Consider the following 40,398-nt stretch of genomic DNA (forward strand, 5'->3'; position numbering starts at 1 on the left):
CCCCCCCCGCCCCCCTCCGCGATCATCATGGGCAACTTCCCGGGTACACGCGCCGGCACGCCGCGGCGGCCGGCGACATCCCCATGATCACGGCCGGGAGGGGGCGCGCGGTGCCGGGAGCGGACGTCGGGACGGGGGTGGCCGCCGCCCGGGCGGCGTTCGCCGGCTGGTCGGCCACGCCGGCCGGCGAGCGGGCCCGCCACCTGGCGGCCCTGCGGCAGGTGCTGCTCGACCGCGGCGAGGAGGTGGTCGCCGCGGTCGCCGCCGAGACGGGCCGGCACCCGGCCGACATCGCCGTCGCCGAGGTCCTGCACGCCGCGGCGCACCTGGACTGGCTGGCCCGGCACGCGCCCGCCGTCCTCGCCGGTCGCCGCACGGTCGCCTGGCCGCTGCTGGCCAAGCGGGTCGAGGTCCACCAGCGCGCCCGGGGCGTCGCGGCGGTCCTGGCGCCGTGGAACTACCCCTTCCTGCTGGCGCTGCTGCCGGTGACCACGGCCCTGGCCGCCGGCTGCAGCGTCGTCCTCAAGCCCTCGGAGCACACGCCGGCCTCCGGCGCGCTGGTCGCCCGGCTCGCCGCCGAGGCCGGCCTGCCGGCCGGGGTGCTGCAGGTGGTGCAGGGCGGTGCCGACGTCGGGGAGCGGCTGGTCACCGCGGACGTCGACGTGGTGGCGGTGACCGGGTCCGCGGCCACCGGCCGGCGGGTGGCCGAGCTGGCCGCGCGGCGGCTGACCCCGGTGGTCGCCGAGCTGGGTGGCTCCGACGCGATGCTCGTCCTCGAGGACGCCGACCTGCGGCGGGCGGCCCGGGCCGCGGCCTGGGGGAGCTGCTTCAACGCGGGCCAGTCCTGCGTGGCGGTCGAGCGGGTCTACGTGGTCGAGGGCGTGCACGAGGCGTTCGTCGCCGAGCTGGAGCGGGCCGTCGACGGGCTGGCCGTGGGCGGGCAGGGCCGGCGCGACATCGGACCGGTGGTGCTGCCGGGCATCGCCGCGCGGGTGGAGCGGCAGGTCGCCGCCGCGGTGGCCGCCGGGGCGGTGCTGCGCCGCGGTGGTCACCGGGTGCGGATCGGGGGCCGCGAGTACGTCGAGCCCACGCTGCTCACCGGCGTCCCGCAGGACTGCGCGCTGGTGCAGGAGGAGACCTTCGGGCCGGTGCTGCCGGTGCTCGCGGTGCCCGACGAGGAGGCGGCGGTGCGGCTGGCGAACGACTCGCCGTTCGGCCTGTCGGCGTCGGTGTGGACCGCCGACCGGGCCCGGGGCCGGCGGCTGGCCGCCCGCCTGCGGGTCGGTGCGGTGGCGGTCAACGACTGCCTGGTCAACTACGCCGCGCCGGGCCTGCCCTTCGGCGGCCGCGGCGCCTCGGGCACCGGGCGGCAGGGCGGCGCGGAGGGGTTGCTGGCCTACTGCGCGTCGCAGAGCGTGACCGACAGCCGGTTGCGCCCTCCGCGGGAGGCCCAGTGGTTCCCGCGGGTGGGCGGCCCCCGGCTGTGGCTCGCCGTGGCCCGGCTGGTCTACGGCCGCGGCTCACCGGGCTCCCCCGTGCGGTCCCGGACCCGCCGCTCGGCAGCGGTGAGCGGGTCGTCCCCGCTGGTGTAGGCCTCGATGAGCGCCCGGGTCGGGTAGCCGGCGGCCTCCTCCTCCTGCAGCTTGCGGGCGAAGGCGCCGGACCGGATGTCGTCGAGCACCGCACGGAAGTGCCGCTCCAGGCCCTCGGCGTCCTGGCCCATCGTGCCCAGGAAGCCGCCGAACATGGCGACCAGGCCGTGCGAGCGCACCGACTCGAAGAAGCCGAGGTCGGCCATCGAGCTGATGACCCGCGACATCTCGCCGGACATGTACAGCTCGCAGGCCATCGCCTCGGGCGGGATGCCGGCCTCCACGCCCAGCCGGAACGCCAGCTGGAAGGTGCTGCCCAGGTAGGAGCCGACGCTCTGCTCGACGAACAGGTCCAGCGTCGCCTCCTGCTCGGCCGACAGCCGCAGCGCCCCGCGGCGCAGCGACCCCGCCGCGGCGGCGAGGGCCAGCAGCCGGCTCTCGGCCTTGCCGGTGGCGTCCTGCTCCACGCCGACGTAGCTGAGGAACCCCTCGCCGGCGAGGTAGCGGGTGCGCACGTCCGCGCCGAGCATCCGCGGGGCCAGCAGCAGGGCGTCGACGTCCTCCGGGACCTCGACGAGCCCGTAGGCCAGCACGTACCCGGAGCCGAAGCAGACCGCCGCCCCTGGCGCCAGGCTCGGCGCCACGGCCGCGCGGTGCACCGCCGGGATCACCTCGTCGGGGAGCAGCACGTAGACGACGCCGGCCCCGGCGACCGCCTCCGCCGGGTCGACCGCGCGGAACCCCTCCGCGGCGGCCCGCTGCCGGTAGCCGTCGTCGACGTTGCCGACCGTGACCGCCAGGCCGCTGTCCCGGAGGTTGAGCGCCATCGACCGGCCGAGGTGGCCGTAGCCGAGGACCGCCACGCGAGCGCCCTCCAGCGCGGCCGGGTCGGCGTCGGCCTCGGTGTAGAACACGGTCTCCTCGGAGGTCATGCGTGCTGCTCCCGTCCCGGGCCGAGCCCGTCCGTCTGTGGTCCCGCCCGCTCGTCGGCCGCCCCGCCGGGGAGCACCTGCACCACGTCGCCGACCGGTCCGGCGACCGCGAGCGAGGCCACGTGCCCGGGCGGTGCGGACAGCGCCCGCAGCCGCAGCCGCCGCGGGAGGGTGGGGTCCCCGGGCCAGCTGACCAGCCGGGGCGGGGCCCCGGGGGCGCTCACCCGGAACGCGCGCGGGCGCACCACCCCGGCGCCGCCGGTGGCCTTCAGGACCGCCTCCTTGCGGGTCCACAGGGTCAGGGCGCGCACCAGGGCACCCGTCCCGTCGTCGTCCGGCCCGGCCGCCCAGCCGTGCTCCCCGGGGGCGGCGGCCACCCGGAGCACGCCGGCGGGCCCGACCCGGGCGCCCGGGCCCGCGACGTCCTCGGCGTCCACGCCGAGCGGCGAGTCCAGCGCGAGGGCGACCGCGACCCACCCGCCCGCGTGCGAGACCGAGACCTGCAGGCGGGGTGCGCCGGCGACCCGGGGCGGCCCGTGCGCGGGCGAGCCGCAGCGGCGGCAGCAGCGGGCGACCCGGACCCCGTCCGGTGCCCGGCCCAGGGCGGCCGCGGCCGCGGCCCGCAGCGGTTCCTCGCCGCCGAGGACCGCCCAGTGCACGACGACCCGGCCCGGCACCAGCGGGAGGACCGGCCCGGGTGCCCGTGCGCCGGTCAGCGGCGGAAGCGGGACGTGCGCGAACCCGAGGTCTGCTGCATGTCCTGCTTGAGGTGGGAGAACATCAGCCACCCGGTCGCCGCCGGCACGATGACGTGCAGCGCGTGCCCGATCCGGTCCAGCCGCTCGGCCCGCTCCTTCTCCGCGCGGCTGAGCGGGCGGGTCGTGCCGCCGCCCTCGGGTGCGTGCTCCTCGTAGATCTTGTCGCCCCTGCGGCGGACGCTCCTGGCCGCCACCGCGGCGGCGAGCGCGACGCCGGTCACCACGGCCCGCCCGGTGTCCTCCGGGCCCTCCGTCAGCCACCGCGGCACGCCGTTCTCGTCGAGTGGCTTGCCCTCGAAGCGCACCAGGCCGACGCCCACGACGTAGGCGGTGACCGCACCCGCGGTCAGGCCGCGGCTGGCCTTCCAGGCGGCGTCGACCACCCGGGCCCGCTCGGCGGGGTCGTCGATGGCCCCGCCCACCCCGCGCAGGATCGTCCCCAGCCCGGCCAGCGAGCTGCCCCACCAGGCGGCCAGCCCCATGTCGCGGATGGCGCGGAAGTCCCGCTCGGCCCGTTCGCTGATCTCACCCTTCTTGCCCACTGCTCCTCCTCGTGTGCCGGTGGTGCGTCCGTCGTCCCCGTGCGGTGGACCGGCGCGGCCGTCGCCGGGATCGGTGCCGGTACCGGCCGGTCGGGCGGGTGTGCTCCCGCGCCCGGTGCGGTGTGCCGCCTCCCGTGGCAGAGTGACCTCTGCCACACCTGGTGGCAAGTTTTGCGCAGTAACAAGGATCTCGGCCGGGAGGGGGAGCCGCACGGTGGACCCGCCGACCGCCCGATCCCGGCCGGCGCCGGATGCCGGCCGGCGCGCGGTCCTCCGGGAGCTCTACGAGGACGTGCTCGGTGCCCGGGACGTCGACCAGCACGAGGGCTTCTTCGTCCTCGGCGGGTCCTCGCTGCTCGTCGAGGTCCTCCTCGAGCGGGTGGCCGAGCGCACCGGCGTCGTCGTCCCGCTCGAGGGCTTCTACGCCGACCCCACGCTCGCCGGGCTGCGAGCCCTGGTCGCCGGCGCGGAGGCGGGCCGGGGGGATCCACCTCCGGGACGCTTCGACCTGCCGTCGGCGCTGGCCGCCGCCGCCGCGCCCGACCCGTCGCGCCCCGCGGTGACCGGGCCGGACGGGGAGCTGTCCTACGCCGAGGTCCGCGACCTGGCCGCGGCGGCGCACGAGGCCGCGGTGCGTGCGGGGGTGGACGGCCGGGGCGCCGAGCCCCGGGGGCTGCCGGTGCCGACGTCGGTGGCCGGGGCCCGTGCCGTCCTCACCGCCCTGGCCGGGCGGGTGCCGCTGCTGCTGCTCGATCCCCGGGCCCCGGAGCCCGAGCGGCGGCGGGCCGAGGAGCTGTTCACCGGTGAGGCCCGCCCCGGCGGGCTGCTCGCGGACCGCGCGGCCGTGCTCGGCTATGCCACGTCCGGGTCCACCGGCCGGCCCAAGGTGGTGCTCGTCCCCCTCGACGGCACGCTGGAGAACCGGGCCGCCCAGGCCGCCGACCTCGGCCTGGGCCCGGCCGACCGGCTGCTGCTCACCGCGCCCCTCCACCTCGGGTACGGGCTGGGGGCCGGCCTGCTCGCCGGCCTGCTGGGCGGGGCCGGGGTGGTCCTCCCGCCCGTCCCGCTCACCCCCGCCGGGCTGCGCGGGTGCGCCGAGCGGCACCCGGTCACCGTCACGGTCGGCGTCGGCCTGGCCTACCGCCTCCTGCTGGCCTCGGGCGCCGCCCTGCCGGCGCTGCGGCACGCGGTCGTCGGCGGCGAGCCCCTGCCCCCCGCGCTGGCCCGGGAGTGGGCCGACCGGGTGGGGGTGCCGCTCAGCGACGCCTACGGCGCCAGCGAGGTCGGGCACGTGAGCTCGGTGGCCGCTGCCCCCGGGACGGCGGGCCGGCCGCTGCCCGGGGTGCGGCTCCGGGTGCGGGACCCGGGCGGCCCGCCGCGGGAGACCGGGACCGGGGAGCTCCTGGTCAGCTCCCCGGCGCTGGCGCTCGGCTACGCCGGCGAACCCGAGCAGACCACCGCACGCTTCCACGCCGGCTGGTTCGCCACCGGCGACCTCGCCGAGCTGCGCGCCGACGGGCACCTGGTCCTGCGCGGGCGGCTGGACGACCAGCTCACCGTCGGCGGCTCCACCGTCGACCCGCGCGAGGTCGAGGAGGCCTGCCGGGAGGCGCTCGGGCTGGCGGACTGCGCCGTCGTCGGGGTGCCGCTTGCCTCGGGCCGGACCGAGGTGTGCGCCTACGTGGTCGCCGACCGGCCGGTGGGCCGTGCCGACGTGGTGCAGGCCCTGGCCGGCCGGATCAGCGCGCACAAGATCCCCAGCCGGGTGGTGCAGCTCGAGGCGCTGCCCCGCGGACCGCAGGGCAAGCTCGCCCGGGCGGAGCTGCCGCGGTGAGCGCGGCCCCGCGCCGGCCGCCGGTCGCGGGCGACCCCGCGGTCGCCGCACGGGTCGCCGCCGGCTCCCTCGCGGACGTGCCGCTGGAGGTGCTGCGGGCCGGGCTGCGGCTGCCGCTGCACGACCACCTGGGTATCGAGCTGGTCGGCCTGGACCCGGTGCGGGTCGACCTGCCACTGACCGACCGCACCCGCACCGCCACCGGGCCGCTGCACGGCGGCGCCCTCGCCGCGCTCGTCGACGTCGCCGGCAACGTGGCCGCCGCGACCAGCGGCGCGGTGGACGTCACCCGCTCCGGGCTGGTGACGGCGCGGGCGGAGATCGACTTCCGGGGCCAACCGGCCGGCCGGCGGGTGCGCGCCGAGGCGGGCGTGCTGGAGGCGGTGCGGCGGACCGTGCGCACCACCGTCGAGGTCCGCGACGAGGGCGGACGGCTGGTCGGCCGGGCCGTGGTGACCTCGCGGGTGCTGCCCGGCGCCGGCGTGCCGGGGACCGGCCTGGGGGACGGCGCGTGCTGAGCACCACCGTCGAGCGCGCCCCCTCCTGGCCCGAGCGGGTGCTCGCCCTGGCCGAGCGGATGCGCCCGGGGAGCGTGCTGGACCCGCGGTGCGCCGTCCGCCGGGCCTTCGCCTTCGACCGGCCGCCGGACCTGGGTCTGCTCGCCGCGGCGCTCACCGCGGTCGCCGAGCGGCACGACGCCGTCCGGACCGTCCCCCGGGCCGACGGAGGGCGGGTCCGGCTCGCCGTGCGCCCGCCGGAGCCGGTACCGGTGCCGGTCGGCCGGCTCCCCGTGGACGCCACGGACGCCGACGTGCACGCCGCGGTGCTGGCCGCCGCCACCGCGCCCTTCGACCTCGCCGCCGGCCCGCTGCTGCGCGCGGTCTGGCTGCCCCGCGGCACCGGCGGCGTGCTCGTGCTGGCCCTGCACCACTGGGCCGGGGACGCCGCCGCCCTCGACGCGCTGCAGCGCGAGACCGCCGACCTCTACGCCGCGCTCGGCACCGGCCGGGACCTCCCCCCGCCCCCGCCCGGCTACGCGGCGGCCGCCGCGCGCCCGCCGGCCGCCCCCGCGACCGAGGCCGCGGAGCGCGCCTGGTGGCGGGCCGAGCTGGCCGGCCTGCGCCGCGCGTCGCTGCCGGTCACCGGGCCCGGCCGTACCGGCGGGGCCACGCGGCTGCTGGCCCGCCCGCTGGACCCGGCCGCCTCGGCGGCGCTGCTGCGGCTCACCGCGGTGCACCGGGCCTCCCCGGCGATGGTGCTGCTGGCCGCCCTCGGCGGGCTGCTCGAGGACGGCCGGGAGGCCGGGAGCCGGCTGGACGCCGGCGTCTTCACGGTGACCGGGACCCGCACGGGGCCGGCGCGGCGGGCGGTCGGCTTCCTGTCCGAGCCGCTGCCCCTGCGGCTGCGGCTGGACCGCGACGCCCCGCTGGGTGCCGCGGTCGCCGCCGTGCGGCAGACCGTCCTGGCCGCCACCGCCCACCGTGCGATGCCGTTCCTCCGGCTGCTGGAGGCCGAGCCCCGGCTCGCGGTGGCCCTCCTGCGCGGCCGGCGCCCGGCCACGCTGGTGCAGTACTTCGCCCTGCCCGACCTCGACCTGGGCGGCCGGCGCGGCCGGGTGCTGGCCACCTTCCCGGCGGGGGCCGGCGACGAGGCCCACCCGTGGGTGCTGCCGGTCGACCTCGACCTCACCGTGGAGCGGCGCGCGGACGAGCACAGCGCCGGGGTGCTGTTCGACCCCGGCCTGTGGGACGCCGCCGCGGTCGACGCGGCGCTCGACCGGCTGGCCGGCGTCCTGGTGCACGGCCTGGCCACCCCCGACCGGCCGCTGGCCGCCCTCTCCGGGGGAGGAGCCCCGTGACCGCGCCGTCCCGCACCCCGCCGCCTCCCGCCGCGCCTCCGGCCGACTGGTTCCCGCTCGCCCTGCCCGGGGTCCCGGACGGGCCCGGACGGGCCGCGGCGCTGGCCGCCAAGCGGGCGCGCGCGCCGGTCGAGCCGGTGGCGGCGTTCGGCCCGGGCGCGCCGGCGTGGGTGGTCTACCGCCACGACGACGCCGCCGCCGTCCTGGCCGACGAGGCCGGCTTCTCCCTGGGCGTGGTCGACGAGCGCTACCGGGCGGTGCTCGGCGGGTCCGTGCTCACCGCCGCCCCGCGGGCCCGGCGCGCACTGCGCCGGGTGCTGGCCCCCGCGCTGCAGCCCGACGACCCGCAGGTGGCGGCGCTGGTCCGGGCGGTCGCCGCCGAGCGGGTGGCCGCGCTGCCGGAGGGGGCGGCCCCGGTCGACCTGGTGCCGGAGCTGGCCGGTCAGGTGCCCGCGCGAGTGCTCACCCGGCTGCTCGGCCTGCCCGAGGAGGACTGGGTGGACCTGGCCGGGCTCGCCTCGGCGGCGGCCGGGTTCCTGACCGACCCCCGGGGCGCGGTCCGGGCCGCCCGGGCGCTGCGCCGGACCTTCGCCGCGCGGCTGCGCGAGCCCACCGGGGGGCTGGTCGGCGCCCTGGCCACCGCCGACGTCGACGGCGCCCCGCCGGCCGAGGAGGAGGCGGTGGCCGCGCTGCTGCTGCTCGTCTGGGCCGGCACCGAGACCGCCGCGCCGGCCATCGCCACCTGCCTGTACGCCCTGCTCACCCACCCCGCGGAGGGGGCGGCGGTGCGCGCCGACCCCGGCCGGGCCGGCGCCGCCGTCGACGAGGCGCTGCGCTGGGAGGCGCCGGTGCAGGTCACCTCGCGGCGGGCGGAGCGGCCGGCCCGGATCGGCGGCACCCCCGTGCCCGCGGGCGCGACGGTGCTGGTGCACCTGGGGTCGGCCAACCGCGACGAGCGGCGGTTCCCCGAGCCGGACCGGTTCCTCCCGGACCGGCCCGCCGCCGGCCACCTGGCCTTCGGCACCGGCGTGCACCGCTGCCTCGGCCGGCGGCTGGCCCGCGCCGAGGTGGCCGCCGTGGTCCAGGAGCTGCTCGCGGCCGCCCCGGGCCTGCGCGCGGCGGCCGGGACGCCCGCCCCGGAGGGCGCGGTGCTGCGCAGCCCCCGCCGGCTGCTGGTGCACCTGCGCTGAGGACGACCCGACGACACGCTGCCAACCGACATCCTGCGAACCGGAGGACGGATGCGACAGGTCCCGCTGACGCCCACGATGACCCTCGGCGAGGTGCTGGCCACCGCGACCGAGCACGCCGGCGACGCCCGGCTGGTCGCCGACGGCGAGGAGGTGCCCCTCCGCACGCTCACCGGGCGGGCCGCCGAGCGCGCGGCCGCCCTGCGCGGGGCCGGCCTCGGCCCGGGGGACCCGGTCGGCCTGCTGCTGCCCAACGGCGTCGGCTACGTCGAGGCCTTCCTCGCCACGGTGCTGCTCGGCGGTGTCGTCGTGCCGCTCGACGCCGGGCTGACCGACCGGGAGCTGGCCGAGGTGGCCGCGGTGACCGGGCTGCGGGCCACCGTGGCCGAGCGGGAGCTGCCGGCCGCCGGCGCCCGGGTCGACGTGCGGCTGTCCGGCGGGGCCTGGCGGGTGCCCGGCGACCCCGAGCCGGTGCCGGGGCCGCCGGCCGCCCGCCGGCGGACCGACCCGGCCGCGGTCTTCGCCACCTCGGGCACCACCGGGGCCCCGAAGCCGGTGACCCTCACCCACCACGGGCTCGTCGGCCCGCTGGTCGCGCTGCAGCGGCTGCACCGGGACTTCTTCGCCGGCTCCCCGCTGACCCGGGTGCGGCGGGTCGCGACGGTCACCGCCCGGCACGGCACGAAGCTGCTGCGCGCCGCCGGCCGGCAGACCTGGCTGACCGCCAGCCCGCTGCGCAGCATGGCCGGCCACCAGGTGCTCACCGGCTCGCTGCTGCTCGGCCACGACCTGGTGACCACCCGCAGCTCGTCCCCCCGCCGCCTGCTGGAGCTGGTCGACCGGCACCGGGTGAACGTGCTGGCCGGCACGCCGGCGGTGGTGGAGCTGCTGCTGCGGGTGGAGGACCTGGCCCCCTACGACCTCTCCTCGCTGCTGGTGATCGGCGTCGGCGGCGGCCCGGCCGCACCCGACCTGGTCGAGCGGGCCCGCGACCGGTTCGGGTGCGCGGTGACCGTCGGCTACGGCTCCACCGAGCTCGGCGGCGGGGTCCTCGCCACCCGGCTGGAGGACCCGCTGCGCACGCAGGCCGAGACGGTCGGGCGGCCCTTCCCCGGCGCCCGCGTGCGGGTGGTCGACGACGCCGGCGCCGAGGTGGCCGACGGCACGCCCGGCGAGCTGCACGTGCTCCTCCCCGGCGCCGACGGGGACGGCGGCTGGCGGGCCACCGGGGACCGGGCGGTGCGGCACCCCGACGGCACCGTGGCGATCCTCGGGCGCACCGACGACCTCGTCGTGCGCGGCGGGCAGAACGTGCACCCGCTGGAGGTCGAACGGGTGGTCACCGGGCTGCCCGGGGTGGCCGGCTGCGCGGTCGTCGGCGTCCCGGTGCGCGGTGACGCGCAGCTGTGGGCGTTCGTCGTCCCGGCCGAGGGGCGGCAGGTCGCGCCGGACGACGTCCGGCGGCACTGCCGGGCCGAGCTGTCCCCGGCCAAGCAACCCGACCGGGTGCGGGTCGTCGACTCCGTGCCGGTCAACGAGTACGGGGAGGTCCGCCGCCACCTGCTGCGCGAGCGCGCGCTGGCCGAGCTGGCCGGTCACCGGGCGGAGGCCGCCCGGTGACCGCGGGCCCGCTGTCGCTCCCGCAGTTCCGCGACCACCTCGCCGGGCAGCTCGACGTCGACCTCTCCGGCGCCGGCCCGGGCAGCCGGCTGGCCGACGACCTCGAGCTGGACTCGGTCCAGCGGCTGGAGGCGCTCGTCGCCGTCGAGGACCTCGGCGTCGAGCTGGCCGACGACAGCGTCGGCCCCGAGCAGACCCTCGGCGGCCTCCACCGGCTCTACCTGGCCGCCCTCGACGCCGGGAGCCCCCCGCCGCCGGCGCCGTGACCGCTGGCCCCCCGCCGCCGTGACCGCTGGCCCTCGGCATCGTGGCCGCTGGCCCCCGCCGCCGTGATCATGGGCATCGTGCCGGGGACACGCACCGGCACGCCGCGGCGGCCCGCCACATCCCCATGATCACGGCGGGGTGCGGCGGAAGGGGTCCCGGCGGGGCGCGGCTGGCCGGCCCGGGGCTACAGCTGCCGGATCAGGTGCCGGTGGAACACCGCCCCCCGGTGCAGCGCGTCCACCCGGATCCGCTCGTCGGCCGCGTGCAGCGCGGCCAGCTCGGCGGCGGTGAGGTCGAAGGGCATGAACCGGTAGACGCTGTCGCTGATCGCGTGGAAGTGCCGGGCGTCGCTGGCCTGCACCATGACGTACGGCGCCACGGCGGCCTCCGGGTACACCGCCCGGACCGCCGAGGTGAGCGCGGCGAAGGCCGCGTTGTCCGTGCGGGAGACCGGTGACGGGTCCTCCCCGTCGACCACCCGCACCTCCACCGCCGGGTCGTCGACCACCCGGCGCAGCCGCTCGACCGTCGAGGCCACCGTCTCCCCGAGGGCGATGCGCACGTCCAGGTGCGCGCGGGCCCGGGTCGCGAGCACGTTCCGGGCCCGGCTGCCCTCCAGCTGCGTGACCGCCGCCGTCGTGCGCACCAGGGCGTTGGCCTCCCGGCCGGCCCGCGCCAGCAGGGGCCCGAGCAGCGGCCGCAGCAGCGGGGCGTGGGCGAACAGCGCCCGGTACCCGGGGGTGGCGGCGCGGCCGAGCGCGTCGACCATGCCGAGGACGACGTCGTCCACGCGGGCCGGGAACGGGGCGCGGTCGACCCGCAGCACCGCCCTGGCCAGGCGCGCGGTCGCGCCCCCGGGCACCGGCGCGGAGGCGTGCCCGCCGGGGTCGGTCACCGACAGCTCGACCCCGGCCCGTCCCTTCTCGGCCAGGCCGACGACGGCCACCTGCCCGGCGACCCCGGGGAACACCCCGCGCACCACCGCCCCGCCCTCGTCGAGCACCATCCACGGCCGGACGCCGAGCCGCCGCAGCTCGGCCACCGCCAGGCGGGCGCCCTCCCCGGCGACCTCCTCGTCGTGGCCGGAGGAGACCCACACGTCCCGGGCGGGGACGAAGCACTCCGCGGCCAGCGACTCCACGGCCTCGAGGACGGCGACCAGGCTGCCCTTGTCGTCGATCGCGCCGCGCCCGTGCACCACCCCGTCGGCGACCCGCCCGGAGAACGGGTCCCCCGACCACGCCTGGCCCTCGACCGGGACGACGTCGTGGTGGGCCATGAGCACCAGCGGGTCCGCCGGTGCGCGGCCGGGCCAGCGGTACAGCAGGGCGCCGTCGCCGAGCAGCCGGCGCTCCATCACCCGGTGGGCGTGCGGGTAGAGCTCGGCGAGCCGCTCGCGGAACCGGGCGAACGCCGCCCGGTCCACCGCGTCGGGGTCCCGGGAGGAGACCGTCGGGATCCGGATCAGCTCGCCGAGCCGCTCGGCCGCGGCCGCGGCGTCCAGGCCGGTGGCGTCGGCGGGGTCGGTGCCGACGGGGGCCGGCCGGAACCGGGTGACCCTCCGGGCGGAGGCCGCGACCGCCCCGGCCGCCACGGCGCACCCGGCCAGCAGCGCCCGCCTCACGGCGCGGCCACCGGGGCCGGTGCCGGGTCGGCGAACGCCCGGCGCGGCACCAGCAGCAGGGCGAGCGCGGCCAGCAGCGCCGTCCCGCCGCAGACGGACCACACGGTCACGTAGCCGCCCAGCGAGCCGGCCGTGCCCGCCGTCCCGTCCGCCAGCGTCGGCGCGCCGGTGGCCAGCGCGACGGCGAAGGTGGCCGAGGCGAACGTCCCGCCGAGCACCTTGGTGGTGTTGGTCAACCCGGTGGCCACGCCGGTGCGGCCCGCCGGGGCGGCCGCGGCCGCGGCCGCGGGCAGCGCGGCGACCAGGGCCCCCGACCCGGCGCCGGCGACCACCATGCAGGCCAGGACCTGGGGCAGCGTCGTCGAGAACGGCACCAGCAGCAGGTACCCGGTGCCGGTCAGGACCGCCGCCCCGACCAGCGTGCCGCGCGGGCTGGTCCACGCCGACACGCGGGCGAACAGCAGCGCGCCGACCAGCAGGGAGACGACGTAGCCGCCGATCACGACCGAGACCGAGCCGGTCGACAGCCCCAGGCCGTAGCCGTACACCGCCGGGTCGGTGCGGGCGTAGGTCGACAGCGGGCCCTGCGCCCCGAGCACGCTGACGCCGAACAGGCCGGCGGTGAGCTGCACCGGCCACATCGCCGGGTCGCGGAACAGCCGGGGGTCGACCAGCGGGTCGGGCCGGCGCAGCTCGAACCGGACGAACGGGACCACGAGCAGCACCCCCGCCGCGGTGAGCAGCCACGGCCACGCGGCGCCGTCGGCCAGCCGGACGGCGGTCAGCCCCCCGGTGACCACGAGCAGCACCAGCGCCAGCAGCACCGCGCCGCCGCTGTCGACCCGGCCGTCGCCGCGGGCACCTGCCTCCGGCACCCGGAACGCCACGACCAGGCACACCCCCACCACCAGGACCGCGGGGACGGCCAGCAGCAGCTGGACCCGCCCGGCCAGCGCCGTCCCGAGCTGCCCGGCGCCGAGAGCGCCGACGATGGCCCCGGCCTGCAGCGCGGCGACGATCGCGCCGGTGGCCCGCCGGGTGCGGGCGGCGGTGTCCGGCAGCCCGCGCGCCCGGGCGTGGATGAGCGCCACCTGCAGCGGCAGCCAGGCCGTGTAGACGCCCTGCACCGCCCAGGCGACGAGGAACACCGGGAAGGAGGACGCGACCGCGAGCGTGGCGGTGGCCACCGCGGTGACCACCGCCGAGGCCAGCAGCACGCGCCGGTGGCCGTGCACGTCACCCAGCTTCGCCAGCACCGGCACGGCGATGGCCGACAGCATGAGCTGGGCGGCCTCCAGCCAGTTGACGTCGGCGTCGGTGATCGACAGGTGGCGGGCGATGTCGGTGAGCAGCGGGACGTAGTAGCCCTGCAGCACCCCGCTGGTGAACTCGACGGCGACCAGCCAGCCGACCAGCCCGCCGCCGAGCCGGCCGGCTCCGCGGACCCCGCGCGTCCGTGCCACCGTCGGCCCTCCCGCTGCCCTGCGTCGCCAGAGTCGCCGGAGAGTAGCCCCCGGGCGGCCACCCGGGCCCCCCGCCACCACGGACGGGCGACCCCCGGGTGACGGCGGCGTTACGCGACCGTGACGGTCGGATCGGTGACAGGTCTTGACGGGAGCCGGTTGTTAGCGCTCACACTGGTGGCCCCCGCCACGGTCGGGGCCTGCGCTCGCGGGAGCGCGCAGAGACACTCAGAAGGAGTTCACGTGCGAAGCAAGCTCGGTGTGACCGCCGCGGGCGCCGTCCTGGCGCTCGGCCTGGCGGCCTGCGGCGGCGAGGGCGCCGGCGGGAGCGGCGGGGCCGGCGGCGACGCCGCGCCCGAGGACCTGCTGGTCGGCGTCTCGATGCCGACCCAGACCTCGGAGCGGTGGATCGCGGACGGCAACTCCGTGCAGGAGCAGCTGGAGGAGGCCGGCTACCAGGTCGAGCTCCAGTACGCCGGCGACGACATCCCCACCCAGTCGCAGCAGATCGACCAGATGATCACCGAGGGTGCCGACCTGCTGATCATCGCGGCCATCGACGGGACCGCGCTCTCCAGCCAGCTGGAGAACGCCGCCGCCAACAACATCCCGGTCATCTCCTACGACCGGCTGATCCGCGACAGCGAGAACGTCGACTTCTACGTCAGCTTCGACAACTTCCAGGTCGGCGTCGCCCAGGCGAACGCCCTGCTGACCGGCCTCGGCATCCTCGACCGAGAGGGTGAGCGCACCGACGTCACCGGGCCGTTCAACGTCGAGCTGTTCGCCGGCTCGCTGGACGACAACAACGCGCACTTCTTCTACGAGGGCGCCATGTCGGTCCTGCAGCCGCTCATCGACGAGGGCGTCCTGGTCGTGAAGTCCGGCCAGACCTCGATCGAGCAGATCGCCATCCTGCGCTGGCAGCAGGAGACCGCCCAGCGGCGGATGGAGGACCTGCTGACCTCCTCCTACAACGACGGCTCCGTGGTCAACGGCGTCCTCTCGCCCTACGACGGCCTGTCCCGCGGCATCATCACCGCGCTGCAGAACGCCGGCTACGGCACGCCGGAGAAGCCGATGCCGGTCATCACCGGTCAGGACGCCGAGATCGCCTCGGTGAAGCTGATCGCCGACGGTGTCCAGGGCTCCACCATCTTCAAGGACACCCGGCTGCTGGCCGAGCAGGCCGTCGTCGCCGCCGAGGCCTTCCTCGAGGGCGAGGAGCCGGAGGCCAACGACACGACCACCTACGACAACGGTGTGAAGGTCGTCCCCTCCTACCTGCTCCCGGTCGAGACCGTCTACGCCGACAACATCCAGCAGGTGCTGGTCGACTCGGGCTACTGGACGGCCGAAGAGGTCGCCAGCGGCCAGGCGGACTGACCTCCCGCCTCCCCCGACCCGGCCGGGTCCGGCAGCACGGCTGCCGGGCCCGGCCGGCTCCACCGGGCGGACGGCGGCCCCACCGCGGCCGCACCGCCCGTGTCCCACCCGCCGGGTGCCGCACATCCGGTCCACACCACCGCGGGCGCGCAGGACGCACGCGACGAGGACGGAGTCCCATGGGCGACCACATCCTGGAGATGCGCTCCATCACCAAGACCTTCCCCGGCGTCAAGGCGCTCGAGGACGTCAACCTGGCCGTGGAGCGCGGGGAGATCCACGCGATCTGCGGCGAGAACGGCGCGGGCAAGTCCACGCTGATGAAGGTCCTGTCGGGGGTCTACCCGGCGGGCAGCTACGACGGCGAGATCGTCTTCGACGGCTCCCCGGTCCGCTTCGGCGGGATCCGCGACAGCGAGCACGTCGGCATCGTGATCATCCACCAGGAGCTCGCCCTGGTGCCCTTCCTGTCGATCGCCGAGAACATCTTCCTGGGCAACGAGCGGCGCGGCCGCGGCGGGCTGATCGACTGGAACAAGGCGCACGCCGAGGCCGACGAGCTGCTCCGGTCGGTCGGCCTGCACGAGAACCCCGAGACCCCGGTCGGCCAGCTCGGCGTCGGCAAGCAGCAGCTGGTCGAGATCGCCAAGGCGCTGTCGAAGGACGTGCGGCTGCTCATCCTCGACGAGCCGACCGCCGCGCTCAACGACACCGACTCCGAGCACCTGCTCGGCCTGCTGCGCGCGCTCAGGGATCGCGGCATCACCTGCATCATGATCTCGCACAAGCTCAACGAGATCACCGCGATCGCCGACAACGTCACCGTCATCCGCGACGGGCGGACCGTCGAGACGCTGAGCCTGCACGCCGGCGAGGTCACCCAGGACCGGATCATCCGCGGCATGGTCGGCCGCGACCTGGAGAGCTACTACCCCGAGCGGGAGTCGCACCCCGGCGAGGAGGTGCTCCGGGTCGAGGACTGGACCGTCTGGCACCCGACCCAGGACCGCAAGGTCGTCGACGGTGCGTCCTTCGACGTCCGCGCCGGCGAGGTCGTCGGCATCGCCGGGCTCATGGGCGCCGGCCGCACCGAGCTGGCCATGAGCATCTTCGGCCGGTCCTACGGCCGGAACATCAGCGGCCGGCTGTTCATGCACGGCAAGGAGGTCCGCGCGCGCAACGTCGCCGAGGCCATCGACGCCGGCATCGCCTACGCCACCGAGGACCGCAAGCGCTACGGCCTGAACCTGATCGAGGACATCCGGCGCAACGTCTCCGCCGCCGCCCTGGGCAAGCTCTCCCGCAAGGGCTGGGTGAACGGCAACGAGGAGATCAAGGTCGCCGAGGACAGCCGGCGCAGCATGAACATCAAGGCGCCGAGCGTCACCTCGATCGTCGGCAAGCTCTCCGGTGGCAACCAGCAGAAGGTCGTGCTGTCGAAGTGGCTGTTCACCGACCCGGACGTGCTCATCCTCGACGAGCCCACCCGCGGCATCGACGTCGGTGCCAAGTACGAGATCTACACGATCATCAACCGGCTGGTCGCCGCCGGTAAGGCCGTCGTCGTCATCTCCTCCGAGCTGCCCGAGCTGCTCGGCACCTGCGACCGCATCTACACCCTCTCGGCCGGCCGGATCACCGGCCAGCTGCCCGTCCGCGAGGCCACCCAGGAGAACCTCATGGAGCTCATGACCAAGGAGAAGGAGCTCGTCGGATGACCAGGACCGCTCCTCCGCAGAACGAGGACTTCTCGCCGCAGTCCGCCCCGGCCGCCACGACGCGCTCGACCGGCAGCGACCTGCGCGGCCTGTTCAGCACCAACCTCCGGCAGAGCGGCATCTACATCGCCTTCGTGGCGATCGTCGCGCTGTTCGCCGTGCTCACCGGCGGCACGCTGCTGCAGCCCGGCAACATCACCAACATCATCCTCCAGTACTCCTACATCCTGGTGCTGGCGATCGGCATGGTCATCGTGATCATCGCCGGGCACATCGACCTGTCGGTCGGCTCGGTGGTGGCGCTGACCGGCGCGGTCTCGGCGGTGCTGGTCATCCGCGAGGGGCTGCCGTGGTGGGTCGGCGTGCTCGCCGCGATCGCGGTGGGGCTCGCCGTCGGGGCGTGGCACGGGTTCTGGGTGGCCTACGTCGGCATCCCGGCGTTCATCGTGACCCTCGCCGGCATGCTGCTGTTCCGCGGTCTGACGCTGCAGGTGCTCGACAACATCTCGCTCTCGCCGTTCCCGCGGGAGTACTCGCGCATCGCCGCCGGCTTCCTCAACGGCCTGCTCGGCGGGTACGGCTACGACGCCTTCACCCTGCTCATCGGTGCCGTCGCCGTCGCCGGGTACGCGGTCAGCCAGTGGCGGGCGCGCAGCGCGAAGATCCGCTACCAGCAGCCGGTGGAGTCCTTCCCGCTGTTCGTCGCCAAGATCGTCGTGGTCGGCGCCGTGGTCATGGCCTTCGCCTGGCAGCTCGCGCACGCCCGCGGCCTGCCGATCGTGCTGATCATCCTCGCGGTGCTGATCCTCGCCTACGGGCTGATCACCAAGAAGACCGTCTTCGGCCGGCAGGTCTACGCCATCGGCGGCAACCTGGCCGCCGCGACGCTCTCGGGCGTCAAGGTGAAGGCGGTCAACTTCTGGATCTTCGTGAACATGGGCTTCCTGTCCGCGGTCGCCGGGATCATCTACTCCTCGCGGTCCAACGGGGCCCAGCCCGCCGCCGGCAACATGTTCGAGCTCGACGCGATCGCCGCCGCGTTCATCGGCGGGGCCGCCGTCACCGGTGGTGTCGGTACGGTCGTGGGCGCCATGGTCGGCGGGCTGATCATGGCGGTGATGAGCAACGGCATGCAGCTCATGGGGGTCGAGCAGCAGATCCAGTCGGTGGTGAAGGGCCTGGTCCTGCTGCTGGCGGTCGCGTTCGACGTCTACAACAAGCGCCGCGCCGGCGCCTCCCGCTGATGTCCGTGGCGGCCCCGCGGGGCACCCGCGGGGCCGCTCCGGGCGGCGGCCGGCCCGCGGCGGCCCGGAGAGGGGGGACGGCGGTGCACCCGCGGGGGCTGGCGATGTCCGACGTCGCCGCGCGCGCCGGGGTGTCCCACCAGACCGTCTCCCGGGTCATCAACGGCCACCCGAACGTCGCCCCGCACACCCGCGAACGGGTGGAGCGGGCCATCCGCGAGCTGGGCTACCGGCCCAACACCGCGGCGCGGGCCCTGGTCACCGGCTCGACCCGCACCTTCGGCTTCGTCACGGTGAACATCAACCAGTACGGCCCGGCGCAGACGATGGTCGGCCTGGAGCAGGCCGCCCGGGCCGCGGGGTACTCGCTGTCGGTCACCGTCCTCGACGAGGCCACCGCCGACGCGATGCGCGACGCCGTCGACCGGCTCGTCGGGCAGTCGGTCGACGCCGTGGTCGCCCTGGGCACCTACGACGACGCCGCCGAGGCGCTGCACGAGATCTCCGCGCCCGTGCCGCTGGTGTCGGTGCAGAGCGGCGGATCGACGGTGGAGCCCGCGGTCGGCGTGGACCAGGTGGCCGGCGCGCGGCTGGCCACCCGCCACCTGCTCGACCTCGGCCACCGCACCGTGCACCACGTGACCGGCCCGGCCGACTCGCAGGAGGCCCGCGACCGCGTGGCCGGGTGGCGGGCCGAGCTCGCCGCGGCCGGGGCCGCGGTGCCCGAGGTGCTGGCGGGGGACTGGACGCCGTCCTCCGGCCACGCCGCGGGCCGGCGGCTGGCCGCGCGGGTGCGCCGGGGCGACGACGTGACCGCCGTGTTCCTGGCCAACGACCAGATGGCCCTGGGCCTGCTCGCGGCCTTCCACGAGGAGGGTCTGGAGGCCCCGCGGGACGTCAGCGTCGTCGGCTTCGACGACCTGCCGGAGTCGCCGTACTTCACCCCGCCGCTGACCACGGTCCGCCAGGACTTCGCCGAGCTCGGCCGTCGTGGCGTCGCCCTGGTGCTCGCCCGGCTCGAGGGGCGCGAGCTGCACCCGGACCCGGTGCCGCCCACGCTGCTGGTGCGCGCGAGCAGCGGGCCCGTGCCCCACCGCGGGTGAGGGCGGCGGGTCCTGTTAGCGCTAACATCCGGTGGACGCCGCCTCGCCGCGGTCGACCGGACCGCTGGAACCAGTCCTGCTCCCGGACCCGGAAGGCTCTCCTGACATGACGACGGACGCCGGCATGCCCCCGGGTGCGGCGATCACCGCGGGTCGCACGGCCCTGGGGATCGAGCTGGGGTCGACCCGCATCAAGGCCGTGCTGATCGGGCCGGACCACGCCGCGCTCGCCGTCGGCACCCACGACTGGGAGAACCAGCTCGTGGACCGGCTGTGGACGTACTCCCTGGACGCCGTCTGGACCGGCGTGCGGGAGAGCGTCGCGGCCCTGGCCGACGACGTGCGGCGGCGCCACGGGGTGGAGCTGGCCGGCGTCGGCGCGCTCGGGGTGTCGGCGATGATGCACGGCTACCTGGCGTTCGACGCCGACGGCGAGCTGCTCACGCCGTTCCGCACCTGGCGGAACACCAACACGGGGCGAGCGGCCGAGCGGCTCAGCGCGGAGTTCGGCCACAACATCCCGCACCGCTGGAGCGTCGCCCACCTCTACCAGGCGATCCTGGACGGCGAGGAGCACGTCGGTCGGCTGGGCCACCTGACGACCCTGGCCGGCTACGTGCACTGGCAGCTCACCGGCCAGCGGGTCCTCGGCATCGGCGACGCCAGCGGCATGTTCCCGGTCGACAGCGGCACCGGCGGGTGGTCCACCGCGATGCTGACCCGGTTCGACCGGCTCGCGGCCGAGGCGGGGGCGGAGCTGACCCTCGCGGACCTGCTGCCGGCGATCGCTCGTGCCGGCCGGCCCGCAGGCACGCTGACCGAGGCGGGGGCGCGGCTGCTCGACCCCACCGGGCGGTTGCGTCCCGGCACCCCGGTCTGCCCGCCGGAGGGCGACGCGGGGACGGGGATGGTCGCCACCAACTCGGTCGCGCCGCGCACCGGCAACGTCTCGGCCGGGACCAGCGTCTTCGCCATGGTGGTGCTCGAGCACGCGCTCGGCGGGGTGCACCGCGAGCTCGACCTGGTCACCACGCCCGCCGGGGACCCGGTGGCGATGGTGCACTGCAACAACGGCGCCAGCGAGCTGGAGGCGTGGGTCGGGCTGTTCGCCGAGTTCGCCCGCGCGATCGGCGCCCCGGCCGACCCGCCGGCGGTCTTCGAGACCCTGTTCGCCGCCGCGCTCGACGGTGCCGACGACTGCGGCGGGCTGCTCGCATACAACTACCTCTCCGGCGAGCCGATCACCGGCTTCGAGGAGGGGCGGCCGCTCTTCCTGCGGTCCCCGGACAGCCGGTTCGACCTCGCCACCTTCGTGCGGACCCAGCTGTTCGCCTCCCTGGCCACGCTCCGGATCGGCATGGACGTGCTGCTGCAGACCGAGGGCGTGCGCCTGGACCGGATGTTCGCCCACGGGGGCCTGTTCAAGACCCGGGGTGTGGCGCAGCGCTTCCTGGCCGCGGCGATCGACACGCCGGTCTCCGTCGGGGACGTCGCGGCCGAGGGCGGCGCCTGGGGCATGGCCGTCCTCGCCGCCTTCGCCACCCGGCGCTCCCCGGAGCAGGGCCTGGCCGACTACCTGGACACCGTCGTCTTCACCGGCACGAGCCTGCAGACGGCCGACCCCGACCCGCGGGACGTCGCCGGCTTCGACGCGTTCATGCGCCGCTACGTCGCCGCGCTCCCGGTCGAGCGGGCCGCCGTGGACTCCGTGGCGATCGGCTCCCGGCGGGCCGCGCCGCCCACCGCGGACGTCGACCCCGTGCCGTCCGCCCCGATGCCGTCCACCACGACCGAGGAGCTGCCCGCGTGAGCGCCACCGTCCCCGCCCGCACCGAGCGCGGCACCCACCGCGCGCAGCGCGAGCACGTCGCCGCGCTGCACACCTACCTGACCCGCTACGACCTGGTGACCTGGACGTCGGGCAACGTCTCGGAGCGGGTCCCGGGCGAGGACCTGTTCGTCATCAAGGGCAGCGGCGTCGAGTACGACGAGCTGACCTGGGAGGGGGTCACCGTCTGCGACCTCGACGGCAACGCCGTCGACGGGGTGAAGAAGCCCTCCAGCGACACCGACGCGCACGCCTACGTCTACCGGCACATGCCCGAGGTCAACGGCCAGGTGCACACCCACAGCCCCTACGCCACCGCGTGGGCGGCCCGCGCGGAGGAGATCCCGTGCGTGCTCACCGCGATGGCCGACGAGTTCGGCGGGCCGGTCCCCGTGGGCCCGTTCGCGCTCATCGGGGACGACTCGATCGGCCGCGGGATCGTCGAGACGCTCGCCGGCTCCCGGTCCCCGGCGGTGCTGATGCGCAACCACGGCGTGTTCACCGTCGGCCCGTCGGCCAAGGCCGCCGTGAAGGCCGCCGTCATGACCGAGGACGTCGCCCGGACGGTGCACCTGTCCCGCCAGCTCGGCGAGCCCCTGCACATCGCGCGCGCCGACGTCGACTCGCTCTACGCCCGCTACCAGAACGTCTACGGACAGTGAGGAAGGCAGCTGTGACGCGCACGGACCCCTACGCCGGGGCAGAGGTCTGGTTCCTGACCGGCAGCCAGGGGCTCTACGGCGAGGAGACCCTGCAGCAGGTCGCCGGGCAGTCCCAGCGGGTGGCCGCCGCGCTCGAGGCGTCCGACGCGGTGCCGGCCCGGGTGGTGTGGAAGCCGGTGCTCACCGACGCCGGCGCGATCCGCCGCGCGATGGGGGAGGCCAACGAGGACCCGGCCTGCCTCGGCGTCATCACCTGGATGCACACCTTCTCCCCGGCGAAGATGTGGATCGCCGGGCTGGACGCGCTGCGCAGGCCGCTGCTGCACCTGCACACCCAGGCCGACGCCGCCCTGCCGTGGGCGACGATCGACATGGACTTCATGAACCTCAACCAGGCCGCGCACGGCGACCGGGAGTACGGGTTCATCCTCACCCGGCTGCGCCAGCCGCGGACGACGGTCGCCGGCCACGTCTCCAGCCCGCGGGTGCAGGCCCGCGTCGGCTCCTGGGTGCGCGCGGCCGCCGGTGCCGCCGCCGCGCGGTCGCTGAAGCTGGCCCGCTTCGGCGACAACATGCGCAACGTCGCGGTGACCGAGTCGGACAAGGTGGAGGCCGAGATCCGCTTCGGCGTCTCGGTGAACACCTGGGGCGTCAACGACCTCGTCCAGGTGGTCGAGGCGGTCGAGGGCAAGGCCGTCGACGCGCTGGTCGAGGAGTACGGCGACCTCTACGACATGGACGCCGACCTGCGCCCCGGGGGCGAGCGGCACGAGAGCGTGCGGTACCAGGCGCGGGTCGAGGCGGCGCTGCGCAGCTTCCTGGAGGACGGGGGCTTCGGCGCCTTCACCACGAACTTCGAGGACCTCGGCGGCCTGCGCCAGCTCCCGGGCCTCGCCGTCCAGCGGCTGATGGCCGACGGCTACGGCTTCGGCGGCGAGGGCGACTGGAAGACCTCGGCGCTGCTGCACGTGCTCAAGGTCGCCGGGCACGGCCTGCCCGGCGGCACCTCCTTCATGGAGGACTACACCTACCACCTGGAGGGCGACAGCCCGAAGGTCCTCGGCGCGCACATGCTCGAGGTCTGCCCGACCATCACCACCGAGCGGCCCCGGCTGGAGGTCCACCCGCTGGGCATCGGCGGCCGCGAGGACCCCGCCCGGCTGGTGTTCACCGCCGCCCCGGCCGCCGGTGTGGTGGTCGGCTGGTGCGACCTGGGCGACCGGTTCCGCTGGGTGGCGAACGAGATCGACGTCGTCGAGCCCGACGAGCCGCTGCCGAACCTGCCCGTGGCGCGGGCGGTGTGGCAGCCGCGGCCGGACTTCGCCACCGCGACCGAGGGCTGGCTGTCGGCCGGTGGGCCGCACCACACGGTGCTCTCCACCCAGCTGGGCGCCGACGAGCTCACCGACCTGGCCGAGGTGTTCTCCACGGAGCTGGTGCTCATCGACGCCGGCACCACGCGGCGGTCGCTGGCTCAGGAGCTGCGCTGGAGCGCCGCCTACCACCGCCTGGCCGGGGGGCTGTAGGGCACCCCGTCACCGCGTTGATCATGGGCTTCTTGCCGGGGACACGCGCCGACACGCCGTGACGGCCGGCGAGGTGCCCATGATCACCGCCCGGGCGGGGTGGCCGGAGCAGGGCCGCAGGCGGGTGAGGTGGGGGTCAGACCGGGTCGCGGGCGATGGGGCAGGACATGCACCGGGGCCCGCCGCGGCCGCTGCCGAGCTCGGAGCCGGCGATGCGGACCACCTCGATGCCGGCGGCCTCGAGCGCGGCGTTGGTGACGGTGTTGCGCTCGTAGGCCACGGCCAGCCGCGGCGCGAGCGCCAGGGTGTTGTTGCCGTCGTCCCACTGCTCGCGCTCGGCGGTCACCGGGTCCAGGCCGGTGTCGATGACCCGCAGCCGGTCGATGCCCATCGCGGCGGCCGCGGCCCGCAGGAACGGCTCGGGCCCGCGGACGGCGAGGTCGGTGCCGTCGTCGTCCACCGGCCCGGCTCCGCACTCCCCGGCGGTGACCGTCCAGGCGACCAGCGAGTCGGCGACCGCCGGGTACATGACCATCGCGTCGACGTCGACCATCGTCGCGATGGTGTCCAGGTGCATGGTCGCCCGCTGCTGGGCGATCGGGACGACGAGCACCGCGTGCGCCAGCCCCCGGGCGAACAGGCGCCGGGCCAGCCGCTCGGCCCCGCCGGGCGTGGTCCGCTCGCCGACCCCCACGGCGACCACCCCCGGGGCCAGCAGCAGCACGTCCCCGCCCTCGAGGTGCTCCAGGGACGCGTCGTAGAGCTGCTCGGAGCCGGCGAAGCGCGGGTGGTGGGCGTACACGGCGGCGGTGATGGTGCTCTCCCGGTGCCGGGCCGGCATGGCCAGCGAGGTGACCGCCACCTGGTCGCCCACCCACACCGAGGAGTCGCGGGTGAACAGCAGGTTGGGCAGCGGGGGGACGACGAACTCGCCGCGGTCCATGACCTCGTAGGCCAGCCCGCGGCCACCGGGCAGCTCGTCGTGCGCGAGGCCGGCGACCAGCGCGGTCGCGAGGTCCTCGGGGGCCAGGCCGGCCAGGTGGTCGCGGGTCGCCCGCTGCAGGGTGGCGCCCAGCCGCGGGTCGTCGACGGCCGCGGCGATGAGCTCCGCTCGGGCGGCGGGGAAGGAGAGGACCTCGGCGAGCAGCCGGTCCAGGTGCAGCACCTCGACCCCGCGGTCGGTGAGCGCGGCGGCGAAGGCGTCGTGCTCCTCCTGCGCCCGTTTCACCCAGGGCACGCCGTCGAAGAGCAGCTGGTCGTTGTTGCGCGGGGTGAGCCGGCGCAGCTCGGCGCCGGGGCGGTGCAGCACGACGGTGCGCAGCCGGCCGACCTCGCTGGTCGCGCCGAGGGGGGCGGGGTCCATGCCGGAAGGCTGGCACAGGGCCGCCCCGCCGGCCGGTCACCGGGCGGTGCGGACCTCGTCGCCGTGCACCGTGATCGCGTAGATGACCAGGACGTTGAAGGCGATCATCAGGACCGACCACCACGGGTAGGCGGGCAGGAACGCCAGGTTCGCCATGATGACGAGGACGGCGACGGTGATGCCGGCCAGCCGGGCGAACACGGTGCCGAGGGTCAACCCCCAGCCGGTGAGGACGGCGACCACCCCGAGCGCCAGGTGGAACCAGCCCCAGACCTCGAAGTCGGCGCTGACCACCAGCCCGCGCCGGGTCACGGCGTAGAAGTCCTCGTCGAGGAGCGCGGTGAGGCCCTGCAGCACGGCGAAGACGCCGACCACGCACAGCATCACCGCCGCGAAGACCAGGTACGCCGCCCAGCCCGCCCGGTCCCCGCCCGCGCCGTAGGTGCCGATCCCCGCCTGCGCCTGCCAGTTCGCCTCCCGGCCCGGCTGGGGCGTGCCCTGTGCTGCCATCGCTCCTCCTGGTGGTGGGTCCTGGTGGTGAGTCCTGGTGGCGAGGTGGTCCCGGGCAGCGTCGGCCCGGCCCGTCGGCGCCCGCCTCCTACCGCGCGGACGATCCGCGACCGGTCCGGATAGGGTCCGCGGGCCGGGGGACGACGGTGTCCGCCCGGGTGAGGAGACGGCGTGGACCTGGAGACGGCGTGGACCTGTTCGACCTGACCGGCAAGGTGGCCCTGGTGACCGGGGGGACCCGCGGCATCGGCCTCATGATGGCCCGCGGGCTGCTGCAGGCCGGGGCCTCGGTGTACATCAGCTCGCGCAAGCCCGAGGCCGGCGAGGCCGCGGCCGCCGAGCTCGCGGCGTTCGGGCGGGTCGAGTCGATCCCGGCCGACGTCTCGACCGAGGACGAGTGCCGGCGGCTGGCCGCCGAGGTCGCCGCCCGCGAGGAGCGGCTGCACGTGCTGGTCAACAACGCCGGTGCCACCTGGGGCGCGCCGTTCGCCGAGTTCCCCGCCTCGGCCTGGGACAAGGTGCTCGACCTCAACCTCAAGGCCCCGTTCTTCCTCACCCGCGCCTGCCTGCCGCTGCTGGAGGCCGCGGCGAGCGACGACGACCCGGCGCGGGTGGTCAACGTGGGCAGCATCGACGGGCTGCACGTGCCCTCGCTGCCCACCTACTCGTACTCGGCGAGCAAGGCCGGCGTGCACCAGCTGACCCGGGTGCTGGCCCGCGAGCTCGGGCCGAAGCGGGTCACCGTCAACGCCGTCGCGCCGGGGCCGTTCGAGTCCAAGATGATGGCGGCCACGCTGGCCGCGCACGGGGACGAGATCGCCGCCTCCTCGCCGCTGGGCCGGATCGGCCGCCCCGACGACATGGCCGGCGTCGTCGTGTACCTGGCCAGCCGGGCCGGCGCCTACGTCACCGGCGCGGTCATCCCGGTCGACGGCGGCCGGGCAACCACCCTGTAGCGCTTCCCCGACGCCGCTCCCGGGCCTAGCCTTGAGACACGGGTCGCCGGCGTCAGCACCGGCAGCCCGTCAGGCAGGGCCCGGCGATCCGCCGGCCTGCGGCCGCGCGGACGGGCCCGGCAGAAGGACTGCCAGGGGGTAGCGATGTCGTGGCGGATCAAGGCCAGGTACTACGAGGCATGCAACTGCGCGTACGGGTGTCCGTGCAATATGAGCGGTTTCCCGACGCACGGCTTCTGTGAGGGCAGCGTCGCCTTCCACGTGGTGGAGGGCGAGCGGGACGGCGTGGACCTCGCCGGTGCCAAGGTGGCCATCGGGGTCCAGTGGCCCGGCGCCATCCACGAGGGCAACGGCAGGGCAGCCGTGTTCATCGACGCCGACGAGGAGCAGCGCCAGGCGCTCGTCCCCATCCTGACCGCCGAGGATCCAGGGCTCCCGTGGGAGATCCTGGCCTCGACCCTGACCGAGCTGCACGGCCCCTTCTTCGAGACCGTCGAGATCGAGGACGCCGGGACGGACTCGCGCATCCGCGTCGCGGACAAGGTCGACATCCGGCTGCAGAGCTTCACCAACCCGGTGACGGGCGAGAAGCACGAGGCCCACATGGTGCTCCCGGGCGGCTTCATCTTCACCGACGGGCTCATCGGCACCAGCTCGGCCAACCGGGTGTCGGCGGACGGCGTCTCCTTCGACCACGCCGGCAACAACGCGTACTACTCCGAGGTCGAGTGGTCGAGCGAGAACCGCATGGCACCGGCGAACGCAGCGGGCAGGTTCGCCTGAGGGGTTCCGCGGCCCGGTGGGCCGGTGCCCACCGGGCCACCCGGTCTCGGGAGGGGGAGCGATGGCGACGGTGCCGTACGGCGCCGCGCGGAGCGGCGAAGACCCGCGGTGGTCGTACCGGGACGTGGAACGCCGCACCCTCGGGGGCACGGCGGTCGTGCTGCTCGGTCTGGCGGCGGCGGCCTGGTGGGTGACGGTCGACCGCGCCGGCGGCATGACCTCGATGGTCGACGGCCTGGCCGACGTCGGCCGGGCCATGCCCTTCGAGATGGGAGCGGCACTCTTCTTCTCGATGTGGACCGCGATGATGGTGGCGATGATGTTCCCGACCGTCGCCCCGGTCGTCGCCGTGCACCGCATGGTGATGCGGCGGCGCGGGACCGGCCGGCTGCCGACCATCGTGTTCGCCGGTGGCTACCTCGCGGTCTGGGTGTTCCTGGGGATCGTGCCGTTCCTGGTCCTCGTCGGCTTCCGCCAGGTGGCGGAGCCGTCGGCGTGGGTGGCCCGGGGAGCCGGAGCGGTCCTGGTCGTCGCCGGCGCTTACCAGTTCAGCCGCTGGAAGGACACGTGCCTGCGGGCCTGTCGCAGTCCGCTGACCTTCCTGGCCACCCACGACTTCGGCGGCGGTCACCGGGCAGCCGCCCGGGTCGGCGCATCCCACGGGCTGTACTGCGCCGGGTGCTGCTGGGCGCTGATGGCGGTGCTGTTCGTCGTCGGGCTGATGAACCTGGTGTGGATGGCCGTCCTCACGGTCGTCTTCCTCGCGGAGAAGGTGTGGCGGCACGGGGTGGCGCTGACGAGGGTGGTCGGCACCACCCTCGTCGTCACCGGCATCGCCGTCCTCGTCGAGCCCTCGCTGCTCGAGGCCGTCGCAGGCGGCACGGGGCCGGGCCGGGCCATGTGACGTCACCGGGCGGCCGGCGCCGGCTGCCCGGGGCGCCGCGGCCCGGTCAGGCCGACTGCGGGGTGCTGGCCCGGCGGCGCCGGGGACGGCGGGCGGTCTCCTCGGGCACCCGCGCCAGGTGCGACCCGGCCAGCGCCACCTGGTGCGGCGAGCCGACCAGCCGGCCCTGCCGCTGCGCGCCCAGCCAGAACTCGCGGGCGGCCACGGTGTCGCCGGTGCGCTCGGCGATCCGGCCGAGCAGCTCGTCGTAGGCGCCGAGGCTGAACGACGGCGTCCCGAGCACCGCCTGCCGGCCACGGAACGGGTGCAGCTGCACGGTGGCCATCTCGATCTCCGGCTCGTCGCCGATGTGCAGCGCGACCTCGGCCTGCAGCAGGGTGGCCACGTCACTGGCCCAGTCGCGCACCTGGGCCTGCCCCCACCGCTTGCGCAGCCGCCGGGCCTCGGCGGGGTCCCCGGACTCGGCGGCCGCCACCACGGCCATGAGCTGCAGCAGCGGGTTGCCCTCGTCGCCGGTCTCGACGAGCAGGTCGATCGCCTCGGGCAGGCGGTGGTCGCCCCGGCGCAGGGTGAACTGGTGCGCCGCGTACGCGTGCCGGGCGTGCGGCGTGACCCTGCGGTAGAGCTCGTAGGCCTCGGTGGTCAGCTCCTCGGCGCGCGCGGCGTCCCCGCGCAGCCAGGCCGCCCCGGCCTGCTGCCAGAGCACGTGCGGGCGGACCTCCGGCCCGGAGATGGAGATCGACAGCCGGCGGCCGGCGTCCATGTCGGCCTCGAAGCCGCGCAGGTCGCCCAGGTGCAGCCGGATCGCCGCCCGGTGCAGCCGGGCGTAGAACTCGGTGCGCCGCGGCAGCCCGCGCCCGGCCAGCCCGAGCGCCTCGTCGGTGGCCGCCAGGCGCAGCTCGGCGGCGCCGGGGCGGCCCCACACGGCGAGGGAGTAGTTGTTCAGCGTGCGGCCCAGCAGGTCGGCGTCGCCGACGGCCCGCGCGAGCTCGACCGCCCGCTGCGCGTACCGCGGGCCCCGCTGCAGGTCGGCGCTGAACGCCAGCTCCACGCCCAGGGTGCCCAGCAGGCGGGCGGTGAGCCGGTCGCGCTCCACGGGGGTGGCCTCCGGCGCGATGTCGTCGGCGTGCGCGAGGAGGTCCTCCAGCAGGGCCACCATCTCGTCGTCCACCACGCCGTGCGGCCGCCAGTTCCACAGCGTCGGCGAGCCCCACACCGCGGCGGACTCCAGCAGGCAGCGGCGGTCGTCCAGCTCCCGCGCGACGGCGATGGCCTCGGCGACCACCTCCCGGGCCTCGGTGCGCGAGCCGCTGCGCAGCAGGTCGTTGCCCAGGGTGGTGAGCAGGTCGTGGCGGGTGCGGGCGGCGTCGGGGGCGGTGGGGTCGAGCAGCGACAGGGCGCGGCGCAGGTGGGCGGCGGCCTCGCCGTGCGCCAGCCGGGCCCGGGCGATCCGCGCGGCCTCGGTGGACCAGCGCCGGGCCGCGTCCGGGCCGGTCACCGGCACCGCCTCGACGGCGTGGTGGGCCAGCCGCTCGACCAGCGTGTCGTCGGGGCGCCCGCCGGCCCGCTGCTCCAGCGCGGCGGCGACCCGCGCGTGCAGGCGGGCGCGGCGCAGCCGGGGGAGGTCCTCGTGCAGCACCTCCTGCACGAGCGCGTGGGCGAACCGCCAGGTCCACGGGTGGGTGCCCTCGACCACGAGGCCCGCGGCCAGCGCGCCGTCCAGGGCGGCCAGGGCCTCCTCGGCGTCCACGCCGGCGGCCTCCAGGAGGTCCAGCGGCACCTCACGGCCGGCGACCGCGGCGAGCTCCAGCACCTGCCGGGTGCCCGCCGGCAGCCGGCCCAGCCGGCCGCGCAGCACCTCACCGACCGACGGCGGCACCGGCACCCGGTCCAGGTGCAGGTCGCGGGCGCCGGCCATCCACCGGGCCAGCTCGACGACGAAGAACGGGTTGCCGGCGGTGCGGTCGTGCACCGCCGCGGCGAGGGTGCGGTCGCCGACCGAGCCGAGCGGGCCGGCCATGAGCGCGGCGACCGCGTCGGTGGACAGGCCCGCCAGGCGCAGCCGGCTGGCGGCGGGCTCGCGGGCCAGCCGGGCCAGGCAGTCGGTGACCGCCTCCGGCAGGTCCTCGCCGACCGTCCGGACGGTGACCACCACCAGCAGCGGCGCCCGCGGCAGGTGGCGGGCGAGCAGGCCCAGCAGCTGCACCGAGGTGGTGTCGGCGCCCTGCAGGTCGTCGAGGACGACGAGCACCGGGCGGGTGGCCGCCGCGGTCAGCCGGGCGCGGAGGTCCTGGAACAGCCGGAACCGGGCGGCGTCGGCGTCGGCCTCCTCGGGCAGCGGGTCCAGCTGCGCCTGGCCCAGCTGCTCGAGCACCTGGGTCCACGGCCACAGCGGCGGGGCCCCGGCGTCGTCCGCGCAGCGGCTCCAGGCGACCGACCAGCCGGCCGCCCGGCCGGCGTCGGCGGCGGCCTCGGCCAGCCGCGTCTTGCCGATCCCGGCCTCCCCGCCGAGGACGACGACGCCGGCCCGCCCGGCGGCCGCGGCCTCGGTGGCGGCGCGCAGGTGGGCCAGCTCCGGCTCGCGGCCGACCAGGGTCTCGGCGCCCGGGGCGGCGGCGGGCACCGGCGCGGGCGGGGGGACGACGGAGAGCACCGGGCGGGGCAGCCGCTCGGTCAGCTTCGGGTCCTGGGTGAGCACCGCCCGCTCCAGGTCGCGCAGCTCCGGGCCGGGGTCGATGCCCAGCTCGTCGCGCAGCAGCTCGGTGCAGCGACGCAGCGCGTCGAGGGCGTCGGCCTGCCGGTCGGCGGCGTAGAGGGCGGTGACCAGGCGGGCCCACAGCCGCTCGCGCAGCGGGTGCTCGGTGACCAGGTGCTGCAGGTCGGTGACGGCCGAGTCCGCCCGGCCCATGGCCAGCAGCGCGTCGCAGCGCCGCTCCCGGGCGCGCACGTGCAGCTCGGTCAGCCGCAGCCGGTCGGTGGCCGCGGTCGGGGTGTCGCCGAGCTCGGGCAGCGGCTCGCCGCGCCAGAGCTCCAGCGCGCGGTCCAGCAGCGCCACGCCGCGGGGCGGGTCGCCGGCCTCGACGGCGCGGTCGCCCTCCTCGACCAGGGAGGTGAAGCGGAGGGTGTCGAGGTCGGCGGGGTCGACCTGCAGCAGGTAGCCCGGTGGGCGGGTGAGCAGCACCTTCGGTGCCTCGCGCGGGCCGCGGTCGGGCTCGAGCACCCGGCGCAGGTGGGAGACGTAGGCCTGCAGGGTGCCGGTGACGGTGGGCGGTGGCTCGTCGCCCCACAGGGTGGCCACGATGCGGTCGATGGCCACGGCCCGGTTGGCCTCGGCCAGCAGGAGGGCGAGCAGCGCCCGGGGCTTGGCGCCGCCGACGTCCAGCGGCGAGCCGGCGGGACCCGTGACCTCGAGCGGCCCGAGGACGCGGTATCGCACGAGGCGGGATCCTCCCAGGTCGGGGCCGTCCGCGGGAGGCATCCCGGCACGGTGCGGTGCCGCAACCGCGCTCAAGCGCGCTGCAAGTGCGGGTCAAGTGCTGCCGGACACGCTCCCGGCGTCCCGATCGAGAAGCCCGCGGCGAGAGCGCCGCGCCCGTCCAGCGAGGAAACGCCCGCCATGACCCAGGCACCCGCCACCGGCACCGCGCCCGCCGCCGACACCGTCCCCGCCCCGCGCACCGCCCCCGACGCCCCGCCGGCCATCAGCGCCGCCGACGTCGACGCGCTGCGCAGCCGCGTGCACGGCCCGGTCTACGCCGCCGGCGACGAGGGCCTCGCCGCCGAGGTGTTCGCCTGGAACGTCGCCGTCACCCACACCCCCGCCGTCGCGGTGGGCGCCACCTGCGCCGCCGACGTCGCCGCCGCCGTCTCCTGGGCCGTCGAGCACGGCCGGACGGTCGCCGTCCAGGCCACGGGCCACGGCCCGGTCCGCAACGCCGACGGCGCCGTGCTGGTCACCACCCGCCGCATGCAGGGCGTGAGCATCGACCCGGTCCGCCGCACCGCCCGCGTCGAGGCCGGCGTGACGTGGGACAAGGTGCTCGCGGCCGCCGCCGAGCACGGCCTCACCGGGCTGTGCGGGTCCTCGTCCGGCGTCGGCGTGGTGGGCTACACCCTGGGCGGCGGCGTCGGCTCGCTCGGCCGCCGCTTCGGGTTCGCCGCCGACCACGTGCTGTCGGTCGACCTGGTCACCGCCGACGGCGCGCTGCGCACCGTGTCCGCCGACACCGAGCCCGACCTGTTCTTCGCCGTCCGCGGGGGCAAGGGCAACCTCGGGGTCGTCACCTCGATGGAGTTCGGGCTGGTGCCGGTGAGCACGGTCGTCGGCGGCGGGCTGTTCTTCGACGCCGCGGACGCCGCCGCCGTCCTGCACGCCTGGCGCACCTGGGCGCCCGCGCTGCCCGAGGAGGTGGCCACCTCGATCGCCGTCCTCCGGCTGCCCCCGGCCGACGAGCTGCCCGAGCCGGTGCGCGGGAAGACCGTCGTCCACCTGCGTTACGCGTACTGCGGCGCGGACCTCGCGGAGGGCGAGCGGCTGGTCGAGCCGGTGCGCGCGGCCGGGCGGGTGCTGCTCGGCGGGATCGGCCCGATGCCGGCCACCGCGATGGACGCCGTCCACATGGACCCGAAGGACCCGATGCCCGGCTGGGAGAAGGGCATGCTGCTGGCCGAGCTGCCCGCCGAGGCGGTCGACGCCTTCCTCGCCGGCGTCGGCCCCCAGGTCGAGGTGCCGCTGGTCATGGCCGAGATCCGGCTGATGGGCGGCGCGCTGGCCCGGCAGCCGAGGGTGCCCGACGCCGTGGCCGGCCGGGGCAGCGCCTTCTCCGTGCTCGTGCTCGGCCCGGCGGTACCGGAGCTGGCCGAGGTGCTGCCGCACGTCGGCCGGGGGGTGCTCGCCGCGCTGCGGCCGTGGGCCGCCCCCGGGTGCATGGTCAACTTCCTCGGCGAGGTCAGCGGCCCGGCCGAGGTGGCCGCCGCCTACCCGCCGGCCGTCGCCGAGCGGCTGCTCGCGGTCAAGGCCGCGGTGGACCCGGCGGGCGTCTTCTCCCACGGGTACGCCCTCGACCCGGCCGCGCCGGCACCCGCCGTCCCGGCCGGGCGTGGCTGACCCGGGTCCCCGGCGGCTGCCCCGCTCCCTGCGCCGCCGGCGGGGGTCCGTGGCAGCGCCCGACCCCGGGGACGCGGAGCCCCGTCCCCGACCCCCGGCCGACGAGGCCGGCACCGACTCCTCCGGATCCGCCGTGGACCCGCGGACCTGAGGGGGCTCACCGATGATCAGCTGACCTGGTCATCGGGGGTCCTGGCTCACCACCGGTGGTGAGCCAGGACCCCCATCGGTGAGCTGACCTGATCGTCGGCGCCCGCGGCCGCGGCCGGGACGCGGTCGGTCAGTCGGGGAGCAGGACGCCGGGGTTGCAGATCGCGTTCGGGTCCAGCCGCTCCTTGACCGCGCGCAGCGCCTCCACCCCCAGCGGGCCGATCTCGCGCTCCAGCCACGGCCGGTGGTCGGCCCCCACGCCGTGGTGGTGGGTGAGCGTGCCACCGGCGGCCACGAGCGCGTCGGTGACCGCCCGCTTGGCGCCCAGCCACTGCTGCAGCGGCAGGGCGTCGTCCCGGTCGGCCAGCACGGTCACGTACAGCGAGGCGCCGGTCGGGTAGGCGTGCGACACGTGGCTCAGCACCAGCGGCGGCCGGTCCGGCCGCCCCAGGGCCTGCCGCAGCGACCGGCGGACGGCGTCGTACACGGTGGGCAGCGCCGTCCAGGTGGCCGCCGTCTCCAGCGTCTCCACCAGCAGCCCGGCGTCGAGCAGCGAGTCGCGCAGGTAGGGCGCCCCGAACCGGTGCCTGCGCCACGACTCGCCGACCCGGCTGCCCAGCCGGACCGCGCCGCCGTCGCGCAGCACCGACGCCGCGGCCCGCATCCGGGCCCGCACCAGCGGCGGCAGCCCCTCCCAGCCGACCACGAGCAGGCAGCCCTCGCCGCGCCGCCGGGCCCGCAGCGACCCGCGCAGCGCCCGGGCGCCCACGCCCGAGGACATGAGCAGGTTCGCCCGCGTCTCGTCGCCGTCGGAGAGCCGGACGACGTCGGGCAGCAGGTCGTGCCGCGCCAGCCGCTGCAGCGCCGCCAGCCCGCCGGCCCAGGTCCGGAACGACCAGCCCTCGTACGCGGTCGCCCGCGGACGGGGCCGCACCCGCAGCCGCAGCTCGGTGATCACCCCGAGCGCGCCCTCCGAGCCCAGGGCCAGGCCCAGCAGGTCCGGCCCGGCCGCCGACGACGGCGGCGACCCCAGCTCCAGCACCCCCGACGGCGTGGCCAGCGTCAGCCCGGCCACCAGGTCGTCGAACCGGCCCACCCCGGTCGAGGCCTGCCCGGCCGACCGGGTCGCCGCGTACCCGCCGAGGGTGGCGAACTCGTAGCTCTGCGGCAGGTGGCCCAGGGTCAGCCCGTGCCCGGCCAGGGCGTCCTCGAGGGCGGGGGCCCGCATGCCCGGCCCGACGGTGACCAGCGACGAGGGGACGTCGACCTCGCGGACGGACGACATCCGCCGCAGGTCCACCGACACCGACGGGCGGTCGTCGACGTCGATGCCCGACAGCCCGCCGACCACGCTGGTCCCGCCGCCGTAGGGGACGACGACCACGCCCATCTCGCTGCAGGTCGCCAGCAGCGCCGCGGTCTGCCCGGTGTCAGCCGGGGTGACCACGGCGTCCGGGGCGTCGGAGGCGTCGCCGGAGCGCCGGCGCAGCAGGTCGAGGTAGCTGCGCCCGCCGGCGTGCCGCAGCCGCGCCTCCCGGTCGGTGCGGACGTCGTCCTCGCCGAGCAGGTCGACCAGCCGCTGCCGGCACCCCTCGGCCAGCCGGGACGGTGGCAGCCGGATCTCCTCCAGCGGCGCCGGGCGGGTGGTGCGCGGGGTCCAGCCCAGCTCGCGGGCCAGGTGCCGGCGCGCGGCCTTGGGCAGCACCTCGGCGAGGTCGGGGTAGGGGGCCAGCTCCAGCGTGCGCGCCTCGCCGCTGCCGTCGCCGCTCGCCGGCACCGTCGCGTCGCGGGGGCGGGCCGGCGGGCCCCAGCCCTGGATGGTCAGTTCGGGCTGCTCGGGCACGGCTACAGTCTGCCGGGTGCTGGCGGTCGGCCCGGACTCCGCAACGGGTGCCCTCTCCCCGCGCCGCCGTGCCGCCGACCTCGACGCGGTCGCGGGCGCGGCGGTCGACCTCGTGGTGGTCGGGGGCGGGGTGACCGGGGCCGGCGTGGCCCTGGACGCCGCGAGCCGCGGGCTGTCGGTGGTCCTGCTCGAGCGCGCCGACCTCGCCGCCGGCACCAGCCGCTGGTCGTCGAAGCTGGTGCACGGCGGGCTGCGCTACCTGGCGCACGGCGAGGTCGGGCTGGCCCGGGAGAGCGCCCGGGAGCGCGCCGTCCTCATGGGGACGACGGCGCCGCACCTGGTCCGCCCGCTGCCCTTCCTCGTCCCGGACGTGGCCGGGCGGGACGCCACCGCGCTGGCCGCGCTCGGCGGGCGGCTCGGCGACGCGGTGCGCGCGTCGGTCATGGGCGGTCGCGGGTCGCTGCCGCGCACCCGGCGGGTCGGCCCGGCCGAGACCGCCCGGCTGGCCCCGGCGGTGCGCGGCCGGCGCGGCGGCGTCGTCTTCTGGGACGGCCAGCTCACCGACGACGCCCGGCTCGTCGTCGCGCTGACCCGCACCGCCGCGTCCCTGGGCGCCCACGTGCTCACCGGGGCGACGGTGCGGGCGGTGGACGGCGACTCGGTGCACGTCGAGATGGACGACGGCGAGGCGCTGCCGGTGCGCGCCCGCGCGGTGGTCAACGCGACCGGGGTGTGGGCGTCGACCCTGGCGCCCGGCGTGCGGCTGCTGCCCTCCCGGGGCTCGCACCTGGTCCTGCCCGCCGAACGGCTGGGCTCGCCGCCGGCGGCGCTCACCGTGCCGCTGCCGGGCTCGCGGTCCCGGTACGTGTTCGCGCTGCCGCAGCCGGGCGGGCTGGTGCACCTCGGGTTGACCGACGAACCGGTCCCCGGCCCGGTGGGGGACGACGACCCGCGGCCGGCACCGGAGGAGGTCGCCCGTCTGCTGGCCACGGTCAACCGGGTGCTGGCCGACCCGCTCACCGAGGCCGACGTCCTCGGCTCCTACGCCGGGCTGCGGCCGCTGGTGCTGCCCGGCGGGCGCGGGCAGCGCGCTCCCGGCACCCCACCGGGGGCCACGGCAACCGCCGACCTCTCGCGCCGGCACCTGCTGGCGTGGGACGGGGCGGTCCTCACCGTCGTCGGCGGCAAGCTGACCACCTACCGCGCGATGGCCGAGGAGGCGGTGGACGCGGTCGTGGCCCGGCTGGGCCGCGGGGCGGCGCGCTCGCGGACGCCCCGGCTGCCGCTGGTCGGCGCCGCGCCCCGGGTGGCGCTGGCCCGGGTGGCCGCGTCGCCGCGGCTGGTGGCCCGCTACGGCACCGAGGCCCCGGTCGTGGCCGCGCTGGGGGAGGAGCCGGTGGTGCCGGGCCGGCCGGAGACGGTGGGGGAGCTGCGGTTCGCCGTCCGGGCCGAGGGGGCGCGCTCCGTCGCCGACCTGCTCGACCGGCGGGTGCGGCTGGGGCTGGTGCCCGCCGACCGCGAGCGCGCCGTGCCCGTGGCCGAGGCGGTGCTGGCCGAGCGGGCCTGACCGACCCCGGCTCCCGGGGTGCGCACGGTCAGGTCTCCTCGGGGGCCGGCTGGTCCCGCTGCGCGTCGAGGGCCAGCAGCGCCCGCTGGATGCCGACCGCCACCGCGCACAGCGCCAGGTAGCCGGGGTCGTCGTCGACCGTCGTCCGCCGCAGCCGGTCGACGAGGGCGTCGAGCGCGTCGCTGGCCACGTGGACCCGGTGGTCCCGGTCGTCGGGGCGGACCCCGCCGACGTCGTGGTACGGGGTCCGCACCACCCCGGCCAGCCCGTCGAGCGCGTCGGCGAGCCGGGTCGCGGTGCCGAGGTCCGGCTGCTCCCCGCCGCGGCGGTGCGGCTCGTACTCGGCGACCAGCGTGGTCACGTCGTCCAGCAGGACGGCGACCCGGTCCAGGGCCCGCGACTCCTCCCGCACCCGGTCGGCCGACCGCCGCCACCGGCGTTCCCGGGGGTTGGCCCGGCGGGCCCGCTCGACGGTGCGCTCGGCGTCGCGCATGCGGTCGAGCGCGGTGCCCAGCTCCGCGCCCGCGCGCTGCTCCTCGTCGAGGGTGGGGGACCGGCCGGTGCGCAGCTCGGCCGCCGCCCGCTCCAGCCGCTCGGCGACCAGGGCCCGCGTCCGGTCGATCTCGGTCGTCGCGCTGGTCAGCTGCAGCGGGGGGAAGGCGTAGGTGACCAGCACGCCGAGCGCGGCGCCGAGCAGCACCAGCCCCGCGTAGGCCACCGCGTAGTCGAGCGGGTCGCCGGCCCCGAGCAGCAGCATGAACACCGCGGCCACGGGCACCCAGCTGGCGCCCTCGCCCAGCACCCGCCACTGCTCCACGAGGACGGCGAGCACGACCACCAGGGTCAGGGTCAGTGCCCGCGGCAGGGGCTGCGTCGCCCAGAACACCGCCACCGCCAGGCCCGAGCCGAGCACGATGGCCAGCACGGTGCGCCAGGTGGCGCTGGCCGAGTCGGCGACGGTCGGGTGGACGGCGATGATCGCGCCGAGCGGTGCGTAGTACGCGTAGTCCGACAGCGGCGACGGCAGCAGGAGGGCCAGCTGCCAGGCCAGCCCCGCGGCCACCGCCGCCCGGACCGCCTGCTGGACCACGGGGTTGCGCAGCAGTGCGGGCACCCCGTCGAGCATGTCCGCGGGCGGGTCGCCGGAACCCCCGCGTCTCACTAAGTGGGAACGCCGTTCCACCACGTGGACACGATGCGGGAGGCTGCGGGCATGGCCGACACCTACACCCACGGGCACGCCGACGCCGTCCTGGCCTCGCACCGGTGGCGCACCGCGGAGAACAGCGCGGCGTACCTGCTGCCGCACCTGCGCCCGGGGCTCGACCTGCTCGACGTGGGCTGCGGCCCCGGCAGCATCACGGTGGACCTCGCCGCGCGGGTGGCACCGGGGCGCGTGGTGGGGCTCGACGTCTCCCCGGACCCGCTGGCCGAGGCCCGGGCGCTGGCCGACCGGGCCGGCGTGGCGGTCCGGTTCGCGGTCGGGGACGTCTACGCGCTGGAGGCCCCCGACGGCTCGTTCGACGTCGTGCACGCCCACCAGGTGCTGCAGCACCTCACCGACCCCGTGGCCGCGCTGCGCGAGATGGCCCGGGTGTGCCGGCCCGGCGGGCTGGTCGCCGTCCGGGACGTCGACCACGCGGCGGTGACCTGGTACCCCGCCGACCCCGGCCTCGACGACTGGCTCGGCCTCTACTCCCGGGTGGCGCGCCGCAACGGCGCGGAGCCCGACGCCGGCCGCCGGCTGCTGGCCTGGGCGCACGCCGCCGGCCTGCACGACGTCACCGCGAGCACGAGCTCCTGGTGCTGGGCCACGCCCGCCGAGCGCGGGTGGTGGGGGACGTCGTGGGCCGGCCGCGCGACCGCGTCGTCCTTCGCCGAGCAGGCCGTCGCCTACGGGCTGGCCGACCGGGAGCGGCTGGAGGCGGTCGCCGCGGCGTGGCGGCGGTGGGCGGCCGCGGACGACGGCTGGCTCGGCATGCTGCACGGCGAGCTGCTGATCCGGGTGTGACCCGCGAGAGCTGCACCCCGCCCCCGCGGGAGAGGAAGCCATGCCCACGTCAGGGCTCCCGTGACAGGGGTACGGCTTCCTTCCCCGCGCTCACCCGTTCCCGCGCTCACCGGCCGGGAGCGACGCGGGCGCTCGGGCGGCGCCGACCCGCGGTCAGCGGGCCGCGGCCACCAGCGGCGCCCGGCGCGGGTAGAGGTGCTGCTCCACGCAGTCGACGAGGAAGGCGGCCAGGTCGGCCCGGCTGATCCGGGTGCCCCGGCAGGACTCCGACGCGTGGTGCTCCACGCGGCCGGTGGCCGGGCCGTCGGTGAGCCGGGGCGGGCGGACCAGCGTCCAGTCCAGGTCGCTGGCGGCGAACAGCGCGTGCTCGGCGGGCTTGTCGGCGACCACCGCCCCGCCCAGCCGCTGGATCAGCGTCGAGATCAACCGGTCCCGGCGCGACTTGCGGTCACCGGGCACGTCGATGCCGGCGCCGGAGACGCCGACGAACCGGGTCACCCCGGCCTGCTGCAGCACCGGCACGAGCGCGGCGGCGGTGTCGCGGTGCAGGGTGGGGTCCTTGTCCACCGGACCCAGGGCCGAGACCACCGCGTCGACCCCGGCGGTCAGCTCGGCCAGGGCCGCGGCGTCCCGGGCGTCGCTGCGGACCACGCGGACCGACGCGGCGGCGTCCCCCAGCTTCGCGGGGTCGCGGGCGAGCACGGCCACGTCGTGGCCGCGGCGGAGCAGTTCGGCGACGACGGCCCGGCCGGTGCGGCCGGTGCCGCCGAGGACGGCGACCTTCACGACACTCCTCCAGGGGTGGGTTCCCACGCCGCGCGTTCGCGGGTGAGGGTCTGCCGCACGGTGGCCGGTGCCCGGCCGGTGACCGTGCGGACGTCGTCGGTGAGCCCGGCGGCCAGCCCCAGCCGCGCGGTCGTGTAGATCGCGGCGGTCACGGCGGCCATGCCGAGGGGCATGCCGAGCTCGCGCCGGGCGTGCCGCAGCCAGCCGGCCGGGCCGGGGTCGCGGTAGGTGATCCGCCGGCCGAGCACCTCGGTGAGCACGCCGGCGACCTCGAGGTAGCCCAGCGCCTCGGGCCCGGTCACCGTCCAGGTGCGGCCGCGGTGCGCGGCGGGGGCGGCCAAGGCGGCGGCGGCCACCGCGGCGACGTCGCGGACGTCGACGAACGCGGTGCGGCCCGCGCCGGCCGGGACGACGATCTCGTCGCGGTCCCGGATGTCGGCCGCGTGCGTGGTCGCGAGGTTCTGCGTGAAGAAGGACGGCCGGACGAACGTCCAGCCGAGCCCGGAGCCGCGCAGCCAGCGCTCCACGGTGGCGTGCGGGACGACGCGCAGCCGCTCCGCGCCCTGCAGGGAGAGGAACACGACGTGGCGGACCCCGGCGTCGCGGGCCGCCGCCACCGCGGGCAGCAGGTCCCGGCGGACGTTCCCGACCGCGGGTGGCCGCAGCAGGAACAGCGTGCGGACCCCCGCGAAGGCGTCGTCCCAGGTGGCCGGGTCGGTGAGGTCGAGGCCGACCTCGTCGGCCGCCGGCGCGGGGCGCGGCCGCACCGCCCGGCGCACCTCGGTGCCGGTGCCGGCCAGCTCGGCGACGACGGCCCGCCCCACGGTGCCGGAGGATCCGGTGACCAGCACGACCACGTATGTACGGTACATGCAGTAGGGGAGGGTGGGTGGCCGACGACTCCGACCTGGTCCGGGTGGACCGCGCGCTGCTGCGGCTGCGGCGGATGTGGGACGCCCCGGCCGGCATCGAGCACGAGGGCGCGCTCGTCGAGGGCTCGACGCTGCTGGTGTGCCTCGCCGTGGCCGAGGGGCGCGCGGCCGGGGAGGTCGGCGTCGTGGAGGTGGCCGGCGCGCTCGGCGTCACCCACTCGACGGCCAGCCGGCTGGTCTCCCGCGCGGTCGAGGCGGGGATGGTGCGGCGGGCGCCGTCGGCCACCGACCCCCGGGGGGGGGGGGGGGGGGGGTGGGCCCCCGGCGGGCGGGGGGTGGGGGGCGGCCGGGTGGTGCGGCGCCGGGGGCCGGGCGGGGGGGTTGGGCGCGGGTAGTGCC

The 40,398-nt window shown here is 77.0% G+C and carries 33 protein-coding genes; 21 read left to right on the plus strand and 12 right to left on the minus strand.

The features are described from left to right. The first annotated feature begins 110 nt into the window (after positions 1 to 110). The gene (locus tag ACI8AC_RS20695) at positions 111 to 1,592 is read left to right on the plus strand and encodes an aldehyde dehydrogenase family protein (RefSeq protein WP_456899722.1); all 1,482 of its coding nucleotides are present in this window, start codon (positions 111 to 113) and stop codon (positions 1,590 to 1,592) included. On the opposite strand, the gene ACI8AC_RS20700 is transcribed toward ACI8AC_RS20695, so the two are convergent. From ACI8AC_RS20700 to ACI8AC_RS20710, 3 genes are read right to left on the minus strand one after another with little or no spacing between them, the layout of a single operon-like run. Further along, complete coding sequence (locus tag ACI8AC_RS20700; RefSeq protein WP_456899723.1) at positions 1,508 to 2,524, minus strand: NAD(P)-binding domain-containing protein; 1,017 nt, start codon at positions 2,522 to 2,524, stop codon at positions 1,508 to 1,510. The two genes, ACI8AC_RS20695 and ACI8AC_RS20700, sit on opposite strands and share 85 nt — an antisense overlap. Then, positions 2,521 to 3,201, minus strand: coding sequence for a 4'-phosphopantetheinyl transferase family protein (locus ACI8AC_RS20705; protein ID WP_456899724.1), 681 nt, complete (start codon positions 3,199 to 3,201; stop codon positions 2,521 to 2,523). Before ACI8AC_RS20705 ends, ACI8AC_RS20700 begins: the two co-directional genes overlap by 4 nt. A 35-nt stretch (positions 3,202 to 3,236) precedes the next feature. After that, positions 3,237 to 3,824, minus strand: coding sequence for a hypothetical protein (locus ACI8AC_RS20710; RefSeq protein WP_456899725.1), 588 nt, complete (start codon positions 3,822 to 3,824; stop codon positions 3,237 to 3,239). Positions 3,825 to 4,038: 214 nt separating this feature from the next. Here ACI8AC_RS20710 and ACI8AC_RS20715 point away from each other — a divergent pair, with 214 nt between their 5' ends. From ACI8AC_RS20715 to ACI8AC_RS20740, 6 genes are read left to right on the plus strand one after another with little or no spacing between them, the layout of a single operon-like run. After that, a complete protein-coding gene (locus tag ACI8AC_RS20715; protein ID WP_456899726.1) occupies positions 4,039 to 5,658 on the plus strand; it encodes an AMP-binding protein in 1,620 nt (539 codons plus the stop codon). Beyond that, positions 5,655 to 6,176: a PaaI family thioesterase gene (locus tag ACI8AC_RS20720; protein WP_456899727.1), complete on the plus strand. Its 522-nt coding sequence runs from the start codon at positions 5,655 to 5,657 to the stop codon at positions 6,174 to 6,176. Before ACI8AC_RS20715 ends, ACI8AC_RS20720 begins: the two co-directional genes overlap by 4 nt. Continuing rightward, on the plus strand, positions 6,170 to 7,516 hold the full coding sequence (locus ACI8AC_RS20725; RefSeq protein WP_456899728.1) for a condensation domain-containing protein: 1,347 nt from the start codon (positions 6,170 to 6,172) through the stop codon (positions 7,514 to 7,516). Before ACI8AC_RS20720 ends, ACI8AC_RS20725 begins: the two co-directional genes overlap by 7 nt. Then, on the plus strand, positions 7,513 to 8,706 hold the full coding sequence (locus ACI8AC_RS20730) for a cytochrome P450 (protein ID WP_456899729.1): 1,194 nt from the start codon (positions 7,513 to 7,515) through the stop codon (positions 8,704 to 8,706). The genes ACI8AC_RS20725 and ACI8AC_RS20730 overlap by 4 nt, the downstream gene beginning before the upstream one ends. A 51-nt stretch (positions 8,707 to 8,757) precedes the next feature. After that, a complete protein-coding gene (locus tag ACI8AC_RS20735; protein WP_456899730.1) occupies positions 8,758 to 10,326 on the plus strand; it encodes a class I adenylate-forming enzyme family protein in 1,569 nt (522 codons plus the stop codon). After that, a complete protein-coding gene (locus tag ACI8AC_RS20740) occupies positions 10,323 to 10,592 on the plus strand; it encodes an acyl carrier protein (RefSeq protein ID WP_456899731.1) in 270 nt (89 codons plus the stop codon). The genes ACI8AC_RS20735 and ACI8AC_RS20740 overlap by 4 nt, the downstream gene beginning before the upstream one ends. Positions 10,593 to 10,777: 185 nt before the next feature. Here ACI8AC_RS20740 and ACI8AC_RS20745 read toward each other — a convergent pair whose 3' ends face one another. Beyond that, on the minus strand, positions 10,778 to 12,217 hold the full coding sequence (locus ACI8AC_RS20745) for a M20/M25/M40 family metallo-hydrolase (protein ID WP_456899732.1): 1,440 nt from the start codon (positions 12,215 to 12,217) through the stop codon (positions 10,778 to 10,780). After that, entirely contained in the window at positions 12,214 to 13,680 is a 1,467-nt protein-coding gene (locus ACI8AC_RS20750; RefSeq protein WP_456899733.1) for an MFS transporter, read from the minus strand. Before ACI8AC_RS20750 ends, ACI8AC_RS20745 begins: the two co-directional genes overlap by 4 nt. A 243-nt stretch (positions 13,681 to 13,923) precedes the next feature. Between ACI8AC_RS20750 and chvE the strand changes: the two genes are divergently transcribed. The 7 genes from chvE to araA all read left to right on the plus strand — a co-directional run bounded on the left by chvE (position 13,924) and on the right by araA (position 23,147). Continuing rightward, entirely contained in the window at positions 13,924 to 15,066 is a 1,143-nt protein-coding gene (gene chvE, locus ACI8AC_RS20755) for a multiple monosaccharide ABC transporter substrate-binding protein (protein WP_456899734.1), read from the plus strand. A gap of 179 nt (positions 15,067 to 15,245) precedes the next feature. Continuing rightward, positions 15,246 to 16,784, plus strand: a complete 1,539-nt coding sequence (gene mmsA, locus ACI8AC_RS20760) for a multiple monosaccharide ABC transporter ATP-binding protein (protein WP_456899735.1) — start codon at positions 15,246 to 15,248, stop codon at positions 16,782 to 16,784. Next, positions 16,781 to 18,028 (plus strand): multiple monosaccharide ABC transporter permease, encoded by a 1,248-nt coding sequence (mmsB, locus tag ACI8AC_RS20765; protein WP_456899736.1) that lies wholly within the window; start codon positions 16,781 to 16,783, stop codon positions 18,026 to 18,028. The genes mmsA and mmsB overlap by 4 nt, the downstream gene beginning before the upstream one ends. 83 nt (positions 18,029 to 18,111) lie before the next feature. Beyond that, complete coding sequence (locus ACI8AC_RS20770; protein ID WP_456899737.1) at positions 18,112 to 19,131, plus strand: LacI family DNA-binding transcriptional regulator; 1,020 nt, start codon at positions 18,112 to 18,114, stop codon at positions 19,129 to 19,131. Positions 19,132 to 19,237: 106 nt separating this feature from the next. Continuing rightward, on the plus strand, positions 19,238 to 20,941 hold the full coding sequence (locus tag ACI8AC_RS20775; protein WP_456899738.1) for a xylulokinase: 1,704 nt from the start codon (positions 19,238 to 19,240) through the stop codon (positions 20,939 to 20,941). Continuing rightward, complete coding sequence (locus tag ACI8AC_RS20780; protein WP_456899739.1) at positions 20,938 to 21,621, plus strand: L-ribulose-5-phosphate 4-epimerase; 684 nt, start codon at positions 20,938 to 20,940, stop codon at positions 21,619 to 21,621. The genes ACI8AC_RS20775 and ACI8AC_RS20780 overlap by 4 nt, the downstream gene beginning before the upstream one ends. An 11-nt stretch (positions 21,622 to 21,632) precedes the next feature. Beyond that, positions 21,633 to 23,147 (plus strand): L-arabinose isomerase, encoded by a 1,515-nt coding sequence (gene araA, locus ACI8AC_RS20785; protein WP_456899740.1) that lies wholly within the window; start codon positions 21,633 to 21,635, stop codon positions 23,145 to 23,147. A 136-nt stretch (positions 23,148 to 23,283) separates the two neighbouring features. On the opposite strand, the gene ACI8AC_RS20790 is transcribed toward araA, so the two are convergent. Both ACI8AC_RS20790 and ACI8AC_RS20795 read right to left on the minus strand, forming a co-directional pair. Continuing rightward, a complete protein-coding gene (locus tag ACI8AC_RS20790; protein WP_456899741.1) occupies positions 23,284 to 24,510 on the minus strand; it encodes an arginine deiminase in 1,227 nt (408 codons plus the stop codon). Positions 24,511 to 24,546: 36 nt separating this feature from the next. Next, entirely contained in the window at positions 24,547 to 25,020 is a 474-nt protein-coding gene (locus ACI8AC_RS20795) for a DUF7144 family membrane protein (protein WP_456899742.1), read from the minus strand. Between the two features lie 188 nt (positions 25,021 to 25,208). Between ACI8AC_RS20795 and ACI8AC_RS20800 the strand changes: the two genes are divergently transcribed. From ACI8AC_RS20800 to ACI8AC_RS20810, 3 genes are all read left to right on the plus strand, one after another. Next, positions 25,209 to 25,976 (plus strand): SDR family oxidoreductase, encoded by a 768-nt coding sequence (locus ACI8AC_RS20800; RefSeq protein ID WP_456899743.1) that lies wholly within the window; start codon positions 25,209 to 25,211, stop codon positions 25,974 to 25,976. Positions 25,977 to 26,120: 144 nt separating this feature from the next. Continuing rightward, positions 26,121 to 26,759, plus strand: a complete 639-nt coding sequence (locus ACI8AC_RS20805; RefSeq protein WP_456899744.1) for a DUF1326 domain-containing protein — start codon at positions 26,121 to 26,123, stop codon at positions 26,757 to 26,759. Positions 26,760 to 26,820: 61 nt separating this feature from the next. After that, positions 26,821 to 27,663, plus strand: coding sequence for a DUF2182 domain-containing protein (locus ACI8AC_RS20810; protein ID WP_456899745.1), 843 nt, complete (start codon positions 26,821 to 26,823; stop codon positions 27,661 to 27,663). Between the two features lie 46 nt (positions 27,664 to 27,709). Here ACI8AC_RS20810 and ACI8AC_RS20815 read toward each other — a convergent pair whose 3' ends face one another. Next, on the minus strand, positions 27,710 to 31,099 hold the full coding sequence (locus ACI8AC_RS20815; protein ID WP_456899746.1) for a BTAD domain-containing putative transcriptional regulator: 3,390 nt from the start codon (positions 31,097 to 31,099) through the stop codon (positions 27,710 to 27,712). A 180-nt stretch (positions 31,100 to 31,279) separates the two neighbouring features. On the opposite strand from ACI8AC_RS20815, the gene ACI8AC_RS20820 reads away from it, so the two are divergent. Beyond that, positions 31,280 to 32,770: an FAD-binding oxidoreductase gene (locus ACI8AC_RS20820; RefSeq protein ID WP_456899747.1), complete on the plus strand. Its 1,491-nt coding sequence runs from the start codon at positions 31,280 to 31,282 to the stop codon at positions 32,768 to 32,770. A 280-nt stretch (positions 32,771 to 33,050) separates the two neighbouring features. On the opposite strand, the gene ACI8AC_RS20825 is transcribed toward ACI8AC_RS20820, so the two are convergent. After that, positions 33,051 to 34,763: an FAD-binding oxidoreductase gene (locus tag ACI8AC_RS20825; RefSeq protein WP_456899748.1), complete on the minus strand. Its 1,713-nt coding sequence runs from the start codon at positions 34,761 to 34,763 to the stop codon at positions 33,051 to 33,053. 16 nt (positions 34,764 to 34,779) lie between these two features. Here ACI8AC_RS20825 and ACI8AC_RS20830 point away from each other — a divergent pair, with 16 nt between their 5' ends. Beyond that, positions 34,780 to 36,330 carry a glycerol-3-phosphate dehydrogenase/oxidase gene (locus ACI8AC_RS20830; RefSeq protein ID WP_456899749.1) on the plus strand — a complete coding sequence of 517 codons (1,551 nt, stop codon included), beginning with the start codon at positions 34,780 to 34,782 and terminating at the stop codon, positions 36,328 to 36,330. 28 nt (positions 36,331 to 36,358) lie between these two features. Here ACI8AC_RS20830 and ACI8AC_RS20835 read toward each other — a convergent pair whose 3' ends face one another. Further along, positions 36,359 to 37,444 carry an aromatic acid exporter family protein gene (locus ACI8AC_RS20835; protein WP_456899751.1) on the minus strand — a complete coding sequence of 362 codons (1,086 nt, stop codon included), beginning with the start codon at positions 37,442 to 37,444 and terminating at the stop codon, positions 36,359 to 36,361. A gap of 99 nt (positions 37,445 to 37,543) precedes the next feature. Here ACI8AC_RS20835 and ACI8AC_RS20840 point away from each other — a divergent pair, with 99 nt between their 5' ends. After that, complete coding sequence (locus ACI8AC_RS20840; RefSeq protein ID WP_456899752.1) at positions 37,544 to 38,341, plus strand: methyltransferase domain-containing protein; 798 nt, start codon at positions 37,544 to 37,546, stop codon at positions 38,339 to 38,341. 153 nt (positions 38,342 to 38,494) lie between these two features. Here ACI8AC_RS20840 and ACI8AC_RS20845 read toward each other — a convergent pair whose 3' ends face one another. Further along, a complete protein-coding gene (locus ACI8AC_RS20845; RefSeq protein WP_456899753.1) occupies positions 38,495 to 39,127 on the minus strand; it encodes an NAD(P)-dependent oxidoreductase in 633 nt (210 codons plus the stop codon). Then, positions 39,124 to 39,999, minus strand: coding sequence for an NmrA family NAD(P)-binding protein (locus tag ACI8AC_RS20850; RefSeq protein ID WP_456899754.1), 876 nt, complete (start codon positions 39,997 to 39,999; stop codon positions 39,124 to 39,126). Before ACI8AC_RS20850 ends, ACI8AC_RS20845 begins: the two co-directional genes overlap by 4 nt. A 17-nt stretch (positions 40,000 to 40,016) precedes the next feature. Here ACI8AC_RS20850 and ACI8AC_RS20855 point away from each other — a divergent pair, with 17 nt between their 5' ends. Next, positions 40,017 to 40,394, plus strand: coding sequence for a MarR family transcriptional regulator (locus ACI8AC_RS20855; protein ID WP_456899755.1), 378 nt, complete (start codon positions 40,017 to 40,019; stop codon positions 40,392 to 40,394). Positions 40,395 to 40,398: the final 4 nt, after the last annotated feature.

The organism is Geodermatophilus sp. SYSU D00758, from assembly GCF_054049955.1.

Excerpts from the sequence above, each read along its gene's own strand:
- ACI8AC_RS20735 (WP_456899730.1), top strand. The coding sequence starts at position 8,758 with ATGCGACAGGTCCCGCTGACGCCCACGATGACCCTCGGCGAGGTGCTG.
- ACI8AC_RS20805 (WP_456899744.1), top strand. The coding sequence starts at position 26,121 with ATGTCGTGGCGGATCAAGGCCAGGTACTACGAGGCATGCAACTGCGCG.
- ACI8AC_RS20810 (WP_456899745.1), top strand. The coding sequence starts at position 26,821 with ATGGCGACGGTGCCGTACGGCGCCGCGCGGAGCGGCGAAGACCCGCGG.
- ACI8AC_RS20790 (WP_456899741.1), bottom strand. The coding sequence starts at position 24,510 with ATGGACCCCGCCCCCCTCGGCGCGACCAGCGAGGTCGGCCGGCTGCGC.
- ACI8AC_RS20820 (WP_456899747.1), top strand. The coding sequence starts at position 31,280 with ATGACCCAGGCACCCGCCACCGGCACCGCGCCCGCCGCCGACACCGTC.
- ACI8AC_RS20775 (WP_456899738.1), top strand. The coding sequence starts at position 19,238 with ATGACGACGGACGCCGGCATGCCCCCGGGTGCGGCGATCACCGCGGGT.
- ACI8AC_RS20700 (WP_456899723.1), bottom strand. The coding sequence starts at position 2,524 with ATGACCTCCGAGGAGACCGTGTTCTACACCGAGGCCGACGCCGACCCG.
- mmsB (WP_456899736.1), top strand. The coding sequence starts at position 16,781 with ATGACCAGGACCGCTCCTCCGCAGAACGAGGACTTCTCGCCGCAGTCC.
- ACI8AC_RS20795 (WP_456899742.1), bottom strand. The coding sequence starts at position 25,020 with ATGGCAGCACAGGGCACGCCCCAGCCGGGCCGGGAGGCGAACTGGCAG.
- ACI8AC_RS20840 (WP_456899752.1), top strand. The coding sequence starts at position 37,544 with ATGGCCGACACCTACACCCACGGGCACGCCGACGCCGTCCTGGCCTCG.
- mmsA (WP_456899735.1), top strand. The coding sequence starts at position 15,246 with ATGGGCGACCACATCCTGGAGATGCGCTCCATCACCAAGACCTTCCCC.
- ACI8AC_RS20850 (WP_456899754.1), bottom strand. The coding sequence starts at position 39,999 with ATGTACCGTACATACGTGGTCGTGCTGGTCACCGGATCCTCCGGCACC.